This is a genomic window from Lysinibacillus sp. PWR01, from assembly GCF_043359455.1.
GTDB classification, from domain to species: domain Bacteria; phylum Bacillota; class Bacilli; order Bacillales_A; family Planococcaceae; genus Lysinibacillus; species Lysinibacillus fusiformis_F.
Genome location: NZ_JBHERJ010000042.1, coordinates 1 through 45,345, shown reverse-complemented (window position 1 = coordinate 45,345; position 45,345 = coordinate 1). Strand labels below are relative to the sequence as shown.

Genomic DNA, 45,345 nt, shown 5'->3' with positions numbered 1-45,345 from the left:
AGCCTCTAAACGGAGCGGTAGCGGAGGAAGCGGCTTGGCGCTTGCCTACAGGAAAGCAAGTAGCCTGCAATGGAAATCCATTTCTACCTTTCAATTGACTGTTTTGTTTTTCAACACTAAGTAGAGGCTGGGACAGAACTCGATTATATTGAAAAACAATAAAAATTGATATTAGCTTTTTCACTTTAAGAAGTTAAATATGCCTTCTTAAATCAAAAAAATGTTAGACCAATTATATCTTGGTCTAACATTTTTTCTTTTTGTCCCAGCCTCTAGACATTTCTCCTCGTACCTCTCAAAAAATGAATGCTATGTCAAAAAAGTTTGTCCAAATTGTGAAATCGTATAGTAGAGGCTAAAAGTAATGCTTACATTTGAGAATTTTTTTTTGCTATAGTAAAAAACAGAAGAGTTAGTATCGCGGAGGTGTACTAGCTAATAGGAAACACGATCGCTGATAATCCACATCACGATAACTTTATCATGCAGAAGAATGAAATAAGACTAGAATTCTATCTATAAATTTCTGAATATTCCGAGTTTTGATCTTCTATGGTAGTCAAACATTTTTTGAAGGAGTTTTTACAGTGAATAAGGAAATAAAAACAGGTCCGATCATGGTGGCTCTCTTAGTAGCCGGCTTTGTAGGACTGTTTAGTGAGACCGCATTAAATATTGCACTAGGAGAGCTAAGCCAGCTCTTCGATGTGGACGCTACAACCATCCAATGGCTGGCAACAGGCTATTTTCTCACATTAGGCATTTTAGTACCTGTGACAGGCATTTTAATGCAAAAGTTTACTACTCGCCAAATGTTTATGGCGTCTTTACTCTTTTCGATAATCGGTACCATACTTGCCGCTGTCGCACCGGTCTTTGCTGTCTTACTTTTAGCACGTATTATTCAAGCTGCTGGCCTAGCGATTATATTATCATTAACGCAAAATGTGATTTTCACGATTTTCCCAGCCAATAAACGTGGTGGTGCTATGGGCGTTATGGGTCTCGTCATTTTGGCAGGACCCGCTTTCGGCCCTACATTGGCAGGGATGATTTTAGATACGCTATCCTGGCACTGGATATTCTGGGTTACCATCCCCTTTCTGTTATTCTCAATCATTTTTGGTTTTATCTTTATTCCCAATGTGAATGAAACAAAGCAGCTTGCTATTGATGTCTGGTCTATCATCTTATCTACCATTGGCTTTGGTGGCATTGTCTATGGTGTCAGTGCTGGCGGAGATTTAGGCTGGACAAGCATTACCGTTCTTAGCGTCATTTTGCTCGGTATTATCGCCTTATGTTTATTCGTATTGCGACAATTGAAAATGGAACAGCCAATGTTAAATTTGACAGCATTTCAGTATCCCATGTTCGTGTTAGGTCTTCTCATGAATATGATTACCTTCTTCAATATGCTGTCTATGCTAGTGGTGCTCCCTATGTATATGCAAATGGCCCTTTTCGTATCGGCCTTTGTGACAGGTTTAATATTGCTTCCTGGTAGTCTATTAAACTGTCTATTAGCACCTACAATCGGCAAGTTCTTCGATAAATATGGACCTCGTGCAGTCATTACCCCCGGCACGATACTTGTTGTGGTCGGCTATGGACTTTATGCTCTATCTGGTACCGAAACAGCTACTTGGGCATTAGTCATAACACATATCATCATGATGCTTGGCGTTGGGATGGTATTAGCCTCTGTCCAAACGAATACGCTGAATGCCTTACCAAGACGATACTTTCCAGATGGTATTGCGATTACACAAACCTCTCAACAAGTGTCTGGTGCAATTGGTATTGCTGTGATGGTGTCGTTGTTCTCAGCAAAACAACAGCAGCTCCTAAGTGACATGACAACTAATACGCAAGAAGCGGCGGCTTCAGGTTCAGCATTTGTCTTTACTATCAGCCTTGTCTTGGCAATTATTAATGTCGTTCTCTCGTTTTTCTTGAAAAAAACACAATAATTTCTTGATAAAAATGAGGTGTCTCAATGGGCTTTGGAGACACCTCATTTTGTTGTAGCATTTCCGTTGCAATCGCCGCATTATCTGATAATATTTACCATAAGATGTTTACGTACGCTCAAAATGGTTGCTGTTTCACGATGCATTAAATCGCCCATTCCATGTAACATTTTTTAGCATAAGACGTCAATACAACGAGATGAAAAAGGAGAAAGTTTGCAATGAAGCATATTATCTTTGATTTTGATGGGACACTGGCAGATTCAACTGCTGTGTTTGCATCAGCATGGAATACATTAGCCCAAAAATATAAATTTAAAGGCATTGAATTGAAGGAAATTGATGCATTAAAAAAATTATCAATTTCAGAACGCAGTAAATTATTTGACTTTCCGATGTATAAATTGCCCATGATTTTACCGCAATTTTATAAATTGTATCGTCAATCATTAAATGATGTTCATCTTTTTGAAGGAGTGAAAGAAGTTTTGATAGAAATTGATAAAAGAGGCTATAAAATCCTGATTATTTCCTCTAATTCTAAGGAGAATATTTTAGAATTCCTTAAAATGAACGGTATTCATTGTGTAGCTGATGTTCTTTGCTCCAACCGCATTTTTGGTAAGGACAAAGTAATGAAAAAGTTTTTAAAGGAAGCAAATGTCGAGTCATCTGACGTGATATACATTGGAGATGAGCAAAGGGATATTGTTGCGTGTAAGAAAGCAGGTGTACCCATTATTTGGGTGGAATGGGGCTATGATGCCAAAGAGGTCGTACAAAACGAGGAACCTGAATACAGTGTCACTACACCACAGGAAATTTTAGAGATTATTTAATCATGAAGAAGGATAATAGCACTTGTCTATTATCCTTTTTATATAGTTATCCTTTGATGTCACTAATCTGCATGAGCTTTTCTGCTGTACTATTAACCCCTTTATAGGCATCTGTTAATTCGTACATACTCGCAGCAAATTGCTGTGTAAACGCAGCAATCTGATTGGCTGATGCATTGACTTGATCGATGGATTGTTTAATGTTTTCTAGTTGCACAGTTATGCTATCGGCACTTTCTGTACTACTCTGGGACATTTTTTGTATTTCAGAAGCGACCACAGCAAAGCCACGCCCATGCTCACCTGAACGTGCCGCTTCTATCGATGCATTTAGACCAAGAATTCTCGATTTCATAGCTAAATCTTTTACTAAATGGACAATCACATTAATTTGTTGAATATCGCCTGTCATCGATTCTGAGAAATTAGATAGCTCTTCCAATCGATTGGATACATCCTTACTGGCAGTGGCTAACCCTTCATTTGTGGCCGTCATTTCTTCAACAGCACTTGAAAGCTCAGTTGCCAATAGGCGCATACTATCCATTTTTTCATTCGAAATAATGGCACTTAATACGCCAATAACACGTCCTCCTTCAAAAATAGGCTGGGCAGAGGCGATATAGGCCATACCAAATCCTTCAGCGCTACGTTCTTCTTTTATAAATCTTCCCGAGCTTAACGCTATTTCTGTTGCTGTTCCACGATATTTATGTACTGGATCACCAACCCCAACTTTTAAGTCAACCTTTTTCCCTGGTTTGTAGGCAAGCACTCTTTCCGTATCTGCCACGATGACACAAGCATCCTCTGGGTAAGTTACTTGGTATAAATCAATCGAATCGATAGCTGCTTGTAGTTTAGGATGCATTGTTTTTCCTCCCCTAAAAGTTTTCTAATCTGTATCAATTTAACTATATCATGCCATCCAAAAAAAGACACCAACGTCCAGAGGTGTCTTATCACGACATTATGAGTTCTTCAATAATTCTACATATTTTTCTGCCGTTCGAATTTCAATTGTTAGAGAATTCTCTCCATAGCTTGCCTTAATTAAAAATGGTACGTCATTTGCGTTTTGAAACCTAAAATCTAACGTATCATAAGAAACCGTAGCATCTCTACCTTTTGGAACATACCCTACATCTAAGGAATGATGATGGCGCTCCACATATTTGATTGGAATTTGATCTACTGCGTTAAAGAGAGTTGAAGATGTTTGACAGATTCCACCGCCAATACCCATGACTACCTTCTTATTAATAATTTCAGGTGCAGGCTGATAGCCATTTGCTTCGTCTCTCGGTCCCACAATTGTATTAAAAGAAAAATAATCGCCACTGCCTAAGATCACATTATTAATGGCTCTTGCAGAAAGCTCTATATTTTTATTTCTTCCTAAATCAGCACGATTGAAATACGTCGTATAGGATGCAACAACTACTTCCTCTAATAAAGGAAGATCCTCAAAATAATAGCCACTTTCTGTTATATAGAGTGGCATTTCTACCTGACCACCAGTCGCTGAAGCTTTTATAATTCGCTCCACTAGTTCACTTTCCTTTAAAATGATTTGCGGCTTCCCCTTGATGACTTGCCCATTTTCATCCAGTCGATCAAGCAGCATACGCTGATCAAAGCCATCTGAAGTATCTGTTCCTCTCGCCCATTCCCTTGCTAATTGTTCTATGTGCTTTTGATAGGCTTGTGGGTCTGTATCGAAGCCAAATTCCTTTGGAGATATCGTTGTAATTACCTTATTCGTAGTTGGATCAACAACCTTTACAATAGGCTCAATCAATTGCTCTTGTTCATATGTAACAGGTTGCTGTACTTCTTCGCGTTGTTGAATTTCTTGTTCTAGCTTGCTATCATTGACCGCTTCTTTATCACATCCTACTAGACCTAGCATCCAGATTATGCCGCTTGTAGCTAACCACTTCTTTTTCAACCATAAACACCACCTCTATCTTCATACTACAGAGACATCTTATTCGTCTATTGCTCATAGTGTGTTGTTTTTTGGTTATTTTTATTTGTTAAGACAGCAAAAACACGCTACAATTGCACGACATTGTAGCGTGTTTTTTTCTTACAGATGGTGAGGCAACTAACGCTACCATCCTCTATCAGCCCCGCCGCCACCTCCAGAATCATTGTCATTATTATGCCAATAGCTTGTAGAATCCTCAGAACGAGATTTAGCACCTTTTGATTGATCACCCTTCATAAACAATCCCATAATAAAAAGGATAAGGAAGAATGCTGTAGTAAGTCCAATAGCAGCAAACAGTAAAAATGCCAGCCAGTCAGTCAAGCCCCATTCTGCAAAATTCCAACTTTTTGACTGTGATAGATGCCCTTCTTTCACAGTTTGAATTAATACCTCAAACGTATTGAATATAGCTTGATTAGGCTCTTCTTCTTGTAACGCTGGAATAGTGTAGTCATCAAGAATCTGCCCTGCTAGTTCATCGTAAATAATGCCTGCTAAATCATCACCAACTTCAATACGTGTCTTTCGATCCTCCATTGCTAATACGAATAAAACACCTTCGCCCCCTACACCATATTGTCGGAAAGCCTCTTTCGCAAATTCTGCAATGGTTTGCTCACCTGTTGTTTGTATCGTTAATAGAACAATTTTTGCAGATGTTTCCTCCTCCAATTCCTTAGCCATCTGTATTAATTGCGCTTTCTCCTCTTTTGTGAGTAATTCCATAAAATCTTGCACATATATATCACCGACAGGAGCTGGAACAGTTGTTGCATAAGTACCTTTTTGACTAAACAAGAACATCGTCATGCAAATCAAGAACATAAAAATAACCTTTTTATTCATCATTGATCACTCCCTCCTATGATGCTCATTTTCTATGTATAGCTACGTCATATTTCTAAAATACACTAGGAGAAACTTATTGACTACTAGTAAAAAGCAATGATAGGTCTATTAACATACGAAAAAAAAGCGATAGTTTAGTAAAATAAAAATTATATTGTAAAATTTTTCTTAAATTAAGGAGAGGGATATGATGCCTTACACATTATTATCTTCTAAAATCACGATACCACATCATTCAGCTACGCTAATAGAACGAACGCAATTACTCGATTTATTCGATCAACATAAACATGTTAAGGTAACCCTTTTACGTGCACCAGCAGGGTATGGGAAGACAAGTATACTTAGCAGTTGGCTTCAATATAAAGGAAAGGCAATCGCATGGGTTTCACTGGATACAGCCGATAATGACCCTATTCGCTACTGGACATATGTTTTACATGCTATTGCCAAGGCTTATCAAAATCAAATAGATCAAGTGCTAGCACCTCTTTTAAATACACAGGACTTTGCAACACTTGAGTTTTTCATCCATTCTTTAATCGAAGAAATCAACACAACCGAACAGCCTATTTATATTGTACTAGATGATTATCATCTGATTAACAACCCTAGCATTCATCAACTGATGACTCAATTCATAGAGTATCTGCCACATCATGCTCATATTTATGTATTGACTCGTTCAGTTCCTCCCCTTCCCATAGCTAAATGGCGTGTTAAACAATGGGCACACGAATTTCATTCTGAACATTTACGGTTTACGCTTCAAGAGACGAGGCGATTTTTTTCTGCCAAACATTCAGTCTCTTTAACGCATCAGCAATTACAAAATATAGTAGACAAAACTGAGGGTTGGGTTGCTGGCATATTGTTAATGAGCTTGGTCAATGAACAGGAAGTAGAGTCATTGCAACCTACTGCACAACCCTTTATTTCTGAGTTTCTATGGGAGGAAATTATTCATAGCCTTCCATCTCAAACTCAAGAGTTTCTCCTGCGCACCTCCCTATTACGAGAGCTAACTCCAGCTATTTGTAATCAATTGACCAAGCAGACAAATAGTCGTGAGTTATTGGAAAATTTTGAAGCTAAAGGGCTATTTACACTTCGTCTACAAGCTGACAAGCCCATTTTTCGTTACCACCATTTATTAGCTGAAGCTTTACAAATGGAATTAAGTAGACAATTTACCACACAAGAAATCCATGACCTTGTGTTTGACACAGCTCAATTCCTACATGACCAAGGTGACTATGTCTCGGCGATAGAACTAGTCCTACAACATGAACATTATGAGCAGGCAGCATCATGGATCACTGAGCATCTTGTTCAACTCTATTTAACAGGACAAACCGCTACGTTTATGCGTTGGTTACAGCAGCTTCGTCTTGCACAGTACAATGCTACCTATGAAATGCTTGTCATAGGATTCCTGACAGCAGTCTCAGCAATGGAAGTGGAAACAGCCACCTCACTTATGCAAGAACTAGAGATGCGTCAATTAGCAGAACAGTGGATGGAGCAGGAAGAACATGCCGCGATGATTTATATATACGAAAGTGCGAAAGCATTTGCACTTGTGGCTTCAGGTGGAGATTTACAGGTAGTAGCGGACATTATGCGCAAGCAGCTTGCAAAGGGGCCTATTTCTTCGCGTTGGGATCATGTCCCTATTCCTTATAACAGTTTTGAATATAAACTTTTACGCACTAGTATTGGATCAAAAGGACAACTTCAACTATTAGAAGATGGCGCTTTAATCAGTGAGCTTTTTAGAGAAACATCTTTACAAACAGCGAATGTCACAGCATTTAGCTATGGGGTTGCTGCTGAATCCTTATATGAGCGCAACTTACTAGAATGGGCTCAAAGGGAACTAGAAGTTGCTATCAAGCTAGGCCATCAATTGAAAGATCCTGGATTATTTATTCCGATGTATCTATTAAAGGCAAAAATTTATGTCGAGCAAAATCAAATAAGTTCCGCTCTAGCCATGCTAGGACAGCTATATGAGGATATAACGGAAAAACATTGGCGAACACCTATCCAAATTATGCAAGCCTATTGTTATCTTCGCAATGGTGATAGCCAGCAGGCGGATGTCATCTTACAGGCTACTAAAACCAAACAACCGTTTTGGCAATTGGTACATGCCCGCCTCTCCTTAGCAAAAGCACTACCAAATGACGCCCTTACAACGGTCATTCAGGTGAAAACAAAAGCACAGCAGGAAGGACAAATTGCTACAATAATTGAAGCAACTGTGCTTGAAGCTATTTGTCATCACAAGCTAGGTAACCAAGCCATTGCCTTAGACATATTACACGAAGCGTTCGAGCTTGCAGTTAAATTCTATTATGTTCGAACATTTTTAGATGAAAAAGACTTATTACCATTGATAGATAGTTATTTGGAACAACTTGATCAAAAATGGGATACCATTCCCACTAAATACTTTAGCTATCTACGGGAAGGCGCCATTGTCAACACAACGCCACTGGCAATACTGACACAACGGGAACAGGAAATGTATGATTTATTAGCAGAGGGTATTACCAATCGTGAAATAGCTAATGAGCTGCATTTATCAGAAGGTACTATTCGTGTTTATTTATCCACGATTTATAGTAAGCTAGGCGTGAACTCCCGTGCTAAAGCCATTGCACTTAAAAATCAGCAGTAGTTCTACGCTTAAACTTTAGACAAAAGGCATCGAGTTTATCACATCGATGCCTTTTGCCGTTCATGAAATTAACCTTAGGCAATTAAATCAGATTTCTTTAATAATTGCTGGAGCATGGTAATCACTTCTGCACGTGTCACGTTTGCCTTCGCTGCAATAGTCGCATGACCTTGGCCCGTGACAATACTTGCTATGATACATGCTGCTACATCATCTCGTGTCCATCTAGCTACACTTCTATCATCCGTAAATTGTAGAAGTGTTACATTGGTATTTTGAATTGGTAACTGTTCCTTCAGTCCTGTTAACGTCATCGCCTTGGAAATAATCGCCTTCGCCTGTTCGCGTGTCAGCAGCTCCATCGGTTGGAAGCAATCATCTTCAAATCAAGTAATTAATTGGTATTGCTGTGCCGTTCTAACTGCGTCACTATACCAATCCGAAGTTTTCACATCTACGAAATCTACTGCTCCCTGTTGTGGCTTTAAGCCCAATCCACTCTTTACTTGAACATTGCCATAGATGGCTCTCACAGTAAAATCAATTGGCGGAACAATCAGCACGCTCCATTTCATTGTACCTGGCAAAAAAACATGACAATACTGACGAATGTTAATGACTGAACTATTAACATTTAAAATCGTTATCGTCTTTAAGCAAGGTTTGTACTTGTAAAGCAAGGGGAATACTCACGAAGCTGCTGCAAATACCCGCGGTGCTACACCCGATACTCGCGAAGCTACACTAAATACCCGCGAAGCTACACCTAATACCCGCGAAGCTTCACCCAATACCCGCGGTGCTACACCCAATACCCGCGAAGCTTCACCCGATACCCGCGAAGCTTCACCCGATACCCGCGATGCTACAACCAATACTCGCGATGCTACACCCAATACCCGCGAAGCTTCACCCAATACCCGCGAAGCTTCACCCGATACTCGCGAAGCTACACCCGATACTCGCGAAGCTACACCCGATACTCGCGAAGCTTCACCCGATACTCGCGAAGCTACACCCGATACTCGCGAAGCTACACCCGATACTCGCGAAGCTTCACCCGATACTCGCGAAGCTACACCCAATACCCGCGAAGCTACACCCAATACCCGCAGCGTTTACTTAAAAAAGAGCATCAACTAGCTATCTAATTAGCCAGTAGATGCTCTATCATTTTCAACTCTTGTAAGAAAGCTTCAGTACAAAATAATGCGATTCTTTATTTTTGAATAAACATTTGTGTCCAGTAGTTACCGTCCTGTACATACCCTACACCAATATGTGTATAGCTTTTATTGAGGATGTTGGCACGGTGTCCTTCACTGTTCATCCAGGCCGTTACAACTTCCTGTGCGGAGCGTTGACCCTTTGCAATATTTTCACCAGCAGATTTATACGTAATACCGAAGTTTTTCATCATTGTAAAAGGTGTACCATACGTTGGACTTGTGTGGTCAAAGTAATTTTTATCGTGCATATCTTGCGACTTATATTTAGCTACTCTAGCTAGCTCCCAATCTTCTTGTAATGCTGAAAGACCTGCTTTTACGCGTTCTGCATTGACAAGTTTAACAACCTCTTGTTCAACCGTTTCCTGTTCTTTTACAGGGATGTTAATTTTTTGCCCTGGGGAAATTTGATTTGGATTGGCAAGTTGTGGGTTGGCATCAATTAATTCTTGTACACCCGTTTCTGTTTTTAATGCTATTTTCCATAGCGTGTCTCCAGATGCCACTGTATAAGATTCGGCTGCCATTGCCGCAACGGGTACTAATAATGAAGTTGCTATTACTGAAGCGAGTGCTGCTTTTTTTATTTTTTTAAACATGTTAATCATCCTTCCTATTTGCTCTACCATTATCGTAAATAGTTTCAGAGCCATAATCATCACAAAATATTTGGAAGGATTTTTACATTTGTATGACAAGCACGCAATATGAATGGTCGAAGCCCTTTATCACGCTATTCTTTGTCATTCGGCTTGTCATCAAGTTGCAATCTATTTGTAATTGGCATACATTACCAATAGATTTGGTGTTCAAAATTTGCACAATATATCCTATTTTGCTAATTGCTTACGCTGCAATCGATAAATTAAAAGAATATAGAGCCAATCATAAAAGAGTGTTGCTACAGAAATAATGGTAATCAATGGCGTGCGGAAGTAGAGATAAAAGCCAACTGCAGCAAATAATGTACCCACCATCTTACACACTGCAATCCCCATTGATTGGCCAGCTAAACTCCCTCTTTTCAATAATAAAGCAATAAATAACCCTGACATCATAAGATTTTGGAAGAATGCTACGTACTTTCCTTCGAAATCTTGAAACTCATAGACTATGCCTAAAATGATCAGCATGCTGAAAATTAACGAGATCAAAAAGGAGAAATACAATAGCTTTTTTGATAGCAGCTTTCGATATTCATTTGGAGCATAGCGTAAAAATTGCATTAAAATAAAGACATCCAATACGAACCAAATCAGCGTAATATAGCGTTGGAGGTCATTTTGTGGGTAGAAAAAGGCAAAAATAAATTCCCATGAAATATTGGCACAAATAGCTGCCATAGGCATACCATAGGTTTTATCTTGCCATCCTTTATAAATAATAAGTATATATGTAAATATCCAAAAAAGTCCCATGCCTACTTGGCAAATTAATAATATGTCTTGTTCACTCAACATTCACTCTCTCCCCCTCTCTAGCATTCCTTCTACTATATGTGAGGAAATCGATTCGATATGTCTAAAAGTTTGATAGACGGGTAAAAGAGTAGCTACGGCAACCTATACATTCCATAAGCAATCCTATATAGTAAAACGAGGTGATTAAATGAAAATAAAAATGTATGTAGATAATGAGCAATTGATTGCTGGGACTACCTTAAAAGATGAGATGGAAGTAGAGCACAATAATATGGCTTTGCATAGTTGCCAAGATGTTCAAGCTATAATTGACAATCGTCAGCATTTAGCCGCGACTTTGAACTGTGACTTACAAAATTTTATTTGTACAGAGCAAACACACAGTGCAAACTTCCATAAAGTCACATTAGCCGATCAAGGACGTGGGGCAGCGCAAATGGATACAGCGGTGAAGAATACCGATGCGCTTTATACAGTAGAGCCTAACTTACTATTATGTAGCTTTACGGCAGATTGCGTTCCAGTTATTTTTTATAATGCTGTGAATGGACTCGTCGGTGTTATTCATTCAGGATGGCAAGGAACCGTTAAAGAAATAACACCCAAACTGTTTCAGCATCTGATGAAGGAAGAACAATGTCGACCAGAGGATTTTCATGTTCAAATTGGTATGGCGCTGAGTCAGCAAAAATTTGAGGTAGATGCGGATGTTTATGAAAAGTTTCACAGCCTCGGCTATGCCGAAGAATTTATGTATTACAATGCAGAAACGAAAAAATATCATATTGATAATCAACAAACGGTCAAAAAACAATGTGAGCTTGCGGGTATTCCTCCTGAACAAATTCAAATTGATGAAACCTGTACATTCCTTAGCCCAGATGGCTTTTCTTACCGTCAAGACAAACAAGCAGGGAGACATTTAAGCTTTATTATGCGAAAAGCACATTAACAAAACAGGCCAATTCTTGACGAGTTGGCCTGTGCTATTATTTTAATGTACCTGTACTAATAATGGACGTTTCTACACGGACGTTTACGTCTAATTTCCCAATGAGCTCTCTTGTTTTTTTCGTCGTCCATTTTCCATGATGGTACATTCTGAATTCCTCACTTAAGCCAGCGGGGTCTACCTCTGTTTTATTTAATCGCTCTAAAAAACCACCAATATCCTGTTCAAGCTGTTTATTCACATCTTTTTCTAAATCACTAATACTTTCAACCGTGAATAATTGATACTCTCTTTCTCCCTTATATTCGCTTAATGTACCCTTAATTTTTAAGAAAATCGTTAATTTGGGTGATTCCATATTTTTATTACTCTCTTTTTTCACACTGCTCTCGATTAAATCGATCATTACCTTTTCTTCTCCGTGTCCCGCGTTTAAATCCAGATGCAGAGGCGCAAGGTTCTTCCGTCCACTTAATGCTTGGATAACAAGTGCTTCCTCAGGTTTAATTAATTCATGCATATGATTCCCTTTAAATATGGCAACGCCTTTTATCTCTAATTTTTCCCCTCGTTTTTCAACATAAGGTAAGACTGTATCAATTACTGGATTGGTAATCGAATACATAAAATCATGAATATTAGTATTTGGATTAAAAGCAGTATTAATACTAGGCTCTAATAGATTATTCAAATAGAAATTAATACTTGGCTTATCAGGATAATCCCCTTTTAAAATCGCTTCCGCATTATCCTTCACCACGGCTATCAATACTTTATTACCTACTTCTGCATTACGATATAAGTGCTGAATGATTTTTCGAACATTCCCTTTCCGTGCAAAATCTTCGTTTACTAAGACAACTCGCAATTGATTGAAGACTATTTTCTTATCGGATTGCTTTTCGATTTCCACGATGCCGCTTGACACTAAGTCTGTTGTAATAGAAAACGTTTGTGTGTCTTTTTCTGCGTCTGGAGAATATTGAGGAATTGCTACTGTGAGTCTCATCTGGTTTTCATCGATATAATCAAAGGCCATCGAATCTACCATCCCAACATCCTCTAGAGGAACTTTTATTTCTTTTTTAGAACAACCTACCAGTAAAACTAAAATCAAAAAAGAAATGATGCATAGCTGTTTATGTTTCATACCTGCACCTGCTTTTTTCGAATTATATATATCAGAATTAAAAACACGGGCCAAATCACCAGCAAATAGCCCATATAGTTACTTGCCATAAATAATTTTTCTTGAAATTCACGCGAAAAAGGCATTTTTATAATAATAAAAATGATGAAGGCGATGATATATAGCTGATAATTTTGTTTTTTCTTTTTAAGTAAGGTATCCACACCCCTTTTTGCACACCAAACATAGGCTGTGACCGAGGATAGTATAAGAAGAACCCAAAGTGTAATGCCAATGATATCGATTCGCTCAATAAAGGTAAATTCTCCAGCTTTAAACAAGTTTAATACTGAAAACTCTACATTTTTCAATTGCCACTCTGAATAATACATGACGCTAATAGCTGTTGTAATAAAGCATAAAAAAATACTAATCCAAATGCCTATTAAGGAATGACGGAAGGCCTTTTTTTGATCGATGATATAAGGAAAATAAAATAAGATCAATTCGTAACCAAGTATAGAAAAATAACCTTGCTTTAACGCTTCATAAAATTCATTCGGCGTGAAATTAAATAGAGGCAAAAAATGACTAGGATCACCTTTTTCAATCGCCCAGCGTGTAAAATAGATGACGCCAATCGTGATAAAAAATGTCATCATACAAAATCGTGCAATTGATTTTATGCCTCCACTTACGATGTAAATAAGCAACAGTAAAAAGCAAAGTACAGGCAAGGTAATTGTTTGTTCCTGTAAAGCTGTGCTTTGAATTAAGTGCATATAATTACTAATAATTCCTGCACTAAAGACAATAAATTGAATAATGATGAGTATATTTATAAACTTTCCGAGCCATTTTCCCAATAGTATTTCATTCATCCGAAATAAATCATCATTGGGAAATTGAGAGCAAAGCCATACCATGGCAAATAGCGTCAGGCTGGCAATCACGCCAAAGAGAAGCGGCATAAATGTTTGTGTATAGCCCATAGAACTTAGTTTTTGAGGTAGTGAAAGGATACCGGTACCAATCATAATACTTTGTGCTAAGAAAATGACATGATAGCGATTTAACACCTTTCCATTTGTTGTATTCAAAGTTGACCACCTCATTCTGGTTCTATTTTTTCTGTGCCTTGGAAATCCCTGATTTGTTCTTTAAATATTTAGTTGGAAATCTGATGACACTATCTAATAAATCGGTTGGCTTTCTTGGAATGGCAGGTGTCATATAATGTGTGCCTAAAGATTTTAGACTTAATAAATGGTGAATTAACCATGCAAATGCGAGCATCTGTCCAAACAAGCCAAATAATCCTGCCGATAAAATAAAAATATAACGGATAAATCGGCTAGTATTACTCATTAAAAAAATCGGCGGTAAGAAGGAAAGTAGAGCTGAGGTTGCGACTAATACAATGAGTATATTACTGAGTAAACCAGCTTCTACAGCGGCCGTCCCAATCACAATACCTCCTACGATACCAATTGTTTGTCCGACTTTGGCAGGCATTCGGGAGCCCGCTTCTCGCAAGACTTCAATAATAAGCTCGATAAATAACACTTCAATCAGCGGTGGAAATGGCACTTTACTTCTGGATTCCTGAAGATTTAATAATAATTCATAGGGCAAAATTTCTGGATGGAAGGTTAAGGCTGATATATACATAGGTGTAATTATGATCGTTAAGAAAAAACCAAAAAAGCGCAGCATCCTTAATAAAGATGCCGTTGTCCAACGGTTGTAATAATCTTCAATCGACACGAACATTTCAAAAAAAGAAGTGGGACAGACAATCGCTAATTGACTATTATCCATAAAAACGACAATTCTACCATCCAGAAGATAACGGCAAATACTATCTGGACGGACTGTCATATAATATTGAGGAAACGGCGATAATGGATTATCCTCAATTAATTGCTTCAACACGGATATATCTGTAAATAACGGATATTCTACCTGGTCGATACGGTTTCTTAGATCATCTAAATTTTCATGACTCACTATATTATCCATATACATAATCGATATTTTAATATTAGCTTCGGACCCAACAATTCGGTTTTCATTTTTTAGCATGGAGCTTTGAATACGTCTTCTCACTAACGAAATATTCGTTTCTAGTGATTCAGTAAATGCATCCTGTGGACCAATTACAGTTGACTCTGTTTCCGTATCCGTAATAGCCCTTGTAGGTGCACTATATGTATCGATGCTTAAAAGTGCATTGGTTTCGTGAAAGAAAAGAAGGGTTTGCCCAGCATTCAATTTTTTAACGACACCCTGTACATCCTTTGGGTCCACATATTGAGCCATTTGATGAATTTGTTTCAAATTATTGGCCAGTGGAATCGTCACCATGGTTTGTAATGTCATTTTTTCGATGAGTGAGGAGAAATAAATGACCGTCACATCTCCTTCTTCTGTAGCGATCATTTTCAGTTTCACATCATCGACTTCGTTAATTTCCTGCTTTAATTTAGCGACAATTTGTTCGGGTATCTCGTTCATTTTCGCTCCACCCCTTTCATTCCGATGAATACCAGTCCATATCATTCATTTTTTAGTAGTTTGGCTTTTTTTCGTTTATTTATGTAAAAATTGTGCTAGCAAAAATAGCCATACAAAAAGGATGCATCCCAGTTAGAGATACATCCTTTTATGCTATTCTATAGAATCTTTGCTGTATCGGTTTTTACCAATACCAAATACGTAGTAGCTCATTGTTACGAGAGCTAAGAAAATAATGCCAACAATTAATGATATGCGTGTATCATCATTGAACGACATGCCAACTAGCACCATGATTAAAAAGATAATCGTTACATAGTTTGTAATGGGTGCAAAAGGCATTTTGAAAGGATGCTTCGCCAGTTGCGCTCCCTTTTCTTTTCTAAAACGAATTTGACTAATTAAAATGATAAACCATGGAATCATCCCTGGTAAAACACTTGCACTATACACATAAACAAATAAATTTTTAGGGGCAATATAGCTTAGGATAACACCAATGACTAACCCAACTAACACGCCCGCTGTTCCAAATAACGGTACGCCATTACTAGAAAGCTTGGCGAAAAATTTTGGTGCTTGTCCATTCATAGCAAGTGTATATAACATACGTCCAGCACTATAAATCCCACTGTTACAGCCTGACATTGCTGCTGTGATGACAACAAAATTAATAATACCTGCGGCCGCTGTAATACCTACCTTCGCAAATGTCGCCACGAAAGGACTACCAATTGTCCCTAGCTCATCCCATGGATACACCGTAACAATGACAAAGATTGCACCGATATAGAAAATTAAAATACGCCAAATAATGCTTTGGATGGCATTGGTAATCGTTTGTTGAGGATTTTTTGCTTCCCCTGCTGTAATCCCAATGAGCTCTACCCCTTGATAAGCAGCAACGACTAAGGATAGGGCAAAGAAGAAGCCTGTCCAGCCACCCGTAAAGAAGCCACCGTGACTCCACAGATTAGATAAGCCAATTGCTATACCATCGTTGCCAAAGCCAAAGAAGATCAATCCAATTCCTGCAATAATCATTAAAATAATCGTCACGATTTTAATCATCGCAAACCAAAATTCAAATTCACCAAATGATTTGACAGAGATGAAGTTTGCCACACCTAAAATCACCATCGCAATAAGACCAGGTATCCACGCTGGTAATTCTGGATACCAATACTGCATATACGTTCCCACTGCTATAATTTCAGACATCCCAACAATAACCCATTGGAACCAGTTACTCCACGCTGTTAAATAACCCGCTAAAGGGTGAATATATTTATAGCCAAACGTGGCAAAAGAGCCTGTACTTGGCTCTGAATAAAGCATCTCACCCATTGCCCTCATAATGAAAAAAATAAAAATACCTGCTATCCCATAGGCAAGGAGTACAGAAGGTCCCGTCCATTGAATAGCACTTGCTGAGCCCATAAATAGCCCTACACCAATCGTACCGCCAAGTGCAATCATTTGAATATGACGTGCTTCTAATCCTCGTTGTAATTCCTTATTGGCCACTCCATAACGCCTCTTTTCCTGATGTAATTTCTAGGTTGAACATCCTTTAAAAATCATAAACAATTATTCTAAAAAAGACAAATGTATTTTTAGGAAAAACAAAAAATAATGATAATTTGATAGTTTCAACAAATACCACTCTTTCGTTTCAAAAAATTCTTAAAATTCACTAAATTCAACTTTATTTCACAAAAGTAATTGACCTAATTATCAAAAAAGTATAATATCTTTATATATTTTTAAGAAAATGAGGAATTTTTGTGCGTAAAACAGTATTTAGAAGAAAGAAAATAGAGGATTTATTGCAAAATAAAGGGACTATTCAACTAAAGAAAACATTAGGAGCTTTCGATCTTATCCTATTAGGCATCGGTGCTATTGTGGGCACAGGTATTTTCATCTTGCCAGGTACTGTTGCGGCAACCCATGCAGGACCAGGGATCGTTTTTTCCTTTATTATCGCAGCAATCGTATGTGCTTTCGCGGGGATGTGCTATTCTGAATTCGCCTCTAGCGTGCCCGTCACAGGGAGTGCCTATACGTATGGTTATATTGTTTTTGGTGAGCTCATCGCCTGGCTAGTAGGATGGGCGTTGCTCTTGGAATATGGTCTCGCTGTTGCCGCTGTTGCTACAGGTTGGTCATCTTATTTAAACGCATTGCTTGCTGGCTTTCATATTGTTCTACCACCAGCTATATCAGGGGCATTTAACCCTGCAGCAGGAACATATATCAACTTACCAGCGATTTTGATTATTATTGTGACAGCTTTTTTATTAACGTTAGGTATTAAGGAGTCCACAAGATTTAATTCTGTGATGGTTTTTATAAAGATTGCTGTGATTCTATTATTTATTGGGGTAGGCGTATTTTACGTAAAGCCTATCAATTGGGAGCCCTTCCTGCCATTTGGTATTAGCGGTGTCTTTAGCGGTGCGGCACTCGTATTTTTTGCTTATCTAGGATTTGATGCTGTGTCATCAGCTGCGGAGGAGGTAAAAAATCCACAGCGTAATATGCCGATTGGTATTATCGGTTCATTACTTATTTGTACGGTACTTTATGTTGCTGTATCACTCGTGTTAACAGGTATCGTTCCCTATCAAGAATTAAATGTTAGTGATCCTGTTAGCTATGTGATGCAGCTTGTCCATCAAGATTGGATTGCGGGGATTATCTCTCTTGGTGCAGTAGTAGGAATGATGACTGTTATTTTAGTTATGTCTTATGGAGGAACACGTTTACTCTATGCATTAGGACGTGATGGTCTACTTCCAAAAAGTATGGCTGAACTGAGCCCTAAGTTTAAAACGCCCGTAAAAAATACATGGATATTTGCTCTATTAGTTGCCTTCTGTGCTGGCTTTGTGCCTCTTTCAAAGCTTGCCGAATTAGTGAATATGGGGACATTAGTGGCATTTACCATCGTTTCAATCGGTGTTGTTTATTTGCGTAAAAATAAAAATATTCCGGCCGGTGGCTTTAAAGTACCATTTTTCCCGATATTGCCGATTTTGTCATTCTTCATGTGCCTATTTTTGATTTCACAGCTATCTGTCCACACATGGATTGCCTGTGGCATTTGGTTTATCATTGGTGTGATTATTTATGCGGTATATGGACAAAAGCATAGTGTGATGAATAATCACTAAAGAAAAGATGTCCTGTGTGCAAGCACCAAGCTATTCCACTAACTTTTTTTGCAAAGGTGTTCCCTGCTCATTTTATGGAGGGGTGTTGTCATTCATCACTTCTCCACATTGAAAATAAGAGCTTATCCCCTCTATAATTCAGATATTGGGCTATTTGATTGCTACCGCTAGTATGAAAGATAAGGAAAAGACATTTTGCAGGATGGTTGATTGGAGTGGAGCCAGCGTCACTCCTTGGGGAATTAGCGGCTCATCAGACGCCCCCTGGAAAGGACGCCGGCGGAACGGAAATCAACCCCTCGCCTTGCCAAAAAGTCTTTTTCTGCTATAGACATGATCTTTTTCATCCAATCCCTCCCTTTAATACAAGGAAAATAAAAAAACTCTATTCCCATTTTAACGAAAGGAATAGAGTTTACGTCTTTATTGTAGTAATGTTTGTTCTTGTAATTTGGCAGAGAAGTATTTACGTGCATCTGCTGTTAGAATTTGTAGCAATGTCACTTCTTCCTGACGAGCAAATTCAACAAACATTCCACTTAAATTTTCGTAGACATATTTGATTTTAAAGCCACTATCTAAATAATGATCTACTTTTTGGATTTCCTCTGTGCTTTGTTGGAATTCAGACATGCCATCACCTCACCTTCTTTTGAAAATGTCTTGATGTTGTCTCTCTTACTCGGCACCCTTCATTTCGAACAGAGGATCTTGTTGCTCCACCAGTTCATCTTCATCTGGAGCCGCCGTTGGAGCTGCTGGTTGCCCAAATAGTTCATCTAAATTATGTCCAACCGTAATGCCTAAATATTTGGCATCACTTGGATCATCTAGCTCAGCTTGTGGATACTTTTTAAACCACCAATACTTCGCTAATATATAATATACAATCGCTCCTACAGCGAACCCTACTAAAGAGGAATAAGTTGAAAATATATTCGCAACTACTCCGCCGATTACCCAGGCGATTAACCCTGCCATATTAAAGCCCTTATAATATTTAAATTGCCCGTCTAATTCATAAAGCTCTTTTACATGTACTCGCCGCTTACGAATGAGGTAATAATCAGCAAATAAAATTCCTACAATCGCTGTTAAAATACCACCAATGATTAATAGGACATTGACCATCACATCAAATAGGCTCCAAGGCTGAGCAAGAATACCGATAATTCCTGCAATGACAACCCCTACCCAGAATGGAACTTTTGGTCCTCCAATATTAGAGAAAATAGTAGCTGCTGGCACGACATTAGCAGAGGTATTTGTCGACCATTGTGCTAACACAATCATCAACAATAAAATTCCTAGAATAAAGCCACTTGCACTTTGCTGTAAGGCATTGATTGGATCAGCCGATGCCACAGCCATATAACAAACTGCTCCAATTGTAACAATGAACGTATTCGTAATGGGCATGACAATTAATGAGCCCACAAGCTGTGTTTTATTGCGCTTGAACCAATTACGCTCATATTTAGGTGCTTTAAAGAATCGAGACAAGGACGGCATATCAGCTGCTAGTGTTGACCAAAAGCCCATATTTGCCATGACCACTACCATAAAGGCTGTAAAAGCAGCAAAGCCTGTTGTTGGGGTTTCCACCCACGTCCAAATATTTTTTCCCTGAGATGTTGCATTATCTGCCAATGTGTAATACATCCAACAAGAAATTAAAATAATGACAGGGGCTGCTAAATCAGCAAAGCGCTCAATGGATTTAATGCCCAGTGAAGTATTAAAGAGTTGAAGTGCTGCAAACACAAGGAAACAAATAAACCAATTATCAAAGCCAAACAATAAATTTAAAATACCGTTTATCGCTAATGCACCAAAATACGTATTCAGACCAAACCAACAGGCAGCTGTAACGCCGCGTACAAGGGAAGGTATATGCGTACCAAATGTGCCAAATGGTGCTCGCATGTAAACCGGGAAAGATAGCCCATGCTCTATCCCGATATCACCAATTAACGTCATAAAAACACCGATTAAACAAGAACCTACCAATGTTGCTACTATGACCATTGGTAAGGATAAGTTCATGATGGCTGAACCACCAATGGCAAAAGCCGCTAATACAATCGCCATTCCTATCCAAATCACTGCAAAACCAAATGTTCCAATATTTCTTTGTTGATGTGTCACTGGAAGTAAATCTGGGGATTTTAAATAATTCCCTTCACGTTCCATAATGTTTCTCTCCTTTTTTTCTAATTTCCGTGACAACCTACTTGAAGTGCCTTCCCTCACTAAAAATGCTGAAGGAAGGTGGAATTTCGATTTTAATCTTTATTCAAAATTGAACAACGGTCCTTTATTTTGATAGACTGCTAAGAAGTGATTGGCGTTCATTCCATGTCATTGGCGGAATTGTGGATGTACGTTCTACCATTGAAATGGCCCCATCGACAGGGCAAACAATCGAGCATAAATTACAGCCTACACAGTCTTCCTCACGAACCTTTAACATTGGGCGACCATCCTCCGTATAAAGGTCAATACATTGATGGGATGTATCCTCACAAGCGATATGGCATTTATTACAATTAATACAAACATCATTATTAATTTCTGCGACAATTTTATAATTTAAATCTAAATCGCCCCAGTTTGAATACCTTTGCACAGAACGACCGACTAAATCCATGACTGAAGCTAGGCCTTTATCATCTAAGTAGTTATTGAGCCCATCAATCATATCCTCCACAATACTAAAGCCATGATGCATCGCTGCTGTACATACCTGTACACCTGTTGCACCCATTAAAATAAATTCCGCAGCATCTTGCCAATTGGAGATGCCCCCAATGCCCGAAATCGGTACATTGACTAATGGATTACGGGCACACTCCGCGACCATATTCAGTGCAATTGGTTTAACTGCTGGGCCACAATAGCCTCCATGAGCTCCTTTGCCTGCCACATGTGGTACTGTATTCCAAGAATCTAAATCAACACCCGCTAAACTGTTAATCGTATTGATCATACTTACCGCATCTGCTCCACCTCGTGTTGCCGCTTCTGCCGTCACGGTAATATCCGTAATGTTTGGCGTCAGTTTAACAATGACAGGTGTACGCGCCGCTTCCTTTACCCAGTACGTTTGCTTTTCCACCAATTCAGGGACTTGACCAGAGGCAGAACCCATGCCTCGTTCTGCCATCCCATGTGGACAACCAAAGTTAAGCTCAAGACCATCAACCCCCACATCTTCTACACGTTTCACAATTTCATGCCATTTTTCTTGTTTTGGTTCCACCATTAACGAGGCAATAATTGCGTGATTAGGAAATTTCTTTTTCGTCTCATAAATTTCTTGTAAATTGACTTCTAGTGGTCGGTCCGTAATTAATTCAATATTATTAAAGCCCGCCACACGTTGACCATTATAGCTAACAGCTGCAAAACGGGAAGACACATTTAAAATCGGTTCCCCTAACGTTTTCCATACTGCGCCACCCCAGCCTGCTTCAAATGCACGCTGTACTTGATAGCCTGAATTCGTTGGTGGAGCAGATGCTAGCCAAAATGGATTCGGCGATTTGATGCCCGCTAAATTAATGCGTAAGTCTGCCATGTAAGTTCCCCCTCTATCCCTTACTAACAATCTTTTGTGTACTGAAAGCATAGCGTCAGGTACAGGCTGTAAGACCAACACTTCAAAATGTAAGATAATATAAAATCATTCAGATGGGGTATTAACAGCCTGTAAAAACCCGATTGGTGAAACTAACAATCAGTAGAGGATGAAAAGCCTCCACTGATTGAAGGTTCACTTTATCCCGTATTAACAGGCTGTAAGACCAACACTTCAAAATGTAAGATAATATAAAATCATTCAGATGGGATATTAACAGCCTGTAAAAACCCGATTGGTGAAACTAACAATCAGTGGAGGATGAAGAGCCTCCACTAATTGAAGGTTCACTTTATGCAATCTCACTTGGTTTTCTTAAACGTTCATGAATCTTGTATGCTGCATCTTTGCCTTGTTGTACAGCGGTCACTACCATCGCTTCGCCCTGTCCATTGCCAAAGACAACATCTCCACATGCAAATACCTTGTCATTGGACGTTTGCATTGTTGTCTCATCAATATCGACGACACCATTCGTATGAGCTAAACCAAAGGCTTCAATTAACGATACGAAACGAGTTTGCCCGATGGCTTTAATAACAGCATCCACTTCAATGATAAAATTGGAGCCCTTTACTTCTTCTGGGCGTTGTCGACCATCAGGACCCGCTTCACCAAGCTTCATTTTCACACATTCAATTCCTGTCACCTTTCCTGCTTCATTGCCGATAATTTTCTTTGGTGCCGTTAGCCATTTAAATTCCACGCCATCCTGCTTGGCAAATTCATACTCAAATTTGTATGCCGTCATTTCTTTTTGTGTTCTGCGATAAAGAATTTGTACATTGTCTGCTCCTAAGCGTACCGCACTTGTAGCACCGTCAATAGCCGTATTTCCAGCACCGATTACAGCTACTCGTTTCCCTACAATATCATTTGTAAGCGGTCCCATTTTTGTTTTTCGAATAAACTCAATGGCATCATGTACCCCTTCTAAATCTTCCCCATCAATGCCCAGATTCGGGACAGCACCCATGCCGACAGCTAAAATAACACTGTCATAGTGCGCCAAAATTTCAGCAGCAGAAATATCCACACCTACAGCTGTGTTCGTTTGTATGTCCACACCAAGCTGTTCAATCTGCTCTACTTCCCAATCTACGACATCATTTGGCAATCGGAACGCTACAATTCCATAGCTTCCTAAGCCCCCAGCCTTCGCTTCAGCCTCATAGATCGTTACTTGGTAGCCTAAGCGACTGAGTTCACGCGCTGCCGACAAACCAGCAGGACCTGCCCCAACAATGGCTACTTTCTGACCATTATATGACCCTGGTTTAAATAGCTGAGCATTGGTTTCCATTGCCCAATCCGTTGCATAGCGTTGTAACTCACCAATTTTAATTGGCTTTGTTGAAGAATTTAAGACACACGCCCCTTCACACAGTTCTTCCGTTGGACAAACTCTTGCACAGCTTGCACCAATTGGGTTTGCTTCTAATATAGTCGTAGCTGAACCCTTCATATTACCGGATGCAATTTTTTTTATGAAATTTGGGATTTGAATACTTGTTGGACATGCTTTAATACATGGTGCGTCATAGCAATATAGACAACGATTGGCTTCCTCAATAGCCTCATTCTTTGTCATCTTGCCTTTTAATTCCACAAAATTACGTCTAAGCTGCATGGTCATCGCATTCTCTTGAATCGGAACCATTTCCACATCCCCCTCATGTGTTCATTTTTTCCGTACTCTAATTACTAGACCGATTGCTTTGCTCTCCAGTCAAAACAATCGGTCCTATCCCTGTAGGAAGCTAAATATTAAGTGCTTCCGCAGCTACTGTTTTTAATGGACGTTTAATGTATCGCCCACTGCCAAGTACGCCTACAAATTCTTTATTTTTAATGACATATTCCCCACGTACGAGTACACTAACAGGCTCACCTGTTACCTCCCAGCCCTCATATGGGTTATAGTCCACATTCATATGATGTGTTTTAGCCGAAATTTGGCGCTGTGCCTCTGGGTCAAAAATGACGATATCCGCATCTGAACCAATTGCAATTGTTCCTTTTTGCGGGAATAAGCCAAATATTTTTGCGGCACTAGTAGAGATCATATCAACAAATTCATTGATGGAAATTCTACCTTTAGCCACGCCCTCTGAATATAAAATACTGAAGCGGTCTTCAATAAATGGCCCGCCATTTGGAATTTTCGAGAAGTCATTTAAGCCTAGCTGCTTTTTACCCTTAAAGCTAAACGAGCATTGGTCTGAGCCAATCGTCTGTAGCTGTTTTGCCTTTAAGGCATGCCATAAATGTTCTTGATGATATTTAGGACGAAGTGGAGGTGACCAAACATATTTGGCTCCTTCAAAGCCTGGCTGTGCTAATGCTGATTGATCGAGTGTTAAATATGGTGGACAAGTTTCACCATAGACATCATAGCCCTTTTCACGGGCAGCAATAATTTCATCTACCGCTTCTTTACATGTCACATGCACCACATAGAGCTTCGCACCAGCTATATGCGCTAATTCGATGGCACGCTTTGTTGCCTCGCCCTCCAATTCTGCTGGACGAGTTAGTGCATGATAGATCGGTTCCTTATGTCCTGCACGTCTTGCTTCCTCTACTAGCTCATCAATAACAGAGCCATTTTCACAATGGACCATCACTATCGCACCAAGATCCTTGGCGATTTTAAAGGCTTTAAATAGTGTACGATCTGTCGCTTGGAATTCTTTTGCATAAGCCATGAAGACCTTGACAGAAGTAATGCCCTCTTGCTCCAATAGTTGTGGTAATTCAGCTTCGGTTTCAGGTGTTAAATCACCAATCATTAAGTGGAAGCCATAGTCAATAGCTGACTTTCCTTTTGCCTTGTCATGCCATTTTTCTACCGCTGTCGATAATTTTTCTTCCCCTGCTGTTAAACAAAAATCTAAAATAGTCGTTGTCCCACCAAAAGCCGCTGCAATGGTGCCTGATTTCCAATCATCATCTGTCACCGTATTATTGAATGGCATGTCTAAATGCGTATGGGGATCAATGCCACCAGGTAATACGTACTTGCCTGTAGCATCAATAATTTCAGCGCCAGCATCCGTTAAATTTCGGCCAATTTGAACAATTTTACCGTTATCAATTAAAATATCTGCCTCAAATACATCAGCAGCCGTTGCTACTCGTCCACCTTTAATGATTTTTTTCATTATGCCTCTCACCCTTCATCGCAAAATTAGAGAATGCTTGCTAGTTAATGCAGTGTATATGTTTCGCCCATACTAAACTTCGTTTGTAGCGTTAACACCGTTTCTAGTAAAATATCTGCGCCCTTTGCACAATCCTCAAAGGCTGTTTCCTCTTCCTCACAATGACTCTTACCTTGAATACTTGGAACAAAAATCATCGCGGAAGGAACCATACTTGCCATATACTGCGCATCATGTCCAGCGCCGCTAAACATTCGATGCGCTGAATAGTCAAAGCTTTGACAAGCTCTTTCTATTTCATTGCAAATCGCACTATCAAAATACACGGTATCCCTGCCCCACAACTTGACAGGCTGAATATGGCATCCACCTGCTGTTTCTGGAAGCGCGTTGAGAATATCCTCAACCTGTTGCATGACCTCTGGTTTTTGGTGACGAGAATCAATTGTAAATGTCACCTTATTTGGGATGACGGTATGAATATTCGGGGAAACATTCATACGACCAAAGGTAAAAACAAGTTGTTCATCAATTTTTCCTAATTGTTCATGTAGCTCTGTAATGATGGTCGATGCCACAATCATCGGGTCTTTACGCATTGACATTGGTGTTGTACCTGCATGATTTGATTGTCCTGTAATGGTAATTTCGTAGCAAACCATACCGAGTACACCCTCTACCACACCAATTTCCAGTTGTTTTGCCTCTAGTACTGGCCCTTGTTCAATATGCAATTCAATATAAGCAAGTGCTTCCTTCAGACGATTGGCTTGCTCTCCCTCATAGCCACTTGCTTGTAAAGCTTCTTGAAAACGAATGCCATGTTTATCTGTAGATTGCAGCATTTTTTCTTTGTCGAATTTCGAGGTGATGACCCCAGAACTCATCATGGCTGGATCAAAACGTGCCCCCTCTTCATTCGTGAAATTGACAATCATGAGTGGGATGTCCACTTCAATATCATTTTCCTTTATTGTTCGAATGGCCTCAATCGCTGTTAGTACACCTAACACGCCATCAAATCTTCCACCTTTTTCAACTGAATCTAGATGGGAACCCATGACAATGGGTGGCACATTCTTCTTACCAGGAAGAGTGGCGTACATATTGCCCATATCGTCCACCTGAACATCCATTCCTAACGCTTTGCAACATTCACAAAAATAGTTTCTTGCTAGAACATCCTCATTCGAAAGAGACAAACGTGTGACGCCACCATTTTCAGTGGCCCCAAATTGACTAAATTGTTCAATTAACTCTTGCAATCGTCTACTATTACATTTATACATATGCAAGTCCTCTCTTTCACAGTAGTTAATAAACATTCTAAAATAGATAAAATTTGTGAGATATGGATATAACACTAAAAAAATATGTGCAACTGCACATCATATATGGTAAGTTATGTTCATAATTAAGGGGGGAAAGTATGGGGACGATTCGTAAAATTGTAGAGGGAGTTCAATTCCCAATGCTCACATTAGTCGCTGGACATAGTGGTACGTATCGCAGAGTTACTGGTATTAATGTTGTGGAAAGCAGTGATTTAATCATGTTTTGTAGACCCAATGAATTGGTCGTCACAACAGGCATTAATTTAGATGCACAGCAAGATTCCTTGGAACAGCTTGTCAAACAGGCATACACAAAAAAAGTAGCTGGCTTTATCATTAATACAGGACCATTCATTCCTAATATTCCAGAAGCCGTCATCTCTTTTGCCAATCAACATGATTTCCCTATTTTTCAAATGCCATGGAATTATCGCATTGCCGATCTATTAAAAACTACCTTTCAATTTATTGCCAACCATCATCAAGAGCTTTCTATCGAAGAAAAGATTCTTTTCAATCTACTATTTCAGTACAAACAAAACGCTAACACAATGAAAGATCAACTAGCACAGCTAGGATTTCCTCAAGGAAGAGAATTAGCGATCATAACATGTACAACCATTGGCACCAAAGCAGCTATTGACCGTTACGAAGTCATGATCCAATTCGCTTTTCAAAATCGCTATCAACGCTTCTTAAAATTAAAGCATAAAAATCACCTCATCTTTTTAATTGATAAAGCACAAATCAATACACCAAATATACCCTTCTCAAAAGTCGTGGAAGAAATCTATGAAAAAATCATCTTAAAAAATGGTTACTTGGATATTATTATCGGTAAAGGCAACTATCATAAAGAGCTAGAAAAAGTTCGCCAAAGCTATGATGAATCCTTAACTGTCATTCATTTAGCACAGCTTCATAACAATCGTTATTTGTATAAATACAAAGAAATCGGTGCCTATAAAATATTGATGGCTGTGCAAAACCAGCCCCTGATGAAGTCCTTCAGTCAGGATATTTTAGGACAGCTCTATCGCTATGATGAATTACACAGCACAGACTATGTACCTTTTTTACGCATATTTGTAGAGGAAAATGGCAGTACAAGCAGGATTAGTGAACGTCAATTTATCCATCGTAACACGGTCCTTTATAAAATTAAGAAAATTGAAATGCTATTGGATATGGACTTAAGCAATCCCTTTACGAAGACTAATTTGTATATTGCTTTTTTAATAGAGGATGTCTTAATGCATCAATAGCATGTCAAGCCTTTAAATTAACTGAATTTTCTTTCTCATTAAATACTCCTTCTAAAATACTTGAAGCATACATATAAAGTACAAATGGGGTCGACTGTGCATTTTTGTTGTCCACATCTGACGAAAACATATGCATGCTAATCAACTACCTGTTTAGAAGGAGTGAAGCTTCGTGACAAATGTTACAAGTCAAAATTGGCAAGTAAAAGATGAACAATTTGTATGGCACTCAATGAAGCCATATAATCCAAATGCAACGATGATTGTGCAATCCTCTAAAGGCGCGTGGATTACCGACATTGAAGGCAAACGCTATTTAGATGCGATGGCTGGTTTATGGTGTGTGAATGTTGGCTATGGGCGAGAGGATATTGCTAAAGCTGCCTATGAGCAATTACTGGAAAATACGTATACACCATTATCTGTTGGGCATATCCCTGCCATTCAATTAAGTGAAAAAATTAGTGAGCTATTAGGTGATGATTATGTCGTCTTCTTCTCCAATAGTGGCTCTGAGGCAAATGAGGCTGCCTTCAAAATTGCTAGACAATATCATCAACAAAAAGGTCACGTTAATCGCACGAAAATTATTTCGCGTTACCGTGCCTATCATGGTAGTTCCATGGGTGCTCTAGCTGCAACTGGACAAGCCCAACGAAAGTATAAATATGAGCCACTGGCACCAGGATTTTTACATGTCACGCCACCTGACTCGTATCGTGCTAATGAAGACCATATTCAAAGTAAGGACCCTTGTGCATTGCCATCCGTCCAAGCAATCGATCATGTCATGACTTGGGAAATGTCTGATTCCATAGCAGCTGTCATTATGGAGCCTATCATTACTGGCGGTGGTGTAATTATGCCCCACGACAACTACCTACAAGGAGTCAAAGCTGTTTGTGAGAAGCATGGCGCACTGCTTATTGTTGATGAAGTCATTTGTGGTTTTGGACGGACAGGCAAAGCTTTTGGATTCCAAAACTACGGCATCCAGCCTGATATTGTGACAATGGCAAAAGGCTTAACCAGTGCTTATATGCCACTGTCTGCCACAGCTGTTCGACGTGAAATTTATGAGGCGTTTGCAGGAACAGAGGAATACGACTTTTTCCGCCATGTCAACACGTTCGGTGGATCGCCAGCAGCATGTGCCGTCGCATTAAAAAATATTGAAATAATGGAGCAGGAAAATTTATTTGCCCACTCTGCTGCACTAGGTGCTACATTACTTACTACCCTACAGGAGCAATTAAAGGAGCACCCGCATGTTGGGGATATTCGAGGGAAAGGCTTATTAATTGGCATAGAACTTGTTCAAGATAAAAACAGCAAAACACCACTCGATATCACGCTTGTAAACAAAGTAATGACACTATGTAAAGAACAAGGGTTAATCATTGGGAAAAATGGTGTAACCGTTGCAGGCTTCAATAATGTGTTAACCTTATCTCCTCCACTGATTATTTCCTCAGATGAGAAGGATTTCATTGTTGAAAAATTTGTGCAAGCCTTACAATCTATTAAACTGTAGGAGGAATAGCTAGATGGTAACGAATACAGACATACAAGAGTTAGGTCATTTTATCAATGGACAAACAGTTCTAGGGAAAAGCGGACAGTTTTCAGATGTTTACAATCCAAGCACTGGCACTGTCATTGCTCGTGTTCCTTTGGCAACAAAACAAGAGGTACAGGAAGCGATCGCTGTTGCCCAAGCGGCTTTTCCTGCTTGGCGCGCCTTGTCTGTTGGTAAACGAGCTGAAATTATCCTTAAATTCCGCCAACTCATAACAGAAAATTTCGATGAGCTAATTGATTTGATCTGTACAGAGAGTGGCAAAACGATTGAGGATGCCAAGGGCGAAATTACACGGGGTTTAGAATCTGTTGATTTAGCCATCAATGCCCCACATTTACTTAAAGGAGAGTACTCTGTGAATGTTGGTGGTCATATCAATGCCTATTCTGTGAAAGAACCATTAGGCGTAGTAGCAGCTATTTCGCCGTTTAATTTCCCTGTCATGGTACCGCTAGCGATTACAAGTATGGCGGTGGCAGTAGGAAACTGTGTTATGTTGAAGCCTTCAGAGCGAGTTCCTTGCTCCGCTTTATTTTTATCAGAGCTGTGGAAAGAGGCAGGCTTACCAGATGGGGTTTGGACGGTTATTAATGGCGATAAAGATGCCGTTCATGAGCTGTTATGTCACCCAGCCATTGAAGCAATTTCCTTTGTAGGCTCTACGCCAGTGGCAGAAGCCATTTATGCTACAGCCTCGCAACATGGGAAACGTGTCACAGCATTAGGTGGCGGTAAAAATAATATGGTGGTGATGCCAGATGCTGACTTAGAGCATGTCGCTAATGCTTTTTTAGGGGCTGCCTATGGAGCTGCCTCTCAGCGTTGTATGGCACTTTCAACCATTATTCCTGTTGGTGAGGATACGGCCAATAAATTAGTCGGTATTCTTGCCGGTAAAATTGCCAAATTAAAAGTGGGTCCCTATACAGATGCCGAAGTTGATTTTGGACCAGTCATCACTCAGCAATCAAAGGACGCCATTATTGGCTATATTGATCGTAGCCTAGAGGAAGGCGCAACACTAGTCTGTGATGGGCGAAATCCGGAAATTGCCAAACAATCGAACGGCTTCTATCTCGGTCCTACTTTACTCGATCATGTAAAGCCTGGGATGGAAATTTACGAGCAAGAGGTTTTTGGGCCTGCACGGAATGTCGTGCGCGTGGCAACACTAGAGGAAGCTATCGCCCTCATTAATGCCCATGAATTAGGAAATGGCGTAACCATCTTTACGAACAATGGTGCAGCTGCTCGAAAGTTTACCACTGAAATTGAAGTAGGTATGGTAGGTGTTAATGTACCGATTCCTATTCCAGTAGGCTATCATAACTTTGGTGGCTGGAAACGATCAAGATTTGGTGAAGGGCATATGTTTGGACCTGACCAAGTACGTTTTTTCACCAAAGCGAAAACCATCTCAGAAAAATGGATAGAACAAGGGAATGACGTTACCTCATCCTTTGCCTTTCCAAGTAATCAAGACTAATCATGAAATACAAATATTCGCGTAGTCAGTAGCTACGCGAATATTTAAGCTTGCTATTGAAAAAACTGACGAGCTAACATGGTCACCAGTTTTTACAGTGTAACTACTTGTTCTCTTTTTTCTCTTCCGTCTCTCTTACTTCAGAGAAATCTGCTTCTTCCCCAGCCTCCATACCATAGCTAGGATTTCTATCCATACGAGTGAATGTATCCACATCATCCTCGTCTTCAAATCGCTTTACAAGAATTGGTATCGTAATCAGCCCAGCAAGCCCAACGAGTGCATAAATCCATCGAGATAAGACCGCCGTTTGTCCACCAAATAAATAAGCCACTAAATCAAATCTAAAGAATCCAATGAGTCCCCAGTTGATTGCACCTATAATGACTAATACTAAAGCGATTCTATAAAGCACGCTCATGTGTACACCTCCTTTATCGTCAATACTCCAAGCTATATTTCTTAGCAGGGAGGTGTCATAAGAAGCGATAAAATGACAAAGACTAGTCATTACAACCGCCATTTTGACGGTCTTATTTTTTGCAATAACGTCTTTTTTATACTGTGTACAAATGGCGTAAGGATATACGCCGATGAACGGCATTACTTGGATGGATTTTTATGTGTTTGCTCGTGCTGAAGCAGCCATTCTTTGCGCCACATCCCGCCACCATAACCTGTCAACGTTCCATTGGAGCCGATAATTCGATGACATGGCACAACAATGCTGATATTATTTTTACCATTTGCACTACCGACAGCCCTTACAGCTTTTTCATTGTTAATAGCAATGGCAATATCCTTATATGAAGCCGTTTCACCAAAGCCTACACTCGGTAAGGCATGCCAAACAGCTTGTTGAAAATCTGTACCTTGAAATACATAAGGAAATGAGAACTCCTGACGTTCACCTAAAAAATACTCGTGCAATTGCTTAACACATTCTAATAAAACTTGAGGTGTGTCTTGCTGAGGAATATTGATCATCTGCTCTCGTTCTGCAAAGTTAATGGCATCAATTGCAGTAGCACTTCCCTCTACTTCAATAATTCCAATGGGTGATTGATAATCTAATTTATATCGTTTCATACAGTGACCTCCATAAATAAAAAGTGGCATAAGCTTGCCAGCCTTGCCAATGTTTCGCATAGTTCTTCATTTCTTCAATCGTTGGTTTTCGTTCTAATGCTAGTTGGATTTTCAAAGCATTATGCAGACCAACATCTGCTATTGGAAATGCAGTCGGTTGTTGTAAACATTTCATAAGCACATAATCTGCTGTCCATGCACCAATTCCTCGAATGTCCATTAAACTTTTTTTCATGGCTTCGTAGTCTTTTTTTTGACGCAACAAATCTTTTGTCAATTGACCATTTGCTATACTCTTGGCAATATCAATAATATATTCTGATTTCCTTAGTGTAAATTGGAGTCTTTGCAAATCATCCGTCTGAATAGCAGCTATTTTTTCTGGGGTTGGAAATAGCCAGTAGCTTTGTCCTTCAAAGTGAACATGCTCTCCAAAATGCTCGACAAATCGCTTTTTTAACGTATAGGCGAATGTTAAATTAATTTGTTGTCCGATAATGGCCCAAACCAAGGCCTCAAATAAATCAGGAATTCCGATTAATCGTAATCCTGCATATTTTTTCGTAAGTGGCTGCAAGATTGGATCTTTTTCAGCCATCTGATAATAGCCCTGCAAATCCTTTGTTAAATCAAACCACTCTGTGACATATTGTACGATTGTTGCGTGTTCATGGCTAGACGGCTGATTCATCGGAAATATCACTTTTATATTATTTGCTTGCTCCGTTATTTTACATAAAATTAGCTGCTCATTAATCTTTAGTAATTTATAGAGCACATCATCTTTCATATGATGAAGAACTTCTTGATTTGAACGCTTTAAGAACTGCAAACACTCCGTATAATTGAATTCTTTTGCTGGCTCGATGACTATACAACAATCTTCATTCTTCCATTTCATCTCATGGTTCCTTCCTATGATAGGTTTCGATATTCTGTAGGGGAGCAATTTTTCAACCGTCGAAAAACTTTATAAAAGTTAGATGGACTTTGAAAGCCTGCTTCATAACAAATTTCTAAATTTGTATAGTCTGTATGTTTTAATAGATGTGCAGCCTTATCAATTCGTATTTTCTCTAAATACGTTCGGGGTGTTTCAGCAGTTTCTTGCTTAAATAGACGTTCAAGATGAAATGGACTGATGCCTACATGCTCCGCCATATCCTGCAATGTCACGCTTTGCTTATATTCGTTAATGATAAAAGCTGTCACATTTTTAATCAATTGCGTATGTGGTGAATATTCGATTTCAGGTTGACATCGTTTACATGCCCGATAGCCAGCCGCCTCTACCTCTCGGATATCTTCATAAAATTCAACGTTTATTTTTTTTGGTTTTCTGGATTTACAAGAAGGACGGCAATAAATTCTAGTAGTCTTAACCGCAGTATAAAATAGCCCATCATAGGTTTGATCACAAGCGATGATTTTTTCCCACTTCTCCTCAAAGGATAAATTGATTGCATTGTCCACGAATATATCACCTCATTTTCATCGATTATACATATAAAGAAGAAGTATCTTGCTCTTTTAACAATTGTGCGGCATGCTGAGTTAAATACGCAATGATTTTATCTGAAAGTGCATTGCCAAAACTAAAACGCTTTACCCCTAATTCTTTTAATAACTTGACATCCGATAAACCAGGTAAAGAAAGGAGATTAATGGGTGCATTTATAGTATGAGTCATCGCCCTTATTTCATTGACATCTATTAAGCCAGGGATAAATATACCACTTGCTCCACTCTCAATATAAGCTTTTGCTCTTGTTATTGTTTCCTCAAATGGTTGCTCCAACTGAAAATACGTATCTGTTCGGGCATTAATAAAGAAATCTTTATAGCCATGGTTATCTAATTCTTTCCTCATGTTTGTTAACAAATGACCATGTTCAGTTATGCTTCTTAAGCCTGTTTGCTGTTTAAGGGAATCTTCAATGTTAATCCCTGCTACACCAACATCCGCCGTTCTTAAAACATTGTCGATAATACTCTGTTCATCATGACCATACCCCGCTTCAATATCTGCCGACACGGGTATGTTCACTTGCTCTGTAATCGATTGAATAATGGTTAGATGTCGTTGAAAATCGATCTGTTCACCGTCCGCATAGCCAAGCGAGTTAGCTATACCCCAGCTTGTTGTGCCAATTGCTTGAAAGCCTGCTTTTTCTAATGTTAATGCCGATAACACATCCCAGGCATTCCCTATAAATAATAGCTCTTGTGAAAAATGTAAGTCATTGAATTCCAGAATTTTTGACATAATGAAAGCCTCCATACTGTTTGTTAGACCTCATATTATCAGGAACTATCCGTTTATTTCGTCCTCAATCTTGCTGTTATGGTCTATAATAATTGTTGTGATAATTTTCTTATAATAGACTATCCAGTTGTTTGCATATAATCTAGTAACTGTAGAATAGGAGCAATTGCCCTTTCATGGAAAACAAAATAATCAGAAAAATAAATTTCTTTATTCTTTTTATCCTATTTATGTTCGCCCTGATCCCCCCTATCAGCGCAATGAGCCCAACGGATGAACTGCTAGATCCTATCATTTTAGGACAACATTATGATATTTTTCGAGACACTTCCAAAAAGGTCTCCATCGAAGATTTATTAAGTGGTGTCCATGACCATTCTTTTGTGGCTAGTAATCATCCATATCCATTCTTCTGGCATACAAAGGATACCATTTGGTTACGGTTATCCATGGATAATATTTTAATAAATAAAGAGGAATCCTATTGGCTAGAGGTAACAGATAAATTAGATCGCATTGATATGTATGTAGTGAAAGCAGATGGCACCTACGATGTGCAAAAAAGAGGAATCGCCAATCTTGGGGAGCAATCGATACCCTCACGATCTAATTTATTTCAAATCAATGATCCTGCTGTTCGTGAAATTTATATGAAGTTAGACGGGGCTTTACCATTAAGTTTAACATCCTATCTTTATAGTGAGATCAGTTTTACCAACAAGATTAGTGAATATAAATTTTTAACAGGGATCTTTTATGGTTTTTTATCCGCCCTCTTAATTTATAATTTATTTTTATATTTTTCATTAAAAGATAAGGCGTATTTCTTCTATGTTTTATATATGCTGAGCTTTATTTTCTATCAAGCTACGTTAAATTCATTAGACATCGAATTATTGGGATCATGGTTGCCTCAAGTGTTCTTTATCAAATCTTTAACAGTCAGTGGAAATCTTTTGCTTGTATTTATGCTTCTATTTTGCATTCAGTTTCTAGAGTTAAAAAAATATTTACCGTTGTTCCATAAAATAGGAAAATTGCTTTTATGGATCACACTCTGCTCTTTAATGGCCTCCTTTATCATTCCTGATGTGTCCATCACCAATAATTTTACAACTAGCTTTGCTGTTGTTGTCTTTATCTTTTTATGGTTGTCAGGCATTTTCGTTTTAATAAAGGGCCAAAAAATGGCTCGTTTTTATTTAATTGGTTGGACGGTTTTACTAGGCTCCATTATCGTTCAAGCATTAGCCTTTTTAAGTGTGATCCCGTTCCATCCACGGATATTTGAGGAGGTTCCGGCCATTGGAGCTATTTTTGAATCGATCTTTTTATCTTTAGCTTTAGGAGATAAAATCAACATTATTAAGAAAGAACATCAAATCATGCAAGAAACGTTAAATGAGCAACTTGAAGAGAAAGTTCAAGAACGCACTCAAGAGCTTGAATTAGCAAAGCTTAAGTTGGAAGCATTAGCTAACACGGATCGTCTGACACAAATTCCAAATCGTGTACGTCTAGATGATGTATTAGAAAAAGAATTGGAACAAGCTAAAAGAAATGGAACACCACTCTCTATTATTCTGTTAGATATTGATTACTTTAAAGCCGTTAATGATGAATATGGGCATCAGGTAGGCGATATCGTATTACAAAATGTAGCAGAGCTATTGAAAAATAATGTACGAGCTGGAGATATCGTTGGTAGATGGGGTGGTGAAGAGTTTTTAGTCATTTGTCCGTATACTCGGTTAAAGGATGTTGTGCAGCTGTCTGAAAAGCTAAGACAGCAGCTTGAACAGCATTCATTTCCAGTTGTTCGTCACAAAACAAGTAGCTTTGGTGTGACATGCTTTGTGATGGGTGATACAATTCATTCCTTATTATCAAGATGTGATAAAGCTTTATATCAGGCCAAACACCATGGTAGAAATCGTGTAGAATTTTTACTGGATGATACAAATTTCGAGACAAAAACAGAGGCGTCATTATCGTGACGCCTCTTTGTCTTTGTTTACTTATCGATTTAAGATGCCTATTGTTTACTGTGTAAAGGTTTTATTTCTTTAGGAATTGGATTTTGATAAACCTCATTCCCTAAACGCTCTTTTAGCTCTTGCTTAGCTTGTTCCATTAATTGTGGTTGAGCAAGCATGGCAGCAGCGGTAGCAGCCATTACTTTTCCTGCGTGGAGCATCCCTTTATGAGCAATGGACGTTGTGCCCGTAGCAACGGCCTGCCAAGAATGAAGCTGCGTTCCCTGTGCATGACAGGTCGTTGTACACTGTACAGTAGGAACAACCCAGCTTACATCCCCAACATCCGTTGAACCCGGCATCGTAATATTGGTAAATGCCTGATAATAAGGGAATAAAACGGTCGATAATGGTGAATCTATTTCTTTCGCCATTAATTCTTTATAAGCTGGAATAGCAGCTAGTCCTCCCCCCTGTTTCTCTTGTTCTGAAAGTGTCTCCCTAATGGTAGAAGCAAATTCGTAGTCCTCTTCGCTAAACGTCGGGGTACCTAACTGTGTAAACTGTTCAAACATTACCTGTTGCATGGTATGATTCGGAACGAGATTTGAGCAGGCTTTATCAAAGATTACTTCCACCTTTGTTCCTGTCATTAATGCCGCTCCTTCGGCAATTTGACAGACACGCTCATAAATTTCATTTACTTGACTTGTTTTTGGTGCACGTACTAAATAGAGAACACTGGCATCAGCCTGCACAATGTTTGGCGAAAGTCCACCAGTATGGGTGATAGCATAATGCACTCGTGCTTCAGGAATAATATGCTCTCGAAGATAGTTAACCCCAACGTTCATTAATTCAACGGCATCTAGTGCACTACGTCCTAAATGAGGCGCTTGAGCAGCATGTGCTGAACGTCCTGTAAATTTGAAAGATGCTTGTATATTAGCTAAGGAGCTTGTACACATCATTAAGTTTCGATCGGCTGGATGCCAGCATAAGGCGAAATCTACATCATCGAAAAGCCCTGCACGCACCATCAATGTTTTACCTGAGCCACCTTCTTCTGCTGGACAACCATAATAACGGATGGTACCTGGAATATTGTGCTTTTTCATATGCTCACGTAAGGCTATTGCTGCCGCAAGTGATCCTGTCCCAAGTAGATTGTGCCCACAACCATGTCCATTTCCACCTTCTTGAATAGCTTTCTTAGTGGCAGTACCTGCTTGTTGACTTAAACCTGACAATGCATCATATTCTCCAAGGAAGGCTATGACGGGCTTTCCGCTCCCATAGCTACCAATAAAGGCCGTTTCAAGTTCAGCTACTCCTTTTTCAACATGAAAGCCCTCACTTTCTAAAGCCTTACATAGTAGCTCAACCGATTGAAATTCCTCAAAGCGAATTTCAGCAAAATTCCAAATTTGATTGCTAATATCTATCAATTGCTCACGTTTTTCTTCAATAGTTTTAGAGATTTCCTCTAGAAAAGTAGACATCATCTTTTATCACTCCATTGTTGTATGTTTTCATTATTGAACAGAAATATTTGTTAATGCTTCATTTTTTGTACGTAGCGTTATAGCTGTCACGATCGGAATAATAATCATCACCATTAAGAACAAAAATGCTGCTGAGTAAGAGCCATTAAATAAAGTAATCACAAATCCCATGACAGATGGAGAAATGGCTCCTGCCATTTGACCTCCGAAATACATAAAGCCAGTTGCTGTCCCAATAACATCATGAGAAAAATATTTAAGTGGTAATGTGAGAATCGTTGTTGTAGCAAATAGGCATCCTGCAGTAGTGAATGATTGGAATAGCACGACCATGACAATGGAAGAAGCATTAGTCATAAAAAATAAACTAATTCCTGCAATGAAGGCACCGCCCATTATTAAATACTTCTCCTTGCCCACTGCATGTTTATCGATTAACCAACCTGTAAGCACTACAGCTACAAGAGCTGCTAGCGCAGGAATAATCGATACTGCCCCCATCGCTACCATATCCAAATGTTTCACTTTTACCATATAAGTAGGCATCCATGATGTGAGTCCCCAATTGACAATACTTACGCCAAAATACATCAGCATTAACTGCCACAGCATGGGCATTTTGAGTAATTTCTTTAAAGGTACTTTTGCTTTTACTGTCTGTGTGTTTTCCCTATATTGCGTATTTGGCTTTAATAAAAAATAAAGCGCAATGGTTAAAAAGAAGCCTAGTGTACCAAAAATAAAGAACAAATTCCGCCATCCAATGGACATGATTAAAGCGGCAGCTACAATAGCTGAAATCATACTACCTACTGTTGTAGCGGCAGTAAGTGTTGACTTTGCCCGACCGCGCTCTGCTTTCGGAAAATTGTCTGCAATGGCTAACGAACTCGCTGCAGGAAAACTTCCTTCTCCAATGCCGAATAATAAGCGGATGGCAATAAGAGAAATGAATGACCAAGCAAACCCAGTCATGATTGTAAAAATGGACCATAATACAACTGAAATGAGAATCATACTTCTCGCCCCATATTTATCTGAAAGAAAGCCCCCCACTAATTGCATCACCGCATAACTCATGAAAAAAACACTAATAACTAATCCTGCTTGTGTTTCATTTAAGTGAAATTCCTCCGCAATCGGAATAATCGCCACATTCATAGATAACTTATCTAAATAATTTACGATCCATGTAAAAAACAAAATACCTAGAATTATGTACTTCTGTTTACTTACAGTTGATTTTTCCAAAAAAAGTCCCCCTTTGTGAATGTTCTTTTATTTTTGGACATATTTAAGACTGTCCTTAAATGATTATAGTCGATAGTTATTTAAAAAATCAACAAAATTCAAAAAATTTACTTCAATATTGCTATCAACTGTGACTGTCCAATATACTAGAGCTAATAGAAAAACCTAGGAGGAGAATTCATTTTGATTCGAATTGGTGTGATTGTGGCGCATAATTCGCTACAAGATGTTTTACCAGTTAAAGAAAAATTAACAGATCGTTGCGAGTTAACTTTTTTTACATATAAGAAGCTATCTGAAATAAAGCCACTCTATTTAGAAAACTATTTATTTTTCGATGCCATTGTGATGAATGGACTTGCACATTTAGTCCTACAAAATGCAAACGTACATTATCAGATTCCCACTCATTATTACATGGCCAATGAACGAGATTTTTATAAAAAGCTCTTTCATATCAGCAGAAAATATCCTAATCTAGACTTCTCTAAAGTAACGTTTGATTTTAGTGGCTATACAGGTTTAATTAAGCTTGAGGAACTCTACGCTAAAGACGAAGAGGCACATCTGATTCATTTAGATATAACAGACAATTTTTATGAGGAGTTATTAGAGAGGCATATTGAATTAAACCATTCAGGGAAAGCGGAATTATCCATTACAGCTTTTAGTAATATATTGGATAAACTTTCCGAGCAAGGTGTGAAAGCGGAGCTAATTACTGCTTCACCTGAAACGATTTTGGAGATATTTGAAAAGGTTATTCTAGAGGTACGTCATAAACAATTGACTGAAAGTATTATGGTGATTGGTAAATTGACAAGTGATGCATTAATTCCTAAAGAAGAAAATACACATGCGGAACTGAATCAGAGCCTTTTGCAAACTGCCTTATTGGAATATTGTAAAAAAAATCATCTAACAATGATAATCCAAAAGCAAAGTGTTCATTTTGAAATCATTACCTCACAAAAAGAATTACTTTTTATCACTAATAATTTTGCTCAGGATACATTAATCGATACTTTATCCGAGCATTTGTCTTTTAGTCTTCATCTTGGCTGGGGAGTTGCACAAAATATTGATGATGCGCGTAAAAAAGCACACACTGCCAATCATGAGGCACAGCAACAAGACATATCATCCTTGATTATTACAGAAGATGGTCAATTTATTAGTCTAGATACAGAGGAAAAAGTTGTTTTACAAAAAATAGAAGATACACCTGAACTGCAACGACTAAGCGAAAAATTAGATATCTCTATCCTGTTCATTCAAAAAATTCTTGCAGTCATTGAAAAAACAAATACCAATGAACTTTCATCTGCAGATATTGCCCAGCATTTAGGTATTACAATCAGAAGCTCTAATCGCATCTTGAACGAGTTAGAAAGTAAAGGGATTGCCGAACTAATCTATAAAAAGCATGAGAAACTTCGAGGAAGACCAAAAAAGTTTTATAAAATAAATTTTCACAAAAATAAATCTTGATAGCTTCTGAACGTGAAAAAAGATGACCTCGGTTCAAACCAAGGTCATCTTTTTTCTTATAAGAAGGTATCCCTTTATTTTGGACATACCTTTTGAAACTAAATTAAGTAAGGGCCTGTTCCTTCGCAAGCTTTCGCTGCAAGGCAATTTCTTGCCGCTTTTCTTTCGTTACACGTTGCCAAATGACTACTGTAATGAATCCAATAATAGCTAAGCCTAATAAAATACCGAAGAATACTTTATAGCCCGCTGTGCCACCCCAGTAATCTAAACAAGCGCCTGCAATAATCGGCATAAAGATTTCACCACTATAACCAATTATCATCAGTGGCATGGAAACAGTTCCAGTTGATTTTACAGGATAATCGCCTTCTACTAGAATCGCAAAATGCATAGCTTGCAAAGCATACATAGATGTATAGATAATCCCAATGAACACTAAAAGCATAAGGATTAAAGAAGCTTTGCCTGGCAACAGAATGAGTCCTACTAAACCAAGCGCTAATAAAATATAGCCGATTAACACCATATTCGACACACCAATGCGATCGCCTATGATTCCTGCACTAAAACTACCAATAGGACGACAATATTGTGAGAAGTAGCCCAAAGCTGCAGCAATTAACGTAGAGGCACCAAATGCGGCTGTTGCATAAGGTGTGATGTAATAATAGCTAATAATCATCGCATAGGACGTAAAGATAAGGATCGTTGCAAGCCAAGTAGTTGGCATCTTCAACACTTTCCAAAGAACTGCCCAATCAAACGATTTACTGCTTTCCTTGTCTTCGGAACTGACAGTTGCTTGGTCAGGATCTTTATACAGCATCATTATCATGAAGCCCAACAAAAGACAAATAACAGAATACACCGTAATAACTGCTGAGAGCGCCATTTTATCACTCATATGTTTCGCAAAAAAAGCAAAGATTCCTAAAATCACAGCAGATTGAATGATATTGGTTACGCCACGTCCACCTTCAAAAAATCCAAAAGCTTTTCCTTGTTCATTTTCAGAGCCTAAAGAACGAACTGCTTTTACTAATGCTCCCCAGAATGTCATAATCGACGTGATTCCCCAAGCAGCATGAATCAATAGAAGGACAGGATATGGTGGATACAATAATAATGTAAACCCTAATAATCCTGTGGCTACTAAAGAAATGGTTAATAAATATTTCGTTTTCCAACGATCTGCACAAAATCCTCCAAAAATATAGGAAATTAAACAACAAACACCATACGCACTACCAAGTGTCCCCATTTGTGTATTGGTTAAATGAAACGCATCCAGAAAGACATCATAATAGTAGTTTCTAAAATAAGGCAATGCGTAAATTAATGCACCTGAAACAGCTAAAATAACTAAAGTAGCTGTATTCTTTTTTAACTTAGCCTCCATATGTTTACCCCTTATATGTTATTTACAAGCCATGACGTTTAATTTTTTGATCCCATTCCTTATGGAAGACCTGTTTATCATTTTCTTTAATAGCCATTTCCCCAACAATTTGGAAGTTTTCTTGTTCAGATTTTTTCGTAACGGTTATATCTGCGTCAATCCACCAGCCTTCACGACCAATTTTCATCTTTTGATAGATTGTATACTGTGCTGACAGTGGATCAGCATTCGTTAATGTTAATTCTCGTTTCAAATTATGTTCTACAGTGACATCAATATCATCAAAGCGATAGATACCTTCACCAAATACGCCTCCAACCCCATCTGTAATACATGTCCATGTATCAGTTAAAATATCATAGGATATAGAACGATCGACTCTTCCTTCTTGTAGCGTTGTGATTGGTGTTAACGGTGCACTTTCAGGATTCATATTAGGTCCTACTACTTGCTGACCATGGAAGGTTGGCAATGATAAGGTAGCCGTTTCAAGATTCAATGTCAATGTAGCATCTTCCGGCATTGGCCAAAACATCGGCCAAAACGTTGTCGCTAAGGATAAGCGTAAACGATGCCCTGCTTTAAATTGATGTCCACAGCAATCTAACTGAACAAAGGCCTTCACTTTTTCACCAGGTGTTAACAGGTCAACACGATCATGCCCATTTAAGTGTGTTAAATTCATCACGCCATAGGATACACGTGTGACAGCTCCATTAGGCGCTACATCTGATAGCTGTGCAAACAGCATTGCATGTGGTTTGTCACTCATTAATTCCACTTCAAATTTTGGATAGCCCACAATCTCTAATGCATTCTCTAGCCTATCCGTTTCAAAAACCATTGCCATTCCATCATCTAATCGTTGGTCTGCTGGACTTTCTCCTAATACGCCAGCTCCCATCCATTCACCTGATAAAAGACCATGATTTTGAGGAGTTTTTAAGAGAACTTGCTCTTGTTGATCGCCGCGATTTTCTACTAGTTTGCCATGTGTCAGTTGATATCCCTTTGTTTGTACCGCTTCCGCAGTTGGCCACGATTCTAATCCAACCCAATAGCCTTTGCTGATTGGTTTCTTAACGGATGGCTCCATGCTTTCTTCTACCCAGACATTCACCATTGGTCCATCCATTACATCATTGTCTATTCCTTTTAACCAATGATCCCACCATTTCACAGCTTCTTGCAGAAAGCCCATTGCTGGACCTGGCACGCCATCATGTGGATAAACATGTGCCCATGGGCCAATGATGCCTTTTCTAGGAACAGAAAGCCCTTCCATTAAACTTAAGACTGTGTTTGTATAAGAATCTTCCCAGCCATCTAACGCAAAAACAGGGATTTCTATGTCATTATAATTCTCACAAACCGAACCATGTTTCCAATAGTCGTCTCTTGTTTGATGCTCCATCCATTGTGCCATCCACAAAGGCATATTTTCTAATCGTTCCATCCATTTATCACGCCAGCTATCGCCAACAATATGTGGATCAATCGGACGAAGCTGGTAGGCTAACATAATAGCGCCCCACCAGAAGTTATCGTTTAATAAACAACCGCCCTTATAGTGAATATCATTGTTATAGCGATCATCTGTAAAGCCTACTGTAATAATCGCCTTTAACGCCTTTGGTCGACGAGCTGCTACTTGCAGAGAATTAAATCCGCCCCACGATTTCCCCATCATCCCGATATTGCCATCACACCAGCTTTGGTTAGCAATCCATTCAATGACTTCAAGAGCATCATCCTGCTCTTGCTTTAGATATTCATCTTTTAATAAACCGTCTGACTCACCTGAACCGCGCATATCTACTCGCACAACAGCATAGCCATGTCCTGCAAAATAACCGTGCATAGGTTCATCTCTCGCTCTTGTCCCATCTGTTTTACGATAAGGAATATACTCTAAAATGGCTGGTACTTTCTCTCCTGATTTCACTGTCGGAAGCCAAATACGACTAGAAAGCTTTGTGCCGTCTGCTAATTCGATCCATGTGTTTTCGATTGTTTCATATGTACACTCAAATTGTGTCACAATTTTTTTACTCATTGCATAATCCTCCCCTTGTGTCTAAGCACATGATTCTTTGTTCCAACATCCTCTTCGTCTAATTATTCCGAATCTCGATTATTTAGTAATCATGATTATAAAATAATTGTGATTAGTATATCACCTGAAAATCTAATACACAACTCTGAAAATGACAAAAGCTAATGCTATAATGGAAACAGGAAATTAAAATTGTTTTGCTATAATAAGTTTAAATTAGCTATAATAAGGTAAATATATACATTTAATTAATGATTTTACATTACTTATTTGTTCGTTAGGGGGATATTACTTTGAAAAAAAAGGAAATACAAAGGAGTCGTATGTGGAAATACTTTGTAGACGCCACTGCGGAAATAATCGAAGAAGAAGGACTGGAAAACGTTACGATCCGAAAGGTTGCCGATAAAGCTGGTTATAACAGTGCAACCATCTACAATTATTTTTCAGAAATCTCGCATCTTCTATTTTTTGCATCGATGAGATGTATGCAAGAATATACTAACGAAGTTGCTCACTACATAGAAAAAGGTAAAGATCCCATTGATAAATACCTATTGGCATGGGAATGCTTTTGCCAGTATTCCTTCAAACAACCTCAGATTTTTCACGCAGTCTTTATCATGGACTTAGGGGAAACACCAGAAGCACTATTGGAAAACTATTATAATTTTTACCCCAATGATTTAATCAATATTCCTGAAGATTTAAAGACTATTTTATTTCAACACAGTCTGACAAAACGGGGACGTTCAATGTTAGAGATCGCTTTAAAAGAAGGCTACTTAACCGAGGGTAATGTAGATGCCATCAATGAAATCACATTATTAATTTGGCAAGGCATGTTTACGAACCTATTGAATAATCGTAAAAGTTATGATGCCGAACAAGCAACGGAAATCGTCATGAAATATATTACTGAAATTGTTCGAAACGCCAACCTTTTTGATGAGCAAAATAAACACAAGCAACGATAATCATGCTAGCAATATAACATTTCCACTCTTTAACCGCTTAGTATGTATGAAAAAAGATGATATCAACGACAGAAAAAGCAACTTTGCAAGG

At 38.8% G+C, this 45,345-nt stretch carries 37 protein-coding genes; 11 read left to right on the top strand and 26 right to left on the bottom strand.

Annotated features, from left to right (window positions below):
• Positions 1-587: 587 nt before the first annotated feature.
• Entirely contained in the window at positions 588-1,973 is a 1,386-nt protein-coding gene (locus ACEVFT_RS06590; protein ID WP_393948865.1) for a DHA2 family efflux MFS transporter permease subunit, read from the top strand.
• Positions 1,974-2,194: 221 nt separating this feature from the next.
• Positions 2,195-2,812, top strand: a complete 618-nt coding sequence (locus ACEVFT_RS06585; protein ID WP_393948863.1) for an HAD-IA family hydrolase — start codon at positions 2,195-2,197, stop codon at positions 2,810-2,812.
• 46 nt (positions 2,813-2,858) lie between these two features.
• On the opposite strand, the gene ACEVFT_RS06580 is transcribed toward ACEVFT_RS06585, so the two are convergent.
• The 3 genes from ACEVFT_RS06580 to ACEVFT_RS06570 all read right to left on the bottom strand — a co-directional run bounded on the left by ACEVFT_RS06580 (position 2,859) and on the right by ACEVFT_RS06570 (position 5,657).
• Positions 2,859-3,683 (bottom strand): methyl-accepting chemotaxis protein, encoded by an 825-nt coding sequence (locus ACEVFT_RS06580; RefSeq protein ID WP_393948862.1) that lies wholly within the window; start codon positions 3,681-3,683, stop codon positions 2,859-2,861.
• Positions 3,684-3,782: 99 nt separating this feature from the next.
• Positions 3,783-4,763 (bottom strand): VanW family protein, encoded by a 981-nt coding sequence (locus tag ACEVFT_RS06575; RefSeq protein ID WP_393948860.1) that lies wholly within the window; start codon positions 4,761-4,763, stop codon positions 3,783-3,785.
• A 165-nt stretch (positions 4,764-4,928) separates the two neighbouring features.
• Entirely contained in the window at positions 4,929-5,657 is a 729-nt protein-coding gene (locus tag ACEVFT_RS06570; RefSeq protein ID WP_393948858.1) for a TPM domain-containing protein, read from the bottom strand.
• Positions 5,658-5,847: 190 nt separating this feature from the next.
• On the opposite strand from ACEVFT_RS06570, the gene ACEVFT_RS06565 reads away from it, so the two are divergent.
• Positions 5,848-8,343 (top strand): winged helix-turn-helix domain-containing protein, encoded by a 2,496-nt coding sequence (locus ACEVFT_RS06565; protein WP_393948856.1) that lies wholly within the window; start codon positions 5,848-5,850, stop codon positions 8,341-8,343.
• Between the two features lie 74 nt (positions 8,344-8,417).
• Here the strand turns inward: ACEVFT_RS06565 and ACEVFT_RS06560 are convergent, their stop codons facing one another.
• The 4 genes from ACEVFT_RS06560 to ACEVFT_RS06545 all read right to left on the bottom strand — a co-directional run bounded on the left by ACEVFT_RS06560 (position 8,418) and on the right by ACEVFT_RS06545 (position 11,032).
• On the bottom strand, positions 8,418-8,705 hold the full coding sequence (locus ACEVFT_RS06560) for an S-layer homology domain-containing protein (RefSeq protein ID WP_393948853.1): 288 nt from the start codon (positions 8,703-8,705) through the stop codon (positions 8,418-8,420).
• A 24-nt stretch (positions 8,706-8,729) separates the two neighbouring features.
• On the bottom strand, positions 8,730-9,023 hold the full coding sequence (locus ACEVFT_RS06555; protein ID WP_393948851.1) for a hypothetical protein: 294 nt from the start codon (positions 9,021-9,023) through the stop codon (positions 8,730-8,732).
• Positions 9,024-9,562: 539 nt separating this feature from the next.
• Positions 9,563-10,171 (bottom strand): SafA/ExsA family spore coat assembly protein, encoded by a 609-nt coding sequence (gene safA / locus ACEVFT_RS06550; RefSeq protein WP_393948850.1) that lies wholly within the window; start codon positions 10,169-10,171, stop codon positions 9,563-9,565.
• A gap of 231 nt (positions 10,172-10,402) precedes the next feature.
• A complete protein-coding gene (locus tag ACEVFT_RS06545) occupies positions 10,403-11,032 on the bottom strand; it encodes a transmembrane-type terpene cyclase (RefSeq protein WP_393948849.1) in 630 nt (209 codons plus the stop codon).
• Positions 11,033-11,180: 148 nt separating this feature from the next.
• Between ACEVFT_RS06545 and pgeF the strand changes: the two genes are divergently transcribed.
• A complete protein-coding gene (pgeF, locus tag ACEVFT_RS06540) occupies positions 11,181-11,945 on the top strand; it encodes a peptidoglycan editing factor PgeF (protein WP_393948847.1) in 765 nt (254 codons plus the stop codon).
• 37 nt (positions 11,946-11,982) lie between these two features.
• On the opposite strand, the gene ACEVFT_RS06535 is transcribed toward pgeF, so the two are convergent.
• The 4 genes from ACEVFT_RS06535 to ACEVFT_RS06520 all read right to left on the bottom strand — a co-directional run bounded on the left by ACEVFT_RS06535 (position 11,983) and on the right by ACEVFT_RS06520 (position 17,118).
• Positions 11,983-13,095 (bottom strand): Ger(x)C family spore germination protein, encoded by a 1,113-nt coding sequence (locus ACEVFT_RS06535; protein WP_393948845.1) that lies wholly within the window; start codon positions 13,093-13,095, stop codon positions 11,983-11,985.
• Entirely contained in the window at positions 13,092-14,174 is a 1,083-nt protein-coding gene (locus tag ACEVFT_RS06530) for a GerAB/ArcD/ProY family transporter (protein ID WP_393948843.1), read from the bottom strand. Before ACEVFT_RS06530 ends, ACEVFT_RS06535 begins: the two co-directional genes overlap by 4 nt.
• 22 nt (positions 14,175-14,196) lie before the next feature.
• On the bottom strand, positions 14,197-15,591 hold the full coding sequence (locus tag ACEVFT_RS06525) for a spore germination protein (RefSeq protein WP_393948841.1): 1,395 nt from the start codon (positions 15,589-15,591) through the stop codon (positions 14,197-14,199).
• A gap of 153 nt (positions 15,592-15,744) precedes the next feature.
• Entirely contained in the window at positions 15,745-17,118 is a 1,374-nt protein-coding gene (locus ACEVFT_RS06520) for an amino acid permease (protein WP_393948839.1), read from the bottom strand.
• 260 nt (positions 17,119-17,378) lie between these two features.
• Between ACEVFT_RS06520 and bcaP the strand changes: the two genes are divergently transcribed.
• Positions 17,379-18,770 carry a branched-chain amino acid transporter BcaP gene (bcaP, locus tag ACEVFT_RS06515; protein ID WP_393948837.1) on the top strand — a complete coding sequence of 464 codons (1,392 nt, stop codon included), beginning with the start codon at positions 17,379-17,381 and terminating at the stop codon, positions 18,768-18,770.
• 423 nt (positions 18,771-19,193) lie between these two features.
• On the opposite strand, the gene ACEVFT_RS06510 is transcribed toward bcaP, so the two are convergent.
• From ACEVFT_RS06510 to ACEVFT_RS06485, 6 genes are all read right to left on the bottom strand, one after another.
• Entirely contained in the window at positions 19,194-19,403 is a 210-nt protein-coding gene (locus ACEVFT_RS06510; protein ID WP_016995612.1) for a hypothetical protein, read from the bottom strand.
• A gap of 45 nt (positions 19,404-19,448) precedes the next feature.
• Complete coding sequence (locus tag ACEVFT_RS06505) at positions 19,449-20,963, bottom strand: NCS1 family transporter (protein WP_393948834.1); 1,515 nt, start codon at positions 20,961-20,963, stop codon at positions 19,449-19,451.
• Positions 20,964-21,087: 124 nt separating this feature from the next.
• A complete protein-coding gene (preA, locus tag ACEVFT_RS06500) occupies positions 21,088-22,350 on the bottom strand; it encodes an NAD-dependent dihydropyrimidine dehydrogenase subunit PreA (RefSeq protein WP_393948832.1) in 1,263 nt (420 codons plus the stop codon).
• Between the two features lie 352 nt (positions 22,351-22,702).
• A complete protein-coding gene (locus tag ACEVFT_RS06495; protein WP_342443049.1) occupies positions 22,703-24,070 on the bottom strand; it encodes an NAD(P)-dependent oxidoreductase in 1,368 nt (455 codons plus the stop codon).
• A gap of 100 nt (positions 24,071-24,170) precedes the next feature.
• A complete protein-coding gene (gene hydA, locus ACEVFT_RS06490; RefSeq protein ID WP_342443048.1) occupies positions 24,171-25,574 on the bottom strand; it encodes a dihydropyrimidinase in 1,404 nt (467 codons plus the stop codon).
• Positions 25,575-25,618: 44 nt separating this feature from the next.
• Positions 25,619-26,863, bottom strand: coding sequence for a Zn-dependent hydrolase (locus tag ACEVFT_RS06485; protein WP_393948830.1), 1,245 nt, complete (start codon positions 26,861-26,863; stop codon positions 25,619-25,621).
• Between the two features lie 140 nt (positions 26,864-27,003).
• Here ACEVFT_RS06485 and ACEVFT_RS06480 point away from each other — a divergent pair, with 140 nt between their 5' ends.
• The 3 genes from ACEVFT_RS06480 (at position 27,004) to ACEVFT_RS06470 (ending at position 31,241) form a co-directional block, all read left to right on the top strand.
• Complete coding sequence (locus ACEVFT_RS06480; protein WP_393948829.1) at positions 27,004-28,173, top strand: PucR family transcriptional regulator; 1,170 nt, start codon at positions 27,004-27,006, stop codon at positions 28,171-28,173.
• A gap of 172 nt (positions 28,174-28,345) precedes the next feature.
• Positions 28,346-29,707 carry an aspartate aminotransferase family protein gene (locus ACEVFT_RS06475; protein ID WP_393948826.1) on the top strand — a complete coding sequence of 454 codons (1,362 nt, stop codon included), beginning with the start codon at positions 28,346-28,348 and terminating at the stop codon, positions 29,705-29,707.
• 13 nt (positions 29,708-29,720) lie between these two features.
• Positions 29,721-31,241 carry a CoA-acylating methylmalonate-semialdehyde dehydrogenase gene (locus ACEVFT_RS06470; protein WP_393948824.1) on the top strand — a complete coding sequence of 507 codons (1,521 nt, stop codon included), beginning with the start codon at positions 29,721-29,723 and terminating at the stop codon, positions 31,239-31,241.
• A gap of 103 nt (positions 31,242-31,344) precedes the next feature.
• Here the strand turns inward: ACEVFT_RS06470 and ACEVFT_RS06465 are convergent, their stop codons facing one another.
• From ACEVFT_RS06465 to ACEVFT_RS06445, 5 genes are all read right to left on the bottom strand, one after another.
• Complete coding sequence (locus tag ACEVFT_RS06465) at positions 31,345-31,662, bottom strand: DUF378 domain-containing protein (RefSeq protein ID WP_205442399.1); 318 nt, start codon at positions 31,660-31,662, stop codon at positions 31,345-31,347.
• Between the two features lie 182 nt (positions 31,663-31,844).
• Positions 31,845-32,330 (bottom strand): methylated-DNA--[protein]-cysteine S-methyltransferase, encoded by a 486-nt coding sequence (locus ACEVFT_RS06460; RefSeq protein WP_342534233.1) that lies wholly within the window; start codon positions 32,328-32,330, stop codon positions 31,845-31,847.
• The gene (locus tag ACEVFT_RS06455) at positions 32,317-33,231 is read right to left on the bottom strand and encodes a DNA-3-methyladenine glycosylase family protein (RefSeq protein ID WP_393948823.1); all 915 of its coding nucleotides are present in this window, start codon (positions 33,229-33,231) and stop codon (positions 32,317-32,319) included. The genes ACEVFT_RS06460 and ACEVFT_RS06455 overlap by 14 nt, the downstream gene beginning before the upstream one ends.
• A 14-nt stretch (positions 33,232-33,245) precedes the next feature.
• Positions 33,246-33,803 carry a bifunctional transcriptional activator/DNA repair enzyme AdaA gene (locus ACEVFT_RS06450; protein ID WP_393948821.1) on the bottom strand — a complete coding sequence of 186 codons (558 nt, stop codon included), beginning with the start codon at positions 33,801-33,803 and terminating at the stop codon, positions 33,246-33,248.
• Positions 33,804-33,828: 25 nt separating this feature from the next.
• Positions 33,829-34,596, bottom strand: a complete 768-nt coding sequence (locus ACEVFT_RS06445; RefSeq protein WP_393948819.1) for an isocitrate lyase/PEP mutase family protein — start codon at positions 34,594-34,596, stop codon at positions 33,829-33,831.
• 176 nt (positions 34,597-34,772) lie between these two features.
• Between ACEVFT_RS06445 and ACEVFT_RS06440 the strand changes: the two genes are divergently transcribed.
• Complete coding sequence (locus ACEVFT_RS06440) at positions 34,773-36,593, top strand: sensor domain-containing diguanylate cyclase (protein ID WP_393948816.1); 1,821 nt, start codon at positions 34,773-34,775, stop codon at positions 36,591-36,593.
• Positions 36,594-36,631: 38 nt separating this feature from the next.
• Here ACEVFT_RS06440 and ACEVFT_RS06435 read toward each other — a convergent pair whose 3' ends face one another.
• Entirely contained in the window at positions 36,632-38,074 is a 1,443-nt protein-coding gene (locus ACEVFT_RS06435) for a M20 family metallopeptidase (RefSeq protein WP_393948869.1), read from the bottom strand.
• Between the two features lie 33 nt (positions 38,075-38,107).
• Positions 38,108-39,328, bottom strand: coding sequence for an MFS transporter (locus ACEVFT_RS06430; RefSeq protein ID WP_393948814.1), 1,221 nt, complete (start codon positions 39,326-39,328; stop codon positions 38,108-38,110).
• Positions 39,329-39,511: 183 nt separating this feature from the next.
• On the opposite strand from ACEVFT_RS06430, the gene ACEVFT_RS06425 reads away from it, so the two are divergent.
• Positions 39,512-40,819 (top strand): winged helix-turn-helix transcriptional regulator, encoded by a 1,308-nt coding sequence (locus ACEVFT_RS06425; protein WP_342443036.1) that lies wholly within the window; start codon positions 39,512-39,514, stop codon positions 40,817-40,819.
• Between the two features lie 103 nt (positions 40,820-40,922).
• On the opposite strand, the gene ACEVFT_RS06420 is transcribed toward ACEVFT_RS06425, so the two are convergent.
• Positions 40,923-42,221 carry an MFS transporter gene (locus tag ACEVFT_RS06420; RefSeq protein ID WP_393948812.1) on the bottom strand — a complete coding sequence of 433 codons (1,299 nt, stop codon included), beginning with the start codon at positions 42,219-42,221 and terminating at the stop codon, positions 40,923-40,925.
• A gap of 22 nt (positions 42,222-42,243) precedes the next feature.
• Complete coding sequence (locus ACEVFT_RS06415; protein WP_393948811.1) at positions 42,244-44,277, bottom strand: CocE/NonD family hydrolase; 2,034 nt, start codon at positions 44,275-44,277, stop codon at positions 42,244-42,246.
• 323 nt (positions 44,278-44,600) lie between these two features.
• Here ACEVFT_RS06415 and ACEVFT_RS06410 point away from each other — a divergent pair, with 323 nt between their 5' ends.
• Entirely contained in the window at positions 44,601-45,254 is a 654-nt protein-coding gene (locus tag ACEVFT_RS06410; RefSeq protein WP_393948867.1) for a TetR/AcrR family transcriptional regulator, read from the top strand.
• The last annotated feature ends 91 nt before the right edge of the window (positions 45,255-45,345 follow it).

What these genes read in the sequence shown, in the direction of transcription:
- ACEVFT_RS06535 (WP_393948845.1), bottom strand. Translation starts at nt 13,095, where the DNA reads ATGAAACATAAACAGCTATGCATCATTTCTTTTTTGATTTTAGTTTTA.
- ACEVFT_RS06495 (WP_342443049.1), bottom strand. Translation starts at nt 24,070, where the DNA reads ATGGTTCCGATTCAAGAGAATGCGATGACCATGCAGCTTAGACGTAAT.
- ACEVFT_RS06485 (WP_393948830.1), bottom strand. Translation starts at nt 26,863, where the DNA reads ATGTATAAATGTAATAGTAGACGATTGCAAGAGTTAATTGAACAATTT.
- ACEVFT_RS06415 (WP_393948811.1), bottom strand. Translation starts at nt 44,277, where the DNA reads ATGAGTAAAAAAATTGTGACACAATTTGAGTGTACATATGAAACAATC.
- ACEVFT_RS06480 (WP_393948829.1), top strand. Translation starts at nt 27,004, where the DNA reads ATGGGGACGATTCGTAAAATTGTAGAGGGAGTTCAATTCCCAATGCTC.
- hydA (WP_342443048.1), bottom strand. Translation starts at nt 25,574, where the DNA reads ATGAAAAAAATCATTAAAGGTGGACGAGTAGCAACGGCTGCTGATGTA.
- ACEVFT_RS06420 (WP_393948812.1), bottom strand. Translation starts at nt 42,221, where the DNA reads ATGGAGGCTAAGTTAAAAAAGAATACAGCTACTTTAGTTATTTTAGCT.
- ACEVFT_RS06580 (WP_393948862.1), bottom strand. Translation starts at nt 3,683, where the DNA reads ATGCATCCTAAACTACAAGCAGCTATCGATTCGATTGATTTATACCAA.
- ACEVFT_RS06410 (WP_393948867.1), top strand. Translation starts at nt 44,601, where the DNA reads ATGTGGAAATACTTTGTAGACGCCACTGCGGAAATAATCGAAGAAGAA.
- safA (WP_393948850.1), bottom strand. Translation starts at nt 10,171, where the DNA reads ATGTTTAAAAAAATAAAAAAAGCAGCACTCGCTTCAGTAATAGCAACT.
- ACEVFT_RS06455 (WP_393948823.1), bottom strand. Translation starts at nt 33,231, where the DNA reads ATGAAATGGAAGAATGAAGATTGTTGTATAGTCATCGAGCCAGCAAAA.
- ACEVFT_RS06445 (WP_393948819.1), bottom strand. Translation starts at nt 34,596, where the DNA reads ATGTCAAAAATTCTGGAATTCAATGACTTACATTTTTCACAAGAGCTA.
- ACEVFT_RS06560 (WP_393948853.1), bottom strand. Translation starts at nt 8,705, where the DNA reads ATGGAGCTGCTGACACGCGAACAGGCGAAGGCGATTATTTCCAAGGCG.
- ACEVFT_RS06440 (WP_393948816.1), top strand. Translation starts at nt 34,773, where the DNA reads ATGGAAAACAAAATAATCAGAAAAATAAATTTCTTTATTCTTTTTATC.
- ACEVFT_RS06505 (WP_393948834.1), bottom strand. Translation starts at nt 20,963, where the DNA reads ATGGAACGTGAAGGGAATTATTTAAAATCCCCAGATTTACTTCCAGTG.
- ACEVFT_RS06470 (WP_393948824.1), top strand. Translation starts at nt 29,721, where the DNA reads ATGGTAACGAATACAGACATACAAGAGTTAGGTCATTTTATCAATGGA.
- ACEVFT_RS06525 (WP_393948841.1), bottom strand. Translation starts at nt 15,591, where the DNA reads ATGAACGAGATACCCGAACAAATTGTCGCTAAATTAAAGCAGGAAATT.
- ACEVFT_RS06460 (WP_342534233.1), bottom strand. Translation starts at nt 32,330, where the DNA reads ATGAAACGATATAAATTAGATTATCAATCACCCATTGGAATTATTGAA.
- ACEVFT_RS06585 (WP_393948863.1), top strand. Translation starts at nt 2,195, where the DNA reads ATGAAGCATATTATCTTTGATTTTGATGGGACACTGGCAGATTCAACT.
- pgeF (WP_393948847.1), top strand. Translation starts at nt 11,181, where the DNA reads ATGAAAATAAAAATGTATGTAGATAATGAGCAATTGATTGCTGGGACT.
- ACEVFT_RS06465 (WP_205442399.1), bottom strand. Translation starts at nt 31,662, where the DNA reads ATGAGCGTGCTTTATAGAATCGCTTTAGTATTAGTCATTATAGGTGCA.
- ACEVFT_RS06570 (WP_393948858.1), bottom strand. Translation starts at nt 5,657, where the DNA reads ATGATGAATAAAAAGGTTATTTTTATGTTCTTGATTTGCATGACGATG.
- ACEVFT_RS06545 (WP_393948849.1), bottom strand. Translation starts at nt 11,032, where the DNA reads ATGTTGAGTGAACAAGACATATTATTAATTTGCCAAGTAGGCATGGGA.
- ACEVFT_RS06435 (WP_393948869.1), bottom strand. Translation starts at nt 38,074, where the DNA reads ATGTCTACTTTTCTAGAGGAAATCTCTAAAACTATTGAAGAAAAACGT.
- ACEVFT_RS06510 (WP_016995612.1), bottom strand. Translation starts at nt 19,403, where the DNA reads ATGTCTGAATTCCAACAAAGCACAGAGGAAATCCAAAAAGTAGATCAT.
- ACEVFT_RS06565 (WP_393948856.1), top strand. Translation starts at nt 5,848, where the DNA reads ATGCCTTACACATTATTATCTTCTAAAATCACGATACCACATCATTCA.
- preA (WP_393948832.1), bottom strand. Translation starts at nt 22,350, where the DNA reads ATGGCAGACTTACGCATTAATTTAGCGGGCATCAAATCGCCGAATCCA.